This window comes from Firmicutes bacterium HGW-Firmicutes-1, assembly GCA_002841625.1.
Taxonomy (GTDB): domain Bacteria; phylum Bacillota; class Clostridia; order Lachnospirales; family Vallitaleaceae; genus HGW-1.
Window position 1 is genome coordinate 175477 of sequence record PHAG01000010.1, and the last position, 57671, is coordinate 233147.

General features: G+C 34.4%; 49 protein-coding genes and 1 other RNA gene. 43 read left to right on the top strand and 7 right to left on the bottom strand.

Annotated elements, in window-relative coordinates; all coding sequences use genetic code 11:
- Positions 1-772: 772 nt before the first annotated feature.
- The 8 genes from CVU84_13650 (at position 773) to CVU84_13685 (ending at position 12225) form a co-directional block, all read left to right on the top strand.
- Positions 773-3322 carry a hypothetical protein gene (locus tag CVU84_13650; protein ID PKM93949.1) on the top strand — a complete coding sequence of 850 codons (2550 nt, stop codon included), beginning with the start codon at positions 773-775 and terminating at the stop codon, positions 3320-3322.
- 107 nt (positions 3323-3429) lie between these two features.
- The gene (locus CVU84_13655; GenBank protein PKM93950.1) at positions 3430-4473 is read left to right on the top strand and encodes a chemotaxis response regulator protein-glutamate methylesterase; all 1044 of its coding nucleotides are present in this window, start codon (positions 3430-3432) and stop codon (positions 4471-4473) included.
- 261 nt (positions 4474-4734) lie between these two features.
- A complete protein-coding gene (locus CVU84_13660) occupies positions 4735-6087 on the top strand; it encodes a phosphate starvation-inducible protein PhoH (GenBank protein PKM93951.1) in 1353 nt (450 codons plus the stop codon).
- 166 nt (positions 6088-6253) lie between these two features.
- Positions 6254-8059 (top strand): hypothetical protein, encoded by a 1806-nt coding sequence (locus tag CVU84_13665; GenBank protein ID PKM93952.1) that lies wholly within the window; start codon positions 6254-6256, stop codon positions 8057-8059.
- A gap of 134 nt (positions 8060-8193) precedes the next feature.
- Positions 8194-8892 (top strand): 5'-methylthioadenosine/adenosylhomocysteine nucleosidase, encoded by a 699-nt coding sequence (locus CVU84_13670; protein PKM93953.1) that lies wholly within the window; start codon positions 8194-8196, stop codon positions 8890-8892.
- Positions 8893-8986: 94 nt separating this feature from the next.
- Complete coding sequence (locus tag CVU84_13675; protein PKM93954.1) at positions 8987-9715, top strand: hypothetical protein; 729 nt, start codon at positions 8987-8989, stop codon at positions 9713-9715.
- Between the two features lie 504 nt (positions 9716-10219).
- Positions 10220-11479, top strand: coding sequence for a putative DNA modification/repair radical SAM protein (locus CVU84_13680; protein ID PKM93997.1), 1260 nt, complete (start codon positions 10220-10222; stop codon positions 11477-11479).
- Positions 11480-11484: 5 nt separating this feature from the next.
- Positions 11485-12225: a hypothetical protein gene (locus tag CVU84_13685; GenBank protein PKM93955.1), complete on the top strand. Its 741-nt coding sequence runs from the start codon at positions 11485-11487 to the stop codon at positions 12223-12225.
- 267 nt (positions 12226-12492) lie between these two features.
- On the opposite strand, the gene CVU84_13690 is transcribed toward CVU84_13685, so the two are convergent.
- On the bottom strand, positions 12493-13182 hold the full coding sequence (locus tag CVU84_13690) for an anaerobic ribonucleoside-triphosphate reductase activating protein (protein PKM93956.1): 690 nt from the start codon (positions 13180-13182) through the stop codon (positions 12493-12495).
- Positions 13183-13331: 149 nt separating this feature from the next.
- Here CVU84_13690 and CVU84_13695 point away from each other — a divergent pair, with 149 nt between their 5' ends.
- From CVU84_13695 to CVU84_13815, 25 genes are all read left to right on the top strand, one after another.
- Positions 13332-13772 (top strand): tRNA-specific adenosine deaminase, encoded by a 441-nt coding sequence (locus tag CVU84_13695; protein ID PKM93998.1) that lies wholly within the window; start codon positions 13332-13334, stop codon positions 13770-13772.
- A 359-nt stretch (positions 13773-14131) separates the two neighbouring features.
- Positions 14132-14782, top strand: a complete 651-nt coding sequence (locus CVU84_13700) for a bifunctional 2-keto-4-hydroxyglutarate aldolase/2-keto-3-deoxy-6-phosphogluconate aldolase (GenBank protein ID PKM93957.1) — start codon at positions 14132-14134, stop codon at positions 14780-14782.
- 23 nt (positions 14783-14805) lie between these two features.
- Entirely contained in the window at positions 14806-15828 is a 1023-nt protein-coding gene (locus CVU84_13705) for a 2-dehydro-3-deoxygluconokinase (protein PKM93958.1), read from the top strand.
- Between the two features lie 62 nt (positions 15829-15890).
- The gene (locus tag CVU84_13710; protein ID PKM93999.1) at positions 15891-16811 is read left to right on the top strand and encodes a sugar kinase; all 921 of its coding nucleotides are present in this window, start codon (positions 15891-15893) and stop codon (positions 16809-16811) included.
- Positions 16812-16833: 22 nt separating this feature from the next.
- On the top strand, positions 16834-17676 hold the full coding sequence (locus CVU84_13715) for a 5-dehydro-4-deoxy-D-glucuronate isomerase (GenBank protein PKM93959.1): 843 nt from the start codon (positions 16834-16836) through the stop codon (positions 17674-17676).
- 10 nt (positions 17677-17686) lie between these two features.
- Complete coding sequence (gene kduD, locus CVU84_13720) at positions 17687-18448, top strand: 2-deoxy-D-gluconate 3-dehydrogenase (protein PKM93960.1); 762 nt, start codon at positions 17687-17689, stop codon at positions 18446-18448.
- A 125-nt stretch (positions 18449-18573) separates the two neighbouring features.
- Positions 18574-19296 (top strand): FadR family transcriptional regulator, encoded by a 723-nt coding sequence (locus CVU84_13725; protein ID PKM93961.1) that lies wholly within the window; start codon positions 18574-18576, stop codon positions 19294-19296.
- A 78-nt stretch (positions 19297-19374) separates the two neighbouring features.
- On the top strand, positions 19375-19782 hold the full coding sequence (locus CVU84_13730) for a hypothetical protein (protein ID PKM93962.1): 408 nt from the start codon (positions 19375-19377) through the stop codon (positions 19780-19782).
- A gap of 286 nt (positions 19783-20068) precedes the next feature.
- Positions 20069-21520, top strand: a complete 1452-nt coding sequence (locus tag CVU84_13735; protein ID PKM93963.1) for an altronate oxidoreductase — start codon at positions 20069-20071, stop codon at positions 21518-21520.
- Positions 21517-22992, top strand: coding sequence for an altronate hydrolase (locus CVU84_13740; GenBank protein ID PKM93964.1), 1476 nt, complete (start codon positions 21517-21519; stop codon positions 22990-22992). The genes CVU84_13735 and CVU84_13740 overlap by 4 nt, the downstream gene beginning before the upstream one ends.
- A gap of 18 nt (positions 22993-23010) precedes the next feature.
- On the top strand, positions 23011-24417 hold the full coding sequence (locus tag CVU84_13745; GenBank protein PKM93965.1) for a glucuronate isomerase: 1407 nt from the start codon (positions 23011-23013) through the stop codon (positions 24415-24417).
- Between the two features lie 69 nt (positions 24418-24486).
- Complete coding sequence (locus CVU84_13750; protein PKM93966.1) at positions 24487-24945, top strand: YhcH/YjgK/YiaL family protein; 459 nt, start codon at positions 24487-24489, stop codon at positions 24943-24945.
- A gap of 79 nt (positions 24946-25024) precedes the next feature.
- Positions 25025-26515, top strand: coding sequence for a hypothetical protein (locus tag CVU84_13755; GenBank protein ID PKM93967.1), 1491 nt, complete (start codon positions 25025-25027; stop codon positions 26513-26515).
- Positions 26499-28079, top strand: a complete 1581-nt coding sequence (locus CVU84_13760) for a hypothetical protein (protein PKM93968.1) — start codon at positions 26499-26501, stop codon at positions 28077-28079. Before CVU84_13755 ends, CVU84_13760 begins: the two co-directional genes overlap by 17 nt.
- 17 nt (positions 28080-28096) lie before the next feature.
- Positions 28097-29095, top strand: a complete 999-nt coding sequence (locus tag CVU84_13765) for a C4-dicarboxylate ABC transporter (GenBank protein PKM93969.1) — start codon at positions 28097-28099, stop codon at positions 29093-29095.
- A gap of 382 nt (positions 29096-29477) precedes the next feature.
- Positions 29478-30518 (top strand): C4-dicarboxylate ABC transporter, encoded by a 1041-nt coding sequence (locus CVU84_13770; protein PKM93970.1) that lies wholly within the window; start codon positions 29478-29480, stop codon positions 30516-30518.
- Between the two features lie 151 nt (positions 30519-30669).
- Positions 30670-31200 (top strand): TRAP transporter small permease, encoded by a 531-nt coding sequence (locus tag CVU84_13775; protein ID PKM93971.1) that lies wholly within the window; start codon positions 30670-30672, stop codon positions 31198-31200.
- Positions 31200-32498, top strand: a complete 1299-nt coding sequence (locus CVU84_13780; protein ID PKM93972.1) for a hypothetical protein — start codon at positions 31200-31202, stop codon at positions 32496-32498. The genes CVU84_13775 and CVU84_13780 overlap by 1 nt, the downstream gene beginning before the upstream one ends.
- Positions 32499-32537: 39 nt before the next feature.
- Positions 32538-33515 carry an EamA/RhaT family transporter gene (locus CVU84_13785; GenBank protein PKM93973.1) on the top strand — a complete coding sequence of 326 codons (978 nt, stop codon included), beginning with the start codon at positions 32538-32540 and terminating at the stop codon, positions 33513-33515.
- Positions 33499-34578, top strand: a complete 1080-nt coding sequence (gene uxuA / locus CVU84_13790) for a mannonate dehydratase (protein ID PKM93974.1) — start codon at positions 33499-33501, stop codon at positions 34576-34578. Before CVU84_13785 ends, uxuA begins: the two co-directional genes overlap by 17 nt.
- Positions 34575-35417 (top strand): D-mannonate oxidoreductase, encoded by an 843-nt coding sequence (locus CVU84_13795; protein PKM93975.1) that lies wholly within the window; start codon positions 34575-34577, stop codon positions 35415-35417. The genes uxuA and CVU84_13795 overlap by 4 nt, the downstream gene beginning before the upstream one ends.
- Positions 35418-35673: 256 nt before the next feature.
- Positions 35674-35936: signal recognition particle sRNA large type (ffs, locus tag CVU84_13800), an RNA gene on the top strand.
- A gap of 334 nt (positions 35937-36270) precedes the next feature.
- The gene (locus tag CVU84_13805; protein PKM93976.1) at positions 36271-37866 is read left to right on the top strand and encodes a DNA polymerase III subunit gamma/tau; all 1596 of its coding nucleotides are present in this window, start codon (positions 36271-36273) and stop codon (positions 37864-37866) included.
- 26 nt (positions 37867-37892) lie between these two features.
- On the top strand, positions 37893-38249 hold the full coding sequence (locus CVU84_13810) for a YbaB/EbfC family nucleoid-associated protein (GenBank protein PKM93977.1): 357 nt from the start codon (positions 37893-37895) through the stop codon (positions 38247-38249).
- Positions 38250-38257: 8 nt separating this feature from the next.
- The gene (locus tag CVU84_13815) at positions 38258-38860 is read left to right on the top strand and encodes a recombination protein RecR (GenBank protein ID PKM94000.1); all 603 of its coding nucleotides are present in this window, start codon (positions 38258-38260) and stop codon (positions 38858-38860) included.
- A 713-nt stretch (positions 38861-39573) separates the two neighbouring features.
- Here CVU84_13815 and CVU84_13820 read toward each other — a convergent pair.
- The 3 genes from CVU84_13820 to CVU84_13830 form a co-directional block, all read right to left on the bottom strand.
- A complete protein-coding gene (locus CVU84_13820; GenBank protein ID PKM93978.1) occupies positions 39574-40452 on the bottom strand; it encodes an AraC family transcriptional regulator in 879 nt (292 codons plus the stop codon).
- Between the two features lie 542 nt (positions 40453-40994).
- The gene (locus tag CVU84_13825; protein ID PKM93979.1) at positions 40995-42206 is read right to left on the bottom strand and encodes a hypothetical protein; all 1212 of its coding nucleotides are present in this window, start codon (positions 42204-42206) and stop codon (positions 40995-40997) included.
- A gap of 1263 nt (positions 42207-43469) precedes the next feature.
- Positions 43470-43880, bottom strand: coding sequence for a hypothetical protein (locus CVU84_13830; protein ID PKM94001.1), 411 nt, complete (start codon positions 43878-43880; stop codon positions 43470-43472).
- 2625 nt (positions 43881-46505) lie between these two features.
- On the opposite strand from CVU84_13830, the gene CVU84_13835 reads away from it, so the two are divergent.
- The 3 genes from CVU84_13835 to CVU84_13845 all read left to right on the top strand — a co-directional run bounded on the left by CVU84_13835 (position 46506) and on the right by CVU84_13845 (position 49209).
- Positions 46506-47900, top strand: a complete 1395-nt coding sequence (locus tag CVU84_13835) for a hypothetical protein (GenBank protein ID PKM93980.1) — start codon at positions 46506-46508, stop codon at positions 47898-47900.
- Between the two features lie 13 nt (positions 47901-47913).
- Positions 47914-48393, top strand: coding sequence for a hypothetical protein (locus CVU84_13840; protein ID PKM93981.1), 480 nt, complete (start codon positions 47914-47916; stop codon positions 48391-48393).
- A 285-nt stretch (positions 48394-48678) separates the two neighbouring features.
- Entirely contained in the window at positions 48679-49209 is a 531-nt protein-coding gene (locus tag CVU84_13845; GenBank protein PKM93982.1) for a hypothetical protein, read from the top strand.
- 97 nt (positions 49210-49306) lie between these two features.
- On the opposite strand, the gene CVU84_13850 is transcribed toward CVU84_13845, so the two are convergent.
- On the bottom strand, positions 49307-49474 hold the full coding sequence (locus tag CVU84_13850; GenBank protein ID PKM93983.1) for a ferredoxin: 168 nt from the start codon (positions 49472-49474) through the stop codon (positions 49307-49309).
- A 149-nt stretch (positions 49475-49623) separates the two neighbouring features.
- Positions 49624-50364 (bottom strand): pyruvate formate-lyase 1-activating enzyme, encoded by a 741-nt coding sequence (gene pflA, locus CVU84_13855; protein PKM93984.1) that lies wholly within the window; start codon positions 50362-50364, stop codon positions 49624-49626.
- A 99-nt stretch (positions 50365-50463) separates the two neighbouring features.
- On the opposite strand from pflA, the gene CVU84_13860 reads away from it, so the two are divergent.
- From CVU84_13860 to CVU84_13890, 7 genes are all read left to right on the top strand, one after another.
- On the top strand, positions 50464-51183 hold the full coding sequence (locus CVU84_13860; GenBank protein ID PKM93985.1) for a GntR family transcriptional regulator: 720 nt from the start codon (positions 50464-50466) through the stop codon (positions 51181-51183).
- A gap of 70 nt (positions 51184-51253) precedes the next feature.
- Complete coding sequence (locus tag CVU84_13865) at positions 51254-51457, top strand: disulfide oxidoreductase (protein PKM93986.1); 204 nt, start codon at positions 51254-51256, stop codon at positions 51455-51457.
- A 249-nt stretch (positions 51458-51706) separates the two neighbouring features.
- Complete coding sequence (locus CVU84_13870) at positions 51707-52855, top strand: amino acid-binding protein (protein PKM94002.1); 1149 nt, start codon at positions 51707-51709, stop codon at positions 52853-52855.
- Positions 52856-53103: 248 nt separating this feature from the next.
- The gene (locus CVU84_13875) at positions 53104-53985 is read left to right on the top strand and encodes a branched-chain amino acid ABC transporter permease (GenBank protein PKM93987.1); all 882 of its coding nucleotides are present in this window, start codon (positions 53104-53106) and stop codon (positions 53983-53985) included.
- A gap of 9 nt (positions 53986-53994) precedes the next feature.
- Positions 53995-54978: a branched-chain amino acid ABC transporter permease gene (locus CVU84_13880; protein PKM93988.1), complete on the top strand. Its 984-nt coding sequence runs from the start codon at positions 53995-53997 to the stop codon at positions 54976-54978.
- Positions 54979-54992: 14 nt separating this feature from the next.
- The gene (locus CVU84_13885; GenBank protein PKM93989.1) at positions 54993-55757 is read left to right on the top strand and encodes an ABC transporter ATP-binding protein; all 765 of its coding nucleotides are present in this window, start codon (positions 54993-54995) and stop codon (positions 55755-55757) included.
- A gap of 11 nt (positions 55758-55768) precedes the next feature.
- Complete coding sequence (locus tag CVU84_13890; protein PKM93990.1) at positions 55769-56470, top strand: ABC transporter ATP-binding protein; 702 nt, start codon at positions 55769-55771, stop codon at positions 56468-56470.
- 112 nt (positions 56471-56582) lie between these two features.
- Here the strand turns inward: CVU84_13890 and CVU84_13895 are convergent, their stop codons facing one another.
- Positions 56583-57239: a hypothetical protein gene (locus CVU84_13895; GenBank protein ID PKM93991.1), complete on the bottom strand. Its 657-nt coding sequence runs from the start codon at positions 57237-57239 to the stop codon at positions 56583-56585.
- Positions 57240-57671 lie beyond the last annotated feature (432 nt).

Here is a 57671-nt window from a genome sequence, read left to right on the forward strand (position 1 = left end):
ATTAGTTTGTTATGTCCCTAATTTAAACTATTGGATAAGTATTTTACATCATGCCTTTAATATCTTGTACTAAATTTTCTGCTTTGTTGAAGATATTTTTGCTTTTTCGTTGAACACGTCTTAAATCATTTTTATCAAGATTTAGTAGTGCAACAGAAGATATCCCAACTAAGCCTCCAATTAGCATGCCAGTTGACAATTTATTCATAATAGAACTCCTTTCATATGATATAGTACTAGTCTTCGATTAGGTACAACAAAATATGCTAGCAATAAATGGTTTATATCCACAGAAAATAATAAGATAAAAAAAATATACACAGAACAATATGGCGAAGTTTAGGGAAAAATGGAAGCTATCTTACAGTTACCCACATAATCCGGAGGTTATCAACACAAAAGTGTGGATAATTCCAGGGGAAAAGTCACTTGACATCATGTGACTTTTGTACTATTATTAGAGCATAAAATGTGAAAAAGATATCAATTCTAATGTGTTTTCTATTAACTTCTGTTATATTTGGCTATATAATATGAGAAATGAAAAAAGGTGTTTGGGTGAAATATATACTTTCACCTAATCAAGGACTGAATTTATAGTAAATATGCCTGCATAAGATTTGTCGAGCAATTTAATCTAGGATTAATAATTAAATAATCATTTGAGTGCTAACAAAAAAGTGGCTTTGAAATTTATAGTTGACGAGGTGTTGACGTAAGTTTTAAGTGCTTTGCTGTTCTAAAAAATATACCTAGAAAGTGGTGAATTTATTTGTATAACATGTTGGTTGGTTATATTGAAGATTTAAAGGACTATACGATCTCCTTTAATGATGCCCTAATAGAGCTTGAAAAAGAGACTGATAAAGTAGAGATTATCAATACTATTTTTCGAGTTGCTCATACAATAAAGGGTAATTCAGCTACAATGCAATTAAATAAAATAAAAGAAGTTATGCATACTATGGAAGACATCCTTTATGATATTAGAGAAGGTAGCCGTCTTATGACTAGCGAACTTGTTAGCGTCCTTTATTCTTGCCACGATTTCTTAGAAGATTGTATTTCAGTCATTGTAATAGAGCATACAGATGTGAATATAAATACGGAAAAGCTTCTTGAAAAACTTATTCGTATTAAAAATACTGGCCTAGTTAAATTATCGTCAGAAATTAACAATGATGTAGGCATTTCTGACTTTGATGAACAAGGCACGAAGGAATTTCCATTTACAATAATTGAAGATATGCAGGAACTTATTAGGGAAAATATGAACAGAGGGTTGTTCTTATATCATATAAGTATTGATTTAGATGAAGATACAGAAATGAAGAAGATTAAAAATGTTCTTATTTTCAATGATATAGAAATGCAAGGCCATATCATCGATGCAAGGCCTCAAAAACTACAGCAAGAAGACATGGCTAATGCGGTTATCGTATTTAATCATTTACATTCAGACTTTTTGGTGCTATCAGAAAAAGACAGAAGTGAAATCTGTTCACAATTAGATTTAGATGTAGATATTGTTGCATATGAATGTAAAGGTATCTCGGATAGACAATTTGCAGATTATTGTGATCTTAATAAGAATGGTCACTTCATACAAGATGCCATTGATCATATCAATAAAATAAAGATAGAAGCATTAGATATGAGAAGTGATTATGTAAAAAATGAAGCAATAGAAAAGATTCTTAATAATTTTAGGCATATCAGTGAAATTATAAAAAATTCAGAAAGTTATTATGCTAAGATGATTATTACTAAAATGAGTGATGTATTAAACAGTATGGATAAAAATAATATTAGTTTTGATGTAAATGATATGCAGGCCTTTGTATTCTTGTGTACGAAGCTTGCAGAGTTAGTTGAAGATCCATCTCTTGAGGTTAATGGAAACTTTATAAGTCAAATTGAAGATAGAATGATGATATTTGTCGAGAAATATAGGCATGAGAGAAGAAGAATTGGTGATCTATTAGTTGAAGAAGGAATCATAAGTCAAGAGGATGTAAAAGATATTTTAGAATTACAAAAAAAAGAATATAGTAATTTAAAGTTTGGACAAGTTGCAGTTCTTGGTAAGAAAGCTACAGCAGATGACATTATCAATACACTACTCAAGCAAAACGATGAAAGTGTGACAGGAAAAGCGATTGATTCAGACGATTTTATTCGCATTTCATCTCAAAAAGTAGATTTGTTAGTTGAAATGCTTGGGGAACTTTCTATTTATCACACTGAGCTTGAGCAGTTTACAAAAGAAGAGTTGAAAAAAACTGATAAAACGTATAACCTTATGCCTAAAATAACAAAATCGATCAAAGGGATTCAAGAGCTTTCTATGTCTCTTAGAATGGTTTCGGTTAAGTCGATGTTACATAAACTTACAAGAATATCTAGAGAAACAGCAGCAGAATTAGGAAAAAAAATTACTATCGTCCTAAATGGAGAATACACTGAAGTTGATAAAAATACGGCTGAAAAAGTAATGGATCCATTGATGCATCTTGTAAGAAATGCGATTGCTCACGGTATTGAGGATGAAGCAACACGTATTGCTCGTGGAAAGTCATTAGCGGGGCAAATAAAAATTAGTGCAGCTTCAAGAGGGGGACACGTTTTTTTTGAGGTCTCAGACGATGGTGGAGGAATAGATAAAGAATTAATATATAACAAAGCGAATGAAAAAGGTATGCTGGAGGAAGGCAAAATATACGCGGAAGATGAAATACTCAAGTTCATTTTTCATCCAGGGTTTTCAACACAAGAAGCTATTAATAGTGTTTCTGGTAGAGGTGTTGGTATGAATGTAGTTGAAGAGGAAGTTTTAAGAATAAAAGGCAGGGTAGAGATCAGAAACGAATTAGGTAAGGGTTGTTCCTTTATTATCAAAATTCCTATGAATTTAGCTGTTCTGAATGGGACTATAATTGAACTAGAAGAGGAACGCTATATTATCCCTACACTATATATTAAACAATTTTTAACACTTGAAGAAGGCAATTGGATTTCATTACAGGGAGAAAAGAAAGCTGTAAGAATTAGAGATAGCATAATTCCTATTATAACAGGAGAGGATATTACACGAAAAAAATCTATTTATAATGAAAATCATATTAAGGAAGTAGCAATCATAGAATTTGAGCAAAAACAGCTTGCCCTAATGATAAATAAAGTTCTTGGGAGGCAAGAAATTGTTGCAAAGCCTTTAAATGAAGATTCGTTTAGAGCAGAAATATTTTCAGGTGCATCAGTTTTAAGTGATGGAAACGTGACGAAGGTATTTGATATAGAAGCATTGTACAAGTTGATTTAACCAAATGGAAGAATTCCCCCACTTCTTAAGTATGGAAATTCATTCCAACATTAACATTAACTGTTCATAATTCATCGTAATGTTGTTGTCAGCAATGAGGAGAATAGATGGGAAAAATAAAAGTATTGATTGTTGATGATTCCGCATTTGTAAGAAGTGTATTTTTAGAAAAGCTTTCCCAAGACTCAGAAATTGAGGTTGTGGGAGCCGCTGAAGATGCATATATTGCAAAAGATATGATAAGAGACTTAGATCCAGAAATAATCTTATTAGATATAGAAATGCCACGAATGAACGGGTTAACCTTCTTAGAAAGAATTATGAGAACTACTCCTAAAAAGGTAATTATTGTGAGTTCTCTAGCAGAGCAAGGTGGAGAAATCGCATTAAAAGCTTTAGAGCTTGGTGCACTTGAAGTAATTGCTAAGCCGGGTGAAGCATATTCCGTTGAAGAAATGGTAGATCAACTTATAGACAAAATAAAAGCAGTTCATAGCATTAGTATTGATAAAAGCAAGGAACATATTCCGGCGTTATTTGATAAACATAAAACCAGTGGGAACAAATCCCTTGTACGAGCAACCAATAAAATTATAGCAATCGGTGCATCGACTGGCGGCACTGAAGCAATACAGTATATTTTAGAAAGAATGCCGGTGAATTGTCCACCAATTATAATCGTGCAACATATGCCTCATTATTTTACTAAATCCTTTGCAAATAGGTTAAACGATGTGTGCGAAATCAAGGTAAAGGAAGCTGAAAATAGAGAAATCATTGCACCTGGAAAGGCACTCATAGCGCCGGGTAATATGCATATGGAGTTATCAAAAAGTGGAGTGATTTATAATGTTAGGTTGATGGATGGGCCGTTGGTTTATCGTCAAAGGCCTGCAGTGGAAAGATTATTCCAATCTACTGCCCAATATGCGGGTAAAAATGCAATTGGAGTAATTCTAACGGGTATGGGAAAAGATGGTGCACAAGGTCTTTTAAAGATGAAGGAAGAAGGCTCTTATAATATTGCACAGGATGAAAAAAGTTGTGTTGTATTTGGGATGCCAAAGGAAGCGATAGAAATTGGAGCTGTTCATAAGATCTTACCATTAAATCAAATAGCCCAAGAAATTATTAAGGAATCAGAGAGATAATAACCATAAATGAGACATAATATCTGTTTGCAAAAATATAAAAGTATGATAAAATATATATATAATATGGGATGAAAGAAGGCGAATCGCTATGAAGAATAATTGCTTTTCCTTCAACAACTCAATACATGTACTTGCTTTCTAAGCAACAGGTCTCGCAATAATAGCGGGATTTTTTATTTACTTTTTTTGATGACATATTTAGACTGCTTAGTAGACTTAGTTTTTGCTTTAAGTAATAGAAAACAAGGAGGCGTTACTATGGTTAAAAATTATGTAATCGACACAAATGTAATGATTCATGATCCTGATTTTATGTACAAATTTAATGACAATAATATTATTTTGCCAATATTGTGCATTGAAGAGCTAGACAATTTAAAAAAGAGAGAAGGTATTGTTGGATTTAATGCGAGAAATGTTGCGAAAGAGTTACAAATGCTAATGGGAGTCGGCGATATTTCAACCGGGATACTATTAGAAAATGGAGGCACATTAAGGGTTGAGCTCAATCATATGCAAACTGACTGGCTCCCTAACGGTATAGATATAAATAAAAATGATTCAAGAATTATTGCAGTAGTTAAGAACCTGCAAGAAGTAAACAAGAATATACAAACCATACTGGTTACAAAAGATGTTTATATGTCAATTAAAGCACGCTCTTTAGGTATCGATGTTCAAGACTACCAAAATGATAAGATTACAACAGATGATGTATATAAAGGATACATTGAACTATTCCTGAATTCATCTCAAATAGATATGGTATATAATGGAGGATTGAAACCTCCTACAGATTTAGGAGAAGAAATTTATCCAAATGAATTCTTCCACATTAAGAGCATAGATAATGTAGGACATGAAGTATTAGCAAGATATGATGGTGATAAAATTGTACCATTAAAATATGCAAATGAAACTGCATGGGGATTGACACCTATAAACAGAGAACAAAAAATGGCTTTTGAACTTTTAATGAATCCGGACATTCACTTTGTTTCCATTACAGGTGGGGCTGGTTCGGGTAAGACGATATTAGCTACTGCTACGGCACTACAAAATGTAATTGAAACAAACAAATATCGAAAGATTGTATTTGTAAGACCAGTCGTTGCAGCTGGGAATGACATTGGTTATTTGCCAGGAACTGAAATTGAAAAGTTAAAACCTTGGATGGGAAGTTTTTATGATGCGATAGAAAATTTAACTGATCTGAAAGAAACCAATGGTAGCAAAACAACATACGGTAAACCAACCTTTACAGTAGATGACTTTATTGAACAATATAGACAAAGAGGTGTTATTGAAACAAAAACCTTTACCTATATGAGAGGGCGTACTTTTACAAATTCACTTATTATAGTTGATGAAGCACAAGAAATGACACCACATCTAGCGAAATTAATGTTAACTAGGGCTGGAGAAAAATCAAAGTTTGTATTCTTAGGTGATCCAAGCGATAACCAAATTGATAATCAGTATGTAGACTCAAAGTCAAATGGGTTAATTTATACGGTAGAAAAAATGAAACCGTTTAACATTACAGGGCATGTTAGTCTAAAACGTGTTGAAAGAAGTCCACTTGCTGAAATTGCTGAGAGTAATATGTAGAAACAAATAGGTAGTTTAATAATAAGTAAAAATCCCCTTATTTGGGGATTTTTACTTTGAATAAAATTAGCCATGAAGTTGTCATTTATAGAATATAATGATAAAATAGTTGTATATTATTGGCTAAACGCAAGACTAATTGTATTATGGGGAAGGAGATATTTCTTTGAAAAATTTAAGAAGTCAGTTCGGAGTGGTATTGATGGTTGTTCTAATACTAGCTGTCATTTTTTCTGGGTGTGCAGATAAAGATAAGAGGGATAGCAAGAAAGATCAATCAAAAGAGAAAGAAGTGGTTACAAGTGAGGACATTGATGCAACAAGAGAAGCCTTTGATCAATATTGTGAAGCGCTTGCAAAAAGGATTATTGAAGATTCGCCATTAAATGCTACTTTTATGTATGGAGATTTAGAAAGTCGTGGGCTTGAAAGCTTGCTATATGAATTAGATGATGCAAGTATTGAAGCAACAGAGGCACAAATTGAAGATGCAAATAAGGTTTTAGAATATTTAAAAACTCTTGATAAGAAACATTTAACAACAGAACAAAAGAAAACCTATGAGATGTTAATATTTCAAAATAAAAGTATAGTGGCAGGAGAGGATTATATTTACTATTATAATGCCTTCCAACCATCTTCAGGTGTGCAAATTGATATACCCATCGATCTAATGCAAATCGAATTAGAATCTGAAAAGGAAGTTGTCGCATATATAGAAAGGATTAAGCAACTACCGAGATTATTTAAACAATTTATAGAGTATGAATATGAACGAGCAAATAAGGGGTTAACGCTCCCTGAAAATTTATATGAAACTGTATTAGAACAAATGGATGAGCTATTAGTTGAACCAGAAAAATTTATATTGTATTTAAGCTTTTGTGATAGAGTGGATCTATTACAAAGTATTGACACCGCCCAAAAGGATAAGTATAAGGCGGAATTTTTAGAGATTGTTAAAAATGACATTTATCCAGTATATGACGAAATGAAGATAGCCTTAGAGGAAATAAAAACACTGACAACAAATACGATGGGACTACCAGAGTGGGAAAATGGTCAAGAGTATTATGATTATCTAGTTAAGTATGGAACGTCGTATAATATAGATGCTGAAGATTTAAGGCAGTGGGCAGAAGACCGATTAGGCGAAGCCAGTTATGAAATTCAGCTATATTTCTCGAACCATCCAGAATTCGCAGAAAAAGAATTGTCAGAGATACTTCCACAAATCGGAAATATGGAAGAACTCTATAAAATGGAGGAACAATTCTTAGAAAAATCGTTTATGGACTATGGTATTGTTAGAGCATCAGAAAACAGGATACCGCCCTATTTAGAAGAACATTTACCACCAGCATTTTATTTTCCTATTTCTATTGACGGAGAAGATTATGGGAATATGTATATGGCTGAGGAAGCCTTTAGCAATGTGAGCATGGAAACTTTTGAAATGGATATTCATGAAAATATTCCAGGTCATCATTTGTATTTTAGCGTTCTATATGGGAGTGATTTGCCATTAATTCGCAAGGTATATGATTTTTTAGCATATACAGAAGGATGGGCTCAATATGTTCAGGGTAAAACTTATAGGTTTTCAGCAGAGGACGAAGAAACTGCAAGGTTTTGGGATAACTTTTTAGCCTTTAATGCAGCATATAGTGTTATCCTAGATATTGAAGTAAATTATGATGGAATGCCTAAGGAAGAAGCAATCAACAAGATGATAACATTTGGTTATGACAAAGAAGGAGCAGAATCTTCCTATAATAGAATGCTAGCGAATCCATGCGAGATGATTGACTATAACTATGGATCTTATGTAATAGAAAAATACCTTAAAGAATGTATGAATAAACAAAAAGCGAACTTTAACATAAAAGAATTTCATGATTTAATATTACAAAATGCGGCATTACCATTTACTTCTATGGATGATGTTATAGAAGAGTATCTTGAAAACTAAAATTTTGCAGCTCAGAAACAGGTCTTCTTGTATATTGTTACAGGTTTGAGGCAGGCTATAATAGGATTGTTATTTTATAGATATCTGTTATAATATACATATAGAAATAGTATTGTAATAAGGAGGAGTAAGATATGGGAAAGATTGGAATTATAGGTGCGATGGAAGAAGAAGTTTTGGCGTTACGTGAGAAACTGAAGGTGACTGATGTTAGAAGTATTGCTTCTTTAGAATTCTATGTTGGTACTCTCCATGGTAAAGAAATTGTTTTAGTCAAGGCAGGAATAGGTAAGGTAAATGCTGCCATTTGTACACAATTATTGATAGATTGTTTTCATATAGATTCGGTTATTAATACAGGAGTTGCAGGAGCACTAAGTGATGAGTTGAATATTGGTGATATTGTCATTTCGGTGGATGCAATTCAACACGACATGGATGCAACGGGATTTGGGTATGAAAAAGGTGTTATTCCTAGAATGGAAGAAAGTGTATTCAAAGCAGACAAGAGGCTAGTTCATATTGCGGAAAAAGCCAGTGAGGTACTAAGTGTTAATACAAACATTTTCACAAAGAGAATTGTTAGCGGTGATCAATTTATATCAGATCCTGAAAAGAAAAAAGAGCTTATAAAAGAATTCAGTGGTTTTTGTACTGAAATGGAAGGTGCAGCCATTGCGCATGCTTGCTATGTCAACAAAATACCGTTTGTAATTATAAGGTCTATTTCAGATAAGGCTGATGACTCAGCAGAAGTAAACTTTTCCCAATTTACGCAACTAGCAGCTGCTAATTCGTGTAAAATGATAGAGAAAATGGTCGATATTATGTAAAAATAATTTATCATTTACTTCCCTATCTCAACAAAATAGAACAAGGCTTAAGGTGTATAATAGCCCTATATATTGTTGAAGGGGAGGAATTAGAATGACAGAAATAATTAATGGTGTTGTTGGTACCATTATACTATTTATATTTGTGATTGGAATTTTTTGTAACTATGTTGTTAAGAAGAAGTATGATAAAATGTTTGCGACCATGAAAAATAAAGGTCAAGACAAGAATCTGCTCATTATCGAAAGAGATTATCGTCATGGTTACTTGAAAGATCGAGTCGAACGTATTAAGGTATTTGTAGAAAAAGAATACTATGAAATTAAACTATGTAACATACCATTATATGCCTTTGAAGATTTTACGATTAGTGCGGTGTATTTCGCAGCATTACTAGGATTAACATTTACAGTTATTTTAGTTGCACTTCCGCAGGTTAATCTCTACGACCGCATGTTACATATATTCTTTTTAAGTATTGAAGGGCTTTTGCTTGGAACGATTTTAATGGTATTTAGGACTATCCTAGGGATCAACGCACAAAGAGATATTTTTAAGGTGAATCTATGCAATTATTTAGAAAATGAACTTGAACTATTTGATGAGGCTGAAAAAGATGATGAAGGCAATTTGTTTTTACAAAAAATTAATATTGAGGATACAAAGAGTCAAGAATGTGCTGAGAGTAGTGGTCAAAATACTGAATTTGGCAGCAGCGTTGTTTTCGATTTTTCTGACAGTAGACAATATGAGACAAAAAGCGTAGAAAATGATTTTGATGAAAGAGCCTTGTTACAGGTGTTGGAAGAAATATTGGGATAAAAGTTAATTTGTTAAAAGGGAGCATCGTTAAAGGTGTTCTTTTTTTGGTTGTCGACAAAAGCATTTTTTCTGATAGGTGTGTACTAATTCTTGGCAGTAAGTGTTCATTTTTCTGGCCTTACCCTTCGGCCGGTCTGACGAAAAATGAACACTTACTGCCTTTTGTATTCATCTAGAAGAAAAAATGCTTTTGTCTCTGTTTCGTAATTGATAAATAATTAAAATGTCAACAACCTGAAAGGAGCATCTTTACGATGTTCCTTTTTTGATATAGTTTAACCGATGTGCAAGCGAAGATCGCATTCGGTTACGAAACCATAGCGAATGCGGAGGTTTTGTAACATTGACTTTAATTTATCTTCTTGCATACGAAGAAGGTTTTGGATAAGGGGGTGGAATTTAGGAGACATTATATAGGAACAAATGTTTGCAATAGGAACAAATGTTTGGTATAATGGGGATATAGTATATAAGGAGGTGGTTGGGGTGTTAGATACTAGCATTATGGAGAAGCTTACTGTGTTAACTGAGTCGGCTAAGTATGACGTATCGTGTGCCTCTAGTGGTATTGAGAAAAGGAATAAGGGAGGCATTGGTAATTCTACGGCAGCGGGTATTTGTCATACTTGGGCAGCGGATGGCAGATGTGTTTCGTTGCTAAAGACACTATTAACAAATGATTGTATTTTTGATTGCGCTTACTGTGCAAACAGATCGAGTAATGATATTAAAAGAGTTAGTTTTACGGCGGAAGAGATTGCTACTTTGGTAATTGAGTTTTATAGAAGAAATTATATAGAGGGACTCTTTTTGAGTTCGGCTATTGAGGTGAGTCCAAATGCAACTATGGAGAAGATTATTCAGACTTTAAAAATACTGAGGAATAGAGAAAGATTTTATGGGTATATTCATGTAAAAGCTATTCCAGGAGCTGATCCGGAGCTTATTCGACAGGCCGGTGAGCTTGCAGACCGTATGAGTGTTAATATTGAGCTTCCGACGGAAGAAAGTCTTAAGCTGCTAGCGCCCCAGAAGAGTCCTAAGAAGCTTTTTTTACCTATGGCACAGATAAAAAAGGGAATAGATGAAGTGAAAGAGGAAAGTGGAAAATATAAATATGCGCCAAAATTCGTACCAGCTGGACAATCAACGCAAATGATTGTGGGAGCTACTGCGGATAGTGATAGAAGTATTTTATTTGCTGCAGAGAATTTATATAAAACTTTTAGTTTAAAAAGAGTATATTATTCAGCATATGTACCTGTCAATGCGGGAGCAAACTTACCAGCGATTCAAACCGCCCCCCCACTTCTGAGAGAACATAGGCTATATCAAGCAGATTGGTTATTGCGATTTTATAAATTTGAAGCAAATGAATTGTTAAGTGAACAAGAAATGAATTTTGATTTAGACTATGATCCAAAAATGAATTGGGCATTTCGGAATTTAGATAAATTCCCAATCGAGATTAATCTTGCTGACTATGCATTGTTACTTAGAATTCCTGGGGTAGGGGTACAATCTGCTCGAAGAATTGTGCATCAAAGAAAGATTTCACCGATAAAGTATGAGGATCTGAAGAAGTTGGGAATTGTAATGAAGAGAGCAAGATATTTTATTGTTTGCGGGGGAAAGTATTTTGGCGAGAAGAATTTAGAAGTTGAGGGTCTTAAGAGAATTATGAATCCAAAGCCAAATTATGAACAATTATCTTTGTTTAACCTAACAAAGGAAACTTCCTTCCTTTCTATGAGCATGAGGTGATATATATGATCTATTTACATGATGGTTTATTTGATGGATTTTTAACGTGTATATATCAACATTACTATGGACAGAAGGCTTCAGGAATATTTGATGTAAATATGTATACACCCTGTCTTTTTGATGAGGTCATTGCCATTGAGACGGATACTGAAAAAGCGAGAAAGGTTTATGATAGTATTTTCGCAAAGCTTTCAGAGGAAGTTTATTGGACTGTTTTTTATACGTTTTTATCTAACAATCCCAACAAAGATTGTTATTTACTACAGTATCTGATTACAGCCTTTAAGATGGGACAATCCATTTGTTTATTGCATTCACATGATGTCACCTATCCAGTTAAGCGCCTTAGTAAAAAGGTAATGGGAGAAAGTCATCGATTTTTGGGGATTCTTAGATTTTCAGATGTTGGTAACTGTCTCTATGCTCGAATTGAACCAGAAAATGATATTTTAATGTTATTATCCGACCATTTTGTAGATAGATTTAAAAACGAACGTTTTATAATTCATGACATTAAGAGGGGAAAAGCAATTATTTCAAATCAGGGACAGTGGGTAATAACAGACTTTGAGTTGAATGAAAAAATTATATATGGAGAAAAAGAGCTTTTATTTCAAGGACTTTGGAAAAAGTATTTTCAAAGTATTGGTATAGAATCACGTATAAACCCGAAATTGCAGCAGCAATTTGTACCACTAAAATACCGAAAACATGTAGTAGAATTTCACTCAGATAGTAAATGATGGGTTTTTAAATAAAAAAGGAGCACCGTAGCTTACGCTAGGTGCTATTGTAAAGGATGAGGGGGAGAGTATTTAATATGTAAGAGGTAACTAATTCTTACTGACATATCATAAAACAAAAGTGTGTACAAAGTGTGTAGAATATGTGAACAATATGTTAACAATGAATATTTCTTGGAGTTTTATGTTGAATGTAATACTTTTTTAACATTTTGTAAAGATTTGGTATTGTTTTAGTCAGTAATTCGGTACAAATTTTGCTGTTTTTTAAGCCCTTATATCAACCATGGAAAAAAATGGAGATATTATGTCCTTTATTTCCTCTAATTCTTCATTTGAATAGGCAGTAAATATTTCTGGAGTTAACTGGTAGTTACTTGGTTTATATTGTTGCAAGACATATTTTTTAGAACCACTTAACCATTTACCAATCAATTCTAAATCTTCAAGCGTATGAAACTCTTTTACTACAGTTGTCCTAAATTCATAGGATATGTTGCTTTCCTTTAACAAATTTATTGTTACTTCAATACGATTTACTTGTTCAGTCGTAATTCCTGATGTAAGCGGGTATTTTAGTTTGGAATTTTTAATATCCATGGCTACATAATCCAGTAGATTTCGTTGAAATGCACTTTCCACTATGTTAGGCATTAGTCCATTTGTATCTAGCTTTATTTTGTAGCCAATATTTTTAACTTCTTTTAGAAAGTCTAATAAATCCGCGTGGAGGGTGGGCTCTCCACCTGTAATACAAACGGCTTCATGGGTATTTTTCCTGGTTTTTAAAAAATCCAAAAGGGTATTTATCGACATTAAATCTGAAAGGTTATTTAATACTAGGTCACGGTTATGACAAAAGGGACAACGCATATTACAACCACCAACAAATATTGTCGATGCAATTTGTTCAGGATAATCCACTAAGGATGTTTTTATTAAGCCTTTGATTTGCATGACAGCCTCCAGAAGTCTTCTTGATTTTTATTCGAAAAAATGATAATCTCATTATAGCATGACTATGCGTTAAATAATAAGATAAACTTTTAAAAACAATCCTTCTGAATATATATGAAAGAGGTGCAAATTTGACTGATGAATATTTTATGCAGGAAGCCCTTTATGAAGCTCAAAAAGCATATGAACTGAAAGAAGTGCCTATAGGAGCAATCGTTGTAAATCAGGGAGTCATTATTGGAAGAGGTTATAATAGAAGAAATACGGATAAGGATCCATTCGCACATGGAGAGATGATGGCAATTAAAGAAGCTTCTTTAGCTATTGGGGATTGGAGGCTGGAAGAATGTACCCTTTATGTAACGCTAGAACCTTGTCCAATGTGTGCAGGGGCAATTGTTCAATCGAGAATACCCAAAGTAGTCATTGGAGCGCCTAATTTTAAATCTGGAAGTGCGGGTACAATTATCAACATACTTAATGTAGAACGCTTCAATCACCAAGTGGATACAATTTATGGTGTGTTAGAGGATGAATGCGGCGAATTAATTAAAGGGTTTTTTAAGAGCTTAAGGAAAATTGAAATATAATGTGTTTGATTTTTGAGATGGTATAAGGCATGGAGTTAGCTCTATGTTTTTTTTATTTACTAGGAATGTTCTACTTTCCACGAAGCATAGAACAAAGCGTTAGATAGCATAAATTATTACGTAACGCGCTGACAAGCGCTTTGTTCTTTGTAGTAAGGGTATTTGGATTGGAACATCCTATTTTCTTGAGGGTGCTTATGTATTATAGGCAAGTTGATTAGTAGTTATATACAAATCTATTTTGAATTCCTTGTGCATATCGTAGAAGTTTAAGAAACTGCTTGACGAAGAGTAATCAGAGGGAGTATATTTATATCATAAGACATCAGACAACAGACAATCCCTCAGGAGGTTTTAGGATGAAGAAATATGAAATAATAAGTGAAATCATTGACAGTGGTGTTGTAGCTGTAATTCGTGCAGAATCGAGAGAACAAGGTAAGAAAATCATAGAAGCAGTGAAAGCTGGGGGCATCAAAGCACTAGAAATCACATTAACAGTGCCAGGTGCTATAGACATTATAAAGGAATTGGTAGAAGAATATAAAAATGAAGCTGTAATTATTGGTGCAGGTACGGTTTTAGATCCTGAATCTGCGAGAGCTTGTATTTTAGCAGGGGCAAAATATATTGTGAGTCCATATTTTGATCTAGAAACGGTGAAAATGTGTAATAGATATGCGATTCCAGTGATGCCAGGTGTTATGAATCCCCGTGAGGTAGTTATGGCATTAGAAGCTGGTGTTGATATCTGTAAAGTATTTCCAGCGGAAGCTTTTGGACCATCTATCATAAGTGCTTTCAAAGGACCTTTGCCACAGGGAAATTACATGCCAACAGGCGGTGTTGACCTAGATAATGTTAAGGAATGGATATCTAGAGGAGCTATAGCAGTTGGGGTAGGTAGTGTACTTACCAAAGGTGCAAAGAATGGCGAATATGAAAACGTAACTGAAACAGCAAGAAAATTTGTTGAAGCGGTTAAAGAGGCGAGATTAGGATTGAAATAATTATATATTTTGGAGGAAACAATATGAAGAAGATTATTACAATGGGTGAAATCATGTTAAGGCTATCTACGCCAGAGCATCAAAGATTCGTTCAAGCAGATACCTTTGAAGCGGAATATGGTGGAGGAGAAGCCAATGTTGCAGTTTCCTTAGCCAACTATGGTTTAAATGCACAGTTTGTTACTAAACTTCCCAAGAACCCCATTGGTCAAAGTGCGATTAACCATTTAAGAAAGTATGGCGTAGGCACTGATTATATTGTAAGAGGCGGGGAACGTGTAGGAATCTATTTCTTAGAACATGGTGCCTCTATGAGGGCGTCTGCAGTGGTTTATGATCGTGCCCATTCCTCGATTTCAGAAGCAAAAGCATCTGAATTTAACTTTGATGCTATTTTTAAAGATGCGGAGTGGTTTCATTTTACAGGCATTACGCCTGCATTAAGTAAAGAAGCAATACAGCTTACGGAAGAAGCATTAAAAGCTGCAAAAAAACATGGTGTTACAGTCAGTGTTGACTTAAACTATAGGAAGAAGCTATGGACATCAGAAGAAGCAAAAGCGATCATGACCAATTTGATGCAATATGTAGATGTTTGTATAGGAAATGAAGAAGATGCGCAGAAGGTTTTAGGCTTTAAACCAGGAGAAACAGATGTTAACAAAGGCGAGTTAGAGATTGAAGGCTACAAAAGTATTTTCAAACAAATGATGGAGAAATTTAATTTTAAATATATTGTGACAACCCTTAGAGAAAGCTATTCAGCTTCGGATAATGGCTGGTCAGCACTTATTTATAATGGTGATGAATTTTATCAATCTAAAAAGTATGACATCAGAATTGTAGATAGAGTAGGTGGCGGTGACTCTTTTGCAGGGGGGTTAATTTATGGGTTGGTGAAAACAGGAGACTTCAGATATGCACTTGAATTTGCAGTAGGTGCTTCAGCACTTAAGCACACGATTCATGGTGATTTTAATCTAGTAACGGTTGAAGAAGTTGAAACCTTAATAAAGGGTGATGCTTCAGGTAGAGTACAGAGATAACTCAATCTAGGAGGATTCTTGTGGAACAAAAAGAATTAGAAGTAATTACTTTTGGTGAATCGATGGTACTCTTTAGCCCAGATTCTAAAGGACCATTGAGGCATATACATCAATTTATGAAATCTATAGCAGGTGCGGAGTCTAATGTAGCAATTGCTTTGGCACGATTAGGACATCAGGTTGGCTGGTTTTCTCGGTTAGGTGATGATGAGTTTGGTCGTTATATCGAATTTATGATACGAGGCGAAGGCATCGATGTCTCAAGAGTGATAAAAGATTCAGATCATCAAACAGGATTGTTGTTTAAGGAATTGTTTGAGCATGTGAACCCTAATGTTTACTATTACAGAAAGCATTCAGCAGCAAGCTACTTAAAAGCTTCAGATTTAGATGCAGAGTATATTCAAAAGGCAAAGATTTTGCATATAACAGGGATTACACCCGCAATCTCACAATCAGCACGGGAAACAGTATTTGAGGCTATTAGGATAGCGAAAGCAAGTGGGGTGATCATATCCTTTGATCCGAATATCAGACTTAAGTTATGGTCTATAAAGGAAGCAAAGGAAACACTTCTGAAATTATGCAGTCTGGCGGATATTTTATTTCCAGGTAAGGACGAAGGAGAATTACTCCTTGATGAGACTTATACAGATGCAATCATTGAAGGTTTTCATGAACTTGGACCAAAAATAATTGCATTGAAGCTTGGTAAAGAAGGCTGTATTGTATCAGATGGTACAATAAAAACCTGGATTAAGGGATATACAGTAGATCAGATTGAAGATACGGTAGGTGCAGGTGATGGTTTTGCTGCTGGGTTTTTAAGCAGTTATTTAAAAGGCAATGATATCGTAACCTGTGGTGATTATGCGAATGGTGTAGGCGCTATGGCTACACTCGTTAGAGGCGATAGTGAAGGCTTTCCTACCCTTGAGCAGCTCCTTTCTTTTACAAATAAGATTAAACACATAGAACGTTAAAATTAATTAGGAGGAAATTGATATGATTATTAGAGAACCATCCAATTCAAAAGATGCAAAACATTACACAACCCAGAGGTTAAGAGAAGAATTTCTTATTCAAGAATTATTTGTCCCTAATCTAATTAGCAGGACTTATAGTCACATTGATAGGATTATTACAATGGGGATTTGTCCAGGTGATCAGGCACTACGTTTAGAACAAGATTTAGATGTAAATAAATCCTTAGGAACAAGCTTTTTCTTGGAAAGAAGAGAATTAGGTATTATTAATGTAGGCGGTAATGGCAGCGTTACAATTGATGGAAAAATCTATCCATTAAAAGCAAGAGATGGACTTTATATTGGAATGGGCGTTAAAGAGGTGATCTTCGAAAGTGAGGACGCAGTGTTTCCTGCAAAATTCTATACTTTAAGTGCACCAGCTCATAGAACTTATCCAACGGTTCATATTGATATCACGAAAGCAAAACAAGTACCAATGGGAGATATGGAAAGTGCAAATAAAAGAATCATTTTTCAATATCTGCATCCAGAGGTTTTAGATACTTGCCAATTGAGTATGGGGCTTACTACCCTAGAAAAAGGCTGTGTTTGGAATACGATGCCTTGCCATACCCATGAGAGAAGGATGGAGGTATATTTCTATTTTGATCTTCCAGAGAATGGAGTAGTTTTTCATTTAATGGGAGAGCCTAATGAAACAAGACATATTGTTGTAAGAAATGAAGAAGCTATTATTTCTCCAAGTTGGTCTATACATTCAGGTTGTGGTTCCACATCTTATAGCTTTATTTGGGGAATGGTGGGAGAAAATAAAACATTTACTGATATGGATCACGTCAACATAAAAGAAATCATGTAGGAGGTTCATTATGATACTAGAACAATTTAACTTAACAGGTAAAGTTGCTATTGTAACTGGTTGTAGCAGGGGATTAGGCCAAGGAATGGCTATCGCATTAGCCGAAGCAGGAGCAGATATATTAGGAGTTGATTATACAGCAGCGCCAGAAACAAAAGAAAAAGTTGAAGCAATTGGTAAAAAATTTCATCATATAGAAGCGAACTTAATGTCAATAGATAAGCTTGCAGATATTGTAAAAGAAGCAGTAGATGTATATGGACATATTGATCTGCTAGTAAATAATGCAGGGATTATTAGAAGAGAAGATGCGCTAGAATTTTCTGAAAAAGATTGGGATGATGTAATGGATATTAATCTCAAAACAGTGTTTTTCTTTAGTCAAGCGGTTGCAAAGCAATACATTGCACAAGGCACAGGAGGTAAGATTATCAATATCGCTTCTATGCTTTCTTTCCAAGGTGGCGTTAGAGTACCATCCTATACAGCAAGTAAAAGCGGTGTAATGGGTATTACAAAACTGATGGCAAATGAATGGGCAAAACATAATATTAATGTGAACGCCATCGCGCCAGGCTATATGGCAACCGATAATACAGCAGCACTACGAGCTGATGAACAAAGAAGTGCTGATATTTTAGGACGCATACCAGCTGAAAGATGGGGATTACCTGAAGATCTTATGGGACCGATTGTATTTTTAGCTTCTAAAAGCTCAGACTACGTGAATGGCTATACCTTAGCAGTTGACGGTGGTTGGTTAGCAAGATAATCTAGCTTGTAGGTAAAGGTCATAAAAAGGGCTTTGTTAGTTCATAATCTTGCTGTTTAATAGATGCATGATGTCCTACAACCATTTGACATAGAATCTAGAATTCGGTATAGTAAGATTATTAAATGCAAGCCCGAAACAAGCAATTGGGTTATATGGGAGGAACTAAAGTGTACGATAAAACCATTTTATCAGAAAAAGTAGCAGAAAGTATTCGTAATACAATCATAGAAAAGAACATGCAACCAGGAGATCAGCTGCAAAATGAGTTAGACCTTACTAAGGAGCTGAATATTAGCAGGTCTACATTAAGAGAGGCTATAAAAATACTTGCATCTACCAATGTTGTTGAAGTTAGAAGAGGTAGAGGGACTTTTGTATCTGAAAACCTTGGAATATCCAAAGATCCCTTTGGGATTAATTTTATTGAAGAAAAGGATTTGCTAAGTCATTTCTTTGAAGTAAGGCTACTTGTAGAACCTCAAATGGCAGAGTTTGCGGCAGTAAGAGCAACAGAAGAAGAAATCAAAAATATCAGAATAGCTTATGAAAAGGTTAAAGAAGCCATTACCAAAGGTGAGAATCATACAGAAGCAGATATAGAGTTTCATAATCAGATTGCGAAAAGTACCCATAATCCGATTTTACAGCGTGTGGTACCTATTATTAATGATGGGATTATCGGAGGATATGCAAAAACAAAAGATGTACCAGAAACAGCCGAGATGGTGTTGATTCAACATAAGAAAATCATGAATGCAATAGAAAATAGGGAACAAGATTCTGCCAGAAGAAATATGCGAGAACACATTTTATATGGTCTAGAGCAATCTAGGAAAAAAATATAAACTCAAGATACATAATCTACTAAATGTAATAGAAATAGCATTTAACGTTAAAGAGATGGAACAGCAAAGGAGATTATTATGTCAGAAAACCAAAAACAATATGTTTTTAAAATATCAGAATTACCACTGACACCAGTTTCAGAGGATGAAAAATTAACAGCTCGATTTATATTAGGCAAAGATAGTATGCTTAGTTTCATTGAGAATCCTCCAAATACAGAGTTTGGCATTCATGATCATGAGTGTGAACAGTATTTATTGATTTTTGAAGGTTCCGTTGAGTTTGTTATTGATGGAAAAGAAGTAACCATTGGAGCTGGAGAGGTTGCCTATTTTCCAGGTGGAGTCTCACATGGTGGCAAGACGGTTACGGGTATGAAGGGACTAGATATTTTCTGTCCAGCAAGAGAGCCACATCTAGAGAGAATGAAAAGATATGGTACGATGCCGAGTGTAGATGGTACCTATCCTAAAGCAGTTAAATAAGATGAACACGTATTACAGGATATATAAGCTATGCTACAGTTAAATTACTTGAACTCTACGAAATGACTTTGTTCAAATGATCTTTTGACATATTCATCTTTTGAGCCAAAGCATCTAGGAAGATCTTCAACTAGATGCGCGTGCATCTAAGGTGATATTAGAAAGGTCATTTTTTATTCATTGAGTAACTTTCATGAAAATGCGTTTCTAAGAAATTGAAAACTACTGATTGTAGTAAAAGAAATTATCTAACACAAAATATATTTAAAATGGAGTGATAAAAGCTATGAAAAATCTGAATCAATCAATTATTAGCAAAGTAAAACGTCCAATAAAAATTCTTCAATTTGGTGAAGGTAATTTCTTAAGAGCCTTTGTTGATTGGATTATTCAAGCAGGAAATGACCAAGGAGTGATTAATACAAACGTTGCAGTTGTTCAGCCACTCGAATTAGGAAGGGTGAAGAATTTAGCGGAGCAGGATGGTTTATATACCTTGTATCTGGAAGGGCTTCAAGCTGGAGAAGCTGTAAGTAAGCAATCAGTTATATCTGTTTTAGATGATTTTATAAATCCATATGAAAGCTATGATGCGTATTTGGAATATGCAAAAAGTGAAGATTTGCGTTTTATTATATCAAATACAACGGAAGCAGGTATTGTACTGGATTTACAGGATACAGACCTTACTAAGTGCCCTGCTTCATTCCCAGGAAAATTATTGGCGTTACTCTATAATAGATATCTTCATTTTGAGGGAGATTATCAAAAAGGGCTCATCATACTGCCTTGTGAATTGATCGATCACAATGGCCATGAGCTAAACAAAGTATTGAATGAATTGGCATTATTAAACAACCTAGAAGCTGATTTTTTTGATTGGTTAAATGATGCTAATATTTTTTGTGATACGTTGGTAGATCGTATTGTACCAGGGTATCCTGTAAACGAAATTGATACACTTACGAAAGCGCTTGGATATTTTGACCATTCAATTATAAAAGGCGAATTGTTCCACTTATGGGTAATTGGAGGAGATGAAAAAGTAGAAAAAGAATTTCCAGTAAACCTTGCTGGTTTAAATGTTCTATTCGTTAAGGACATTACTCCCTACAAAGAAAGAAAGGTGCGTATATTAAATGGAGCACATACGGCATTGGTACCTGTAGCATATTTATATGGCATTGATACAGTAAAAGAAGCCCTTGAAGACGAAATCCTTGGAGAGTTTGTTGAAAAAATGATTTTTGATGAAATTATACCTACCTTGGATTTACCAGTAGAAGAATGTATTCAATTTGCGAAGGACGTACTTCAAAGATTTAAAAACCCGTTTATCAGACATGAGTTACTATCCATATCTTTGAATGCAACGACGAAATATAAGACCAGAGATCTTCCTTCAGTAATTGCTTCTATAGAAAGAAAAGGAACCTTACCTAGGAGATTGCTTTTTTCTCTTGCAAGTCAATTGGTGTTTTTTAAAGGAGAAAGAGAAGGAGCAACAATCCCACTGCAAGATAACAAAGAGTTTTTAGAGCTTTATACGAAGCTATGGGCACAATATGATGGTTCCTATGAAAGTGTAGAAAGCATTACTGCTACCTATCTTGGTCTAAAGGAACATTGGGGAATTGATCTTAATGCAATAGAAGGTTTAAATGATTTTATCACAAAAAGTGTCTACCTAATATTAAAAGAAGGGATGAAAAAAGCCTTAAGTGAGGTGGTTGGATGAAACCATATATAAAGATTCATGAAGCTGATAATGTATTGGTCGCTTTGACAGATTTTTCAAAAGGAGAAACTGTTGGCGAGCTGGTGCTCCTCGAAGACATTGGAAAAGGTCATAAAGTGGCTATTTTTGATATTGCAGCAGGAGAAGACATCATCAAATATGGGGCACCGATTGGAAAAGCAACTAAGAGCATTTCAAAAGGATCCTTTGTCCATACACATAACACGAAGACTAAATTAGATGATGTGAATGAGTATACGTATCAACCAAAATTTGAAACAGTTGAAACGGATATCGTAAACAAGACGGTACATATCTACCGTCGCAAAAATGGGCTGGTGGGTATTCGAAATGAATTATGGATTGTTCCAACAGTCGGTTGTATAAACAGTACAGCCCAAAGGATTATAGATACGTTTAAAAGTCAACATGCAACTATAGAAATAGATGGTATATACGTATTTGGGCATAACTATGGTTGTTCTCAAATGGGAGATGATTTAGAAAATACAAAGGTATCTTTGCAAAGCATAGCAAAGCATCCTAATGCGGGTGGTGTTCTCGTGATTGGTTTAGGTTGTGAGAACAATCAATTAGCTTCCTTTAAGGAATCTTTAGTCCAATACGATGAAGATCGGGTTATGTTCTTAGAAAGCCAGAATGTGGACGATGAAATTGAAGAAGGTGTCAGTGCCTTAGAAACACTCTACTCCATAATGAAAACAGATCAAAGAGTTGAAGGTAAGCTATCGGAGTTAAAAATCGGGTTAGAATGTGGCGGCTCAGATGGGCTTAGCGGCATTACTGCCAATCCGTTACTCGGTGTGTTTTCAGACTATGTAAATTACCATGGAGGTACAACAGTACTAACGGAAGTACCTGAAATGTTTGGAGCGGAAACTATTCTAATGAGTAGAGCTAAGAATGAAGTTGTTTATCATAAAATTGTGAAAATGGTAAATGATTTTAAGCTATATTACAAGCAACACGGTCAAGTGATCTACGACAACCCCTCTCCTGGAAATAAAAAGGGTGGAATTACAACCCTTGAAGACAAGTCTCTAGGTTGTACACAAAAAGCCGGACTTTCAAAGGTGGTCGATGTGATACGTGTTGGAGAGCAAATAACAGAAAGGGGCTTGAATTTACTAAGTGCCCCAGGGAATGACTTAGTTGCAACAACCTCATTAGGTATCGTGGGATGCCAATTGGTTCTCTTTACTACAGGAAGAGGAACACCCTTCGGAGGCTTTGTTCCAACCGTTAAGATATCAACCAACTCTGAGCTAGCGAAAAAGAAAAAGCATTGGATAGATTTTGATGCTGGTCAACTGACGGAGGCAGTACCAATGGACGTCTTACTAGTTCAGTTCATTGATTATATCGTGAGTGTTGTGAATGGTGACAAGACGAACAATGAAAAAAACAATGCAAGAGAAATTGCTATTTTTAAATCTGGAGTTACATTATAAACAAGAAGGAGCACTTATATGAAAAAATTTATGAATCAAGATTTTCTTTTAATAAATGAAACGAGCAAGGTGCTTTACCATAAGTACGCGAAAGCAATGCCAATTTGTGATTATCATTGTCACTTAAGTGCGAAAGAAATTGCAATCGATAAGAAGTATAGAAATATCACAGAGCTGTGGCTTGGTGGCGATCATTATAAATGGCGAGTATTACGATCAAATGGCATTGATGAAGATTATATTACAGGAGATCAATCTGATTATGATAAGTTTTTGAAATGGGCTGAAACTGTCCCTGAGGCCATAGGTAATCCAGTCTATCACTGGACACATTTAGAATTACAAAGATATTTTGGAATCAATGAAACCTTATCACCTAAAACGGCAGAGATGATATGGAATAAGTGTAATGCACAACTAACAAGTGGTGAAATAACGGCAAGATCTCTAATAAAAAGCTCTAACGTTAAAGTTATTTGTACAACAGATGATCCATTAGATTCCCTAGAGTATCATAGAGTAATTGCAGAAGATAAAAGCTTTGAGGTTAAAGTACTTCCAACCTTTAGACCGGATAAAGCCATCAACATTGAACTAAGCTGGTTTGTGGATTGGATAGCTAACTTTGAGAGCATAATAGGTAAGCCGATTGTACAGCTACAAGATTTAACCCATTACTTGGTGCAACGAATTGAATGGTTTCATGAAAATGGGTGTTTTATTTCCGACCATGCATTAGACACAGTTCATTATCAGGATACCTCTTATGAGGAAGCCAATAATATTTTCAAGAAAGGCTTGAAAAATGCACCCTTATCTCTAATGGATATTAAAAAGTACAAAGGATATATGTTGCGATTTTTTGGAAGAGAATACGCTAGGCTCGGTTGGACTATGCAATACCATATTGGTGCCCTTCGTAATAACTCAACAAGAATGCTTCAGAAGTTAGGACCGGATACTGGCTTTGATTCCATTAATGATGGACTTGTAGCAGAAGAATTATCTCATTTATTGAATGCGCTAGATATCACAAATGATTTGCCAAAAACTATTTTATATTGTTTGAATCCTAGGGACAATGAAGTACTTGCTACTATGCTAGGGAATTTCCAAGGAGGAGGTATACCTGGTAAGATGCAGTTTGGTTCCGGATGGTGGTTTAATGATCAAAAGGATGGTATGGTAAGACAAATGGAAGCGCTTAGCCAGCTGGGGCTACTCAGCCGCTTTGTTGGGATGGTAACAGATTCAAGAAGCTTTTTATCCTATACCAGACATGAGTATTTTAGACGTATTCTATGCAATAAAATTGGTGAGTGGGTAGAAAACGGGGAATATCCAGAAGATATTGAATATCTAGGACAAATCGTTGAAAATATCTGCTTTAATAATGCGATGAAATTCTTTAATCAAACGAAGTAAGTTGAAGGTAGGGGCGTTTAGACATAGTTAGTAATAAAGAAGCTATTATAACAATAGGAGGATATACAAATGATTATTGGAACTATTCAAGATATAGAAAAATTCAATACATTATCAAATAATTTTAAGACAGCTATTAACTATATTCAAGCTACCGATATGCTTGCCCTTAACCAAGGGAAGCATTTCATTGATGGGGATGAGGTTTTTATCATTCGAGATCGATATGTTGCAAAGACAATGGAAGAATGCTTTTTTGAAAGTCATCTGAATTATGCAGATATTCAAATTGTTTTATCTGGAGAGGAAGGTTTTGGTTATATCGATGCTACATCAGAAGGCGTAGTAATTACTGACCCTTATCAAGCAGAAAAGGATATGACAAAATATTTTGCAACACCTGAAATTATTTATACTTTGAAGAAGGATCGTTTTGCAATTGTTTTTCCTGAAGACCTTCATATGCCTAAAATAATGCATAATAGTGTAGAGGTTGAAAAGGTTGTTATTAAAGTCAAGCTACGTTAGAATAGACATAGATGTATATACGGATTAAAATATAAATAGATACCTACAGCCTTAATATGATCATGATTGGAGATGTATCGTGAAAAAATACAATAGCTATTGGTCTAAATTATCTTTAAAAAGAAAATTGCTCACCTACTTTTTTATCATCTCTTTTTTTGGTGCCATCATTAATTTATATTTACACAATAACAACTATAAGGTAATGGATCAGTTTAATGAGAATTTAACCAATTACTATAAAATTAATGAGCTGTTGGTGTTGACCAGAAATAATCAAACTTACGCAGAAGCATACTTGAAGAATCTCGATATTGAGTATAAGCATAAATATCAGCTTACGAAAGGTGAAATAAATTTATTAATTCAAGAACTTGACAGTCGGTTTTCATCTTTAGAAGCGCATTTTTCCATTAACGCCATTAAGTATTCAGTTGCGTATTACATGAATAAGTGGGATAACGCAATCTTATTAAGAGACAACAATGAAACCAAGTATTATGTAGATTATTACGAAGGTATAGAGGCCCATGTCTTTACTGAGCAATACATACAAGACCTTCTTTACAATAGTTTGAATGAAGGTGCGACGCTATATAATGACTTAGTAGAAGATTCTATTTTCATAAGAAGCATTTCATTAGGAATTATCCTGGTTACTTTTTTACTATCTCTTTTATTTGGTGGGGTCTTTTCAAATTATGTTGTTGCACCAATTAAAAAATTAGTAAATGCATCTATTAAAATTTCAGAAGGTCAATTAGATGTTGATAGCGTAGAAGTGAATTCAACCGATGAAGTAGGTATTTTAGCAGATTCCTTCAATACAATGAATAAGAGTATTAACAGCTTGGTAAATGATCTAAAACAAAAAGCTCTTATAGAAAGAAAATTACATGAAGAAGAGATGGAACTGATTCAAACCCAGCAACTATTGCAAGAGGCTGAGTTTTTAGCACTTCAATCACAAATTAATCCCCACTTTTTGTTTAATACCTTGAATACGATTTCAAGAACAGCTATGTTTGAAAAAGCAGACGATACAACGAAGCTGATCGGTGCGTTATCGAATATATTTAGATTTAGTTTACAAAGTACAGGCAAATCAATCTCTCTAAAAGAAGAGTTAATTATGATTGATGAATATATTTATTTACAGAGATTTAGATTCAAAGATCGTTTGCGATATGATGTAAAATGTAGAGTTGATACCTCTAAAATATATTTGCCCGTTTTTTCCTTACAACCTTTGGTTGAAAATGCCATTATCCATGGTATAGAACCTAAAATTGAAGGGGGAATCGTTCGTCTAAAAATTTATGAAAAAAACAATACTACAATTATTAAGTTAATTGACAATGGATTTGGTATGTCGAAAGAGAAAATTCAAGCTGTATTAGAGAAAGATACAAAAAAAGCATCTAAGAGCATAGGTTTGATTAATGTTTATAGTAGATTTCAAACATTTTTTAATCATCAAAGTAGTTTTGTGATTAAGAGTAGACTGGGATTTGGAACAATCATTGAAATGAGTATACCCAATGAATTGAGGGGTGAGAAACGTGTATAAACTTTTAATCGTAGATGATGAGAGTATAGAAAGAGATGCACTTAAGTATATCGTAAAGGAAAGTAACTTAAAGATAGGAGAAATTGAAGAAGCCTCAAATGGACAGGAAGCGATATCTGTAGCTACGATCTTTAATCCAGATATCGTAATATTAGATATTAAAATGCCTGGGTTAAATGGCATAGAAGCAGCTAAAATCTTAAAGAAAATTTATAGTGATAGTAAAATTATATTCTTAACAGCGTTTAATCAGTTTGAATATGCACATGAAGCCATTAAAATCGGAGTTGAAGATTTTATTGTAAAACCTGCTTCGAAAGAAAGAGTCATTGAAGTGCTCAGTAAAACAATTGAAGAAATTGAAAAACATGAAAAGGCAAATCTAAACAAAAAAGATATGGAAGAAAAACTTTCACAAGTCTCTAAATATTTAGAAAGCGAATTTTTAACCTCTGTTATTTCGGGTGAAATTGATGAGCAACAAGCTAGTGATTATTTGAGTTTTATGCTGACTGAATTTAATCAAGGCTTCGGAATTGCTATTAAATTAGATTTTTTTAATGAGCATATGACACACATTAATAAAAATATGATTAAAAAACGTTTTTCTGAAAAGTTATTAAATTCATTACGGATTAAAAATATTAAGTTTTTGATGAATACAATACGGAACACAATTTATATCATGATTTTCGGATATCCTGAAGGCAATAAGGAAGTTTATGTACAACTCATTGAAGCCGAAATTAAAAAGATAAGAGAGGTTATGTCAGATCAAATCAATGCGTGTGTCAGCATTGGATGCGGCAACGAATATGATAGTATTTCTGAACTGTGGAAGTCCTTTTCACAAGCTAAAATTGCATGCAAAAATAGGGTGCTGATGATTGAAGAAGACGTTCATGTTCCCAAAGTGAATTCTTTAGATATTAAGGAAAAAGAGCTTTGTGAAAGTATTATAGAGGGTAATATAAGAGAAATGATTCTTATTGTGGAAGATATTTTAGATAATATCATTTATTCTTCTAACGATATTAGTGATATAAGGATTAAGTTATATGAATTTTTAATTTTACTGAATAAATCCCTTAATAGTGATCGCAATTTTCAAAACAGGGTACCCGAGAAACTATTTGATGATTTGAAAACGGTATATTCTAAAGGGGAAGCCAAGGTGTTTATACATGAATACCTTCTAAATGTGATTGAAGAAATAAATCAAATGAAAACGGATAAAACTGGTTTGATTTTAAACAAAGTTGTGAAATATATTGATGATCATTATGCCGATAACTTGACCTTGGAAGACGTAGCTCAGCAATGTGGATTCAGTACCTACTATTTTTGCAAGATGTTTAAAAAATATCAAAACTGTAGCTTTACAGATTATTTATCAAGTGTTAGGATTAAAAAAGCTAAAAAATTATTAAAAAATCCGCTACTGAATATTAAAGAAATTACACAAATGATAGGTTATGTTGACCCAAATTATTTTACTAGGGTTTTTAAAAAATATGAAGGCATTACACCAACCGAGTATCGCAACAAAATGATGATGAATTAAAAAGGGGGGTAAACACGATGTATAGAAAAGTGAAAAGATATGCCCTACCATTCTTAATTGTTTTGCTCATAATAGTAGGTTGCCAAAGAGATAAAAATGCAGATTATGAAAATGCGGTCGTTTTTCGAATGGCAGAAATACATCCGTCAGATTATCCAACAACATTAGCTGATAAAGAGTTTGCAAGACTTGTCGAAGAAAAAACAGATGGTAGGATTATTATTAAGGTATATGATAGTCAACAATTGGGAGAAGAAAAGTCTGTGCTAGAGCAAGTGCAATTTGGAGCAATTGATTTTGCTAGAACTAGCTTAGCTCCATTATCTGAATTTGCTACAGAGCTCAATGTTCTGCAATTACCTTATATCTATAGAGACGGTGATCATATGTGGAAAGTACTAAACAGCTCTATTGGAGACTTCTTTTTAAAGAGTATTGAGGACGAAGGCTTTATAGGTCTAGGTTGGTATGATGGTGGGGCTAGAAACTTTTATAATTCAGTTAGAGAGATTCGTACGATTGAGGACTTGAAAGGTCTTAAGTTTCGAGTAATGGAAAGTGAGTTGATGGTAGACATGGCTAAGGCTCTTGGCGCGTCTGTCACACCTATGCCCTATGGAGAAGTATATAGTTCTATTCAAACAGGTATTATTGATGGTGCAGAAAATAACTTTCCAAGTTACGACACCTCGTCTCATTACGAAGTAGCCAAGTATTTTACTGTAGATGAACATGTAAGAGTGCCAGAGATACTGATAGCTAGTACAATGGTTTTGGATCGGATTTCCGAAGAAGATCTTGAAATCATTAAGGAATGTGCACAGGAAACGCAAATGTTTCAAAGAGAGAAATGGCAAGAGAAAGAAAAGGAATCAGAAAAGAAAATGAGAGCTGAAGGTTGTGTGATTACTGAAATTGAAGACAAAGAGGCTTTTGTAAAAGCGGTATCTCCTATTTATACGAAGTATGCAAAGGATTATATGGATATTGTCAAACAAATTCAAGTAATGAAGTAGCCTAAAAAAGAATAATATGATTGTACTCCGATAAAATGTCGTCGACGTTTTATCGGAGTTTTTTGTTGATAAGGAAACCCACGCATAAATAATTGGAAAAGCGGCAGGAAGGTAACGAGGATTATAACTCAGCGTAAAAATAACAATGTTATTTAACGCTGCATAGCCGATTTTCTTGTTTTGCATAGATTCCCTGACAACAATATAATGCTGGAATCACAAGATAATCCAGTATCTAACCCCTTGTAGATTAAACTATTTGAAATTGAGCAATATACTCTTGGGAACAACAATATTTTGTAGGGTAATTGAAAGCAGATTGCTGTATCATGTTCCTTGACAGGTAAGTCAATCAAATTAAATTTCAAGGGGGTAACACCAAATGATTAAGAAAATATTAAGTGTTCTTTTAGCAGTTACTTTATTTGCTACAGTTGCAGTAGGTTGTGCAAAAACAACTCCAGAAACTACACCAGACGCTCCAAAAGCGGAAGAAAATGCTGCGCCAGTTGAAGCGGTAGTTTTAAGATTAGCTGAAACTCATCCAGCAGATTATCCTACAACGTTAGGTGATTATGAATTTGCTAGATTGGTTGAAGAAAAAACAGAAGGTCGTGTTAAGATTGAAGTATTTCCAGCGGCTCAATTAGGGGAAGAAAAAGACGTTATTGAACAAGTTCAAATTGGTGCTATTGATATTACAAGAACAAGTATCGCGCCATTAACAGAATTCTCACCTTCATTAAATGTACTTCAATTACCTTACATATATCGTGATGGCGATCATATGTGGTCAGTACTTAATAGCACAATTGGTGATGATTTCTTAGCTAGTGTTGAAGCAGCGAACTTTATTGGACTTGGATGGTTTGATCCAGGCGCAAGAAACTTCTACAATTCACAAAAAGAAATCAAGTCTTTAGCAGATTTAAAAGGCTTAAAAATTAGAGTTATGCAAAGTGAGTTAATGATGGATATGGTATCCGCACTTGGTGCTTCTCCAACTCCACTGCCTTACGGTGAAGTATATAGCTCAATTCAAACAGGCGTTATTGATGGAGCTGAAAACAACTGGCCAAGTTATGACACTTCTTCTCATTTTGAAGTAGCAAAATATTACACTTTAGATGGTCACGTAAGAGTACCTGAAATTATTGTTGCAAGTAAAGTAGCTATGGAAAAAGTTTCTACAGAAGATTTAGTAATTATTAAAGAAGCTGCAAAAGAAGCACAAGCCTTCCAAATAGAGCAATGGACTGCTAAAGAAGAAGTATCAAGAGCAAAAGTTGTTGCAGCAGGCTCAATCATTACTGAACTAGATGATGCAACTAAAGCAGAATTTGCGGCAGCAATGAAACCAGTATATGATAAATATGCAGCTGATTATGCAGATGTAATCAAACAAATTCAAGATATGAAATAAGCTTTGAACCAGCAATAATGCTTAATTTAAGAAGACATTCTTCTAACAATTAGCAATAAAATATATAAGTTAATATTGAAAGCTGGAGCAATCCAGCTTTCAATATTAAAAAGAAAGAAACCTATTAAAAATATAAAAGGAGGCCAAAGTTATGAATGTAGTTAGAAAAGTTGTGGATCGATTTCATGAACTCATGGTTGGGTTTGCAAAGCTATTACTTGTTCTTATAACGGCTTTAACGTGCATCCAGGTCTTTTGTAGATATATTCTGGATTTTAGTATTAGATGGTCTGAAGAAGTACCATTGATTATGATGGTTTGGTTTGGATTTATCAGTTTGGCTATTGGGGTTAAGAAAAAGCTTCATATTAGTATTGAAGTGTTTTCAAGGTTATTTCCAGAGAATATCCAAAAATGGATTGGAAAATTTGTAGACTTAAGTATTATGATTTTTGGTATTATTATGATTATTTATGGTTGGAAGCTAGCAGCTATTACAATGAATTCCACAATGCCAGCTACGAAAATGCCAACAGGTTACTTGTATGGGATTGTACCGCTTTCAGGAATTTTAGTAACTTATGATAGCTTTATTAATTTATTAGGCTTAAATCAGTCCGATGTTCAAGAAGATGAGGTCAGTGAAGCCTTAAAGAGTTTATCATTAGGAGGTAATGAATAATGCCAAGTACAGGTGTTGCAATTGCAATTTTACTAATATCATTTATTATTTTGTTAATGCTTAAGGTACCCGTAACGTTTTCACTTGCACTTTCAACAGTCGTTACAGCGATATATTATCAGGTACCATTGATGACAGTTATGCTCAAGATGGTAAAAGGTATTGAATCTTCATCATTAATGGCGATTCCATTTTTTATCATTGCTGGTGAAATTATGGGAGCAGGAGGCATATCTAGACGATTGATTGAATTTGCTAATGTTATGGTAGGTCGAGTTAGAGGTGGTCTTGCTCAAGTGAATATATTAGCTAGTATGTTCTTCGGAGGAATATCAGGATCAGCTGTTGCTGACGTTTCTTCAATCGGCGCAATATTAATTCCTATGATGAAGGACAATGGTTATGATGATGATTATGCAGTAGCAGTAACAGTTACTAGCTCTTGTCAAGGTGTTATTATTCCACCAAGTCATAATATGATTATTTATTCCTTAGCAGCTGGCGGAGGAGTATCCGTGGGTAAGCTATTCCTAGGAGGCATGGTTCCTGGTATTTTACTAGGAGTTGCATTAATGATTTTGAGTTATTTTATAGCAGTAAAAAGAGGCTATCCAAAAGGTGAAAAAATTGCTTTCAGGGAAAAAATAAAAATCTCCTTTAATGCATTTTTTGGATTATTTACAGCAGTAATTATTATGGGTGGTGTTTTGACTGGTGTCTTCACAGCTACAGAATCAGCGGCAGTTGCTTGCTTGTATGCATTTATTATAACATTTTTTGTATATCGAGAAATACCATTAAAAAGAATGAGTCAGATTTTATACAATGCTTTAAAGACCTTAGCTTTAGTACTTAGTTTAATAGCAGCCGCTAAAGCATTTGGACATATGCTTGCATTATTACAAGTGCCTGCTTTAGCAACAAATGCACTTTTAACAATATCAGACAACAAATACGTATTATTATTACTCATTACGTTACTTGTACTTTTATTAGGATGTATTATGGATATGGCACCATTAATCCTTATTTTGACGCCTATATTACTTCCAGTTGTTACATCGCTAGGAATGGATCCGGTACATTTTGGAGTAGTTCTTATTCTTAATCTAGCAATTGGTTTATGTACACCTCCAGTAGGTGGAGCACTCTTTGTAGGTTGTGCTGTTGGGAAGGTCTCAATAGAAAAAATGACAAAATCCTTACTGCCTTTCTACGCAGTAATGGTATCTGTATTAATATTAATAACCCTTGTTCCTCAAGTTGTTATGTTCGTACCGAATCTGTTATTAAAATAAAATCGATCAGATTGCGAAGATCAAGGATAGGAGATAAACATGGCTAATCAACAAAGGACGAAAATTTCCTTGAAATATGACCAAAAGCAATCTGTTGTAATACTAGCAGTTATATGTTGTTTGTTATGGGGCACAGCCTTCCCTATATTGAAAATAAGTTACCAAGAATTAGGACTACAACCCAATGATATATTTTCGAAAATGGTATTTGCAGGGTTAAGATTTTTATTGGCGGGAATGATTGTCTTTATTTATTATTTTATTAAAAACAAAAAAATTCCTGAAATGAATAAGCGTAGTATCATGCCTTTTATCATTTTTGGACTGTTAAACACAACAATACAGTATTTCTTCTTTTATACAGGGGTAGCCAACACTACCGCAATTAAGGGTGTTTTGTTAGATACATCAAAGCCGTTAATTGTAGTTATCATTGCCCACTTTATTTATAAGAATGACCGGATTAATCTTAATAAAGCATTAGGGATTATATTAGGATTTACAGGTATTATTCTTGTTAATATGAGTAAAATAGGCGGAGGTGGATTGGCCCTAAATTTTAGTGTGTATGGAGAAGGGTTTTTGATTATTTCATCAATTGCGTCCGCTTTTGCTGTTATTTATGGGAAAAAGATATCTAAAATATATGATCCAACCGTAATGAATTGTTATCAGTTTTTATTTGGCTCCGTAGTATTGCTTGGGGTTGGATTAATTGCGAAGGGTGGATTTCACTTGAAATTTAACGCCTTAGCGCTCGTGTTATTGATTTTTTCAGCCCTTGTTTCGGCAATCGCCTTTGTCATATGGTATAACCTATTAAAGCATAATAAGGCAACGACAGTGACGATTTATATATTCTTAATACCAATATTTGGGACGATGATTAGCTCAATTGTATTACCAAATGAAATCTTAAATATCAATATAATCATAAGCTTGGTACTGTCGGCAACTGGCATTTATTTAGTGAATAAAAATAGCAAGGAGGTGTTAAATTTTGAAAATGACATTTAGGTGGTATGGTTCTAAGGATGACAAAATTACCTTAGAACAAATTAGACAAATACCTACAACTACAGGCATCGTTGGGGCGATATTCGATGTACCTGTTGGTGAAGTGTGGCCTCTTGAGAAAATTGTTGCTCTAAAAAATGAAGTAGAAAGTTCAGGTCTAACCTTAGAAGTTATCGAAAGTGTTAATGTACATGAAGACATTAAGCTAGGACTTGAAACAAGAGATCAATATATTGAAAATTATAAAGAGACATTGATGAATTTGGCTAAAATAGGCATTAAGGTGGTCTGTTATAATTTTATGCCAGTTTTTGACTGGACACGAACAGATTTAGCCAAGTTACGTGAAGATGGTTCTAATGTGCTTTCATATGAAGAAGATGAAATTGAAGATACAGATCCACAAAAGATGATAGATGCAATTGAAAACAATTCAAATGGTTTTATATTGCCTGGTTGGGAACCTGAAAGGCTGAAAGAAATCAAGAAGTTGTTTGAACAATATAAAGAAGTTGATGAAGAAAAGCTTGTTGCTAACTTAAAATATTTTTTAGAAGCAATTATACCAGTAGCAGAGACGTGTGGTATTAAAATGGCAATACATCCAGATGATCCACCATGGCCAATATTTGGGCTTCCACGTATAGTAAATTCAAAAGAAAGTATTGAAAGAGTACTCAGCCTGGTAGATAGTCCATATAACGGATTAACTCTTTGCAGTGGTTCTTTGGGGGCGAATAGAGAAAATAATATTCCTGAGCTGATACGCTATTTTGGACATATGGGTAGAGTGCATTTTGGTCATGTCAGAAATATTCGTTTTAAAGAAGGTAGAGATTTTGAAGAGGCTGCCCACAAGACTGAAGATGGTTCATTAGATATGTTTGATATTATGAAGGCTTATTATGAGATTGGATTTGAGGGCTACCTACGACCGGATCACGGACGAATGATTTGGGGAGAAAAGGGTAGACCAGGCTACGGATTATATGATCGTGCCCTTGGTATTTCCTATTTAAGTGGCTTATGGGAAGCAATCGAAAGAATGGAGGCGCTCAAATGAGGAATCAATTAAAAGATAAGGTAGCTGTTATTACTGGTGGAGGCGGCATTTTGTGTGGCGCTTTTGCCAAAGAATTGGCAGCTCAAGGTGTTAAGGTAGCTATACTGGATTTATCTATAGAAGCTGCACAGAGAACTGCAGACAGCATTAAGCAAGAAGGCGGTATTGCAATAGCAGTTGGTTGTAACGTTTTAGAAGTTGAGAGTGTTGAAGCGGCTAAGGATAAGGTTTTAGAGGTCTTTGGTGGATGCGACATATTAATCAATGGAGCCGGTGGAAATCATCCGAAGGCATCAACAACGAAGGAAACACTATCGATAAATGATCTGACTCCAGTAGAGGGCATCACAACCTTCTTTGATTTAGACCTAAAAGGGTTTGAATTTGTTTTTAATTTGAATTTTATGGGAACACTTATAGCCACACAGGTTTTTTCTAAACCAATGGTTGGCAAAGAAGGAGCAACAATCCTGAACATTTCCTCCATGAGTGCACCTTGTCCAATGACAAAGGTACCTGCGTATAGTGCTGCTAAAGCAGCGATTAGTAATTTTACACAATGGCTAGCTGTTCATATGGCAGAGGTTGGTATAAGAGTGAATGCGATTGCTCCTGGCTTCTTTATCACAGCCCAAAATGAAAAATTATTGGTTAATGAAGATGGTACACTAACAGAACGTTCCCAAAAGATTATTGATCATACCCCAATGAGACGTTTTGGTCAGCCAGAAGATTTGCTAGGCACTTTGTTATGGTTATGTGATAACAGTATGTCAGCATTTGTAACGGGCATTGTGGTGCCAGTTGATGGCGGATTTATGGCGTACTCAGGCGTTTGATATAACGTCATATATGAATAAACAGTAGTTAGATTTATTAGAAATCATGTACATTCATAATGCCATATCCAAACCCCTTCCTATAAATAGATTTTTTTCTGCAAGATGAGTTCACTGCTTAAATGGTGAGCTTATTTTGTTTCTTAGCAAGGTAATGCAATTGTAATATTTAACATTATTTAACAGGTCAATTCATCTTGACAGATCAATCAAAAAGTAATATACTAATCGTTACGACCACACTGTCATAAAGTTTCCGCGCAAACCGGGGAGATAGCGGTGCCCTGTACCTGCAATCCGCTATAGCAGGGGCGATATCAATCTGAGGCCTTCAATTTGTAGGGCTGCCCTTTACAAGTGGCGATGATAATTGGGTCTTACGCAATTAGAATCTACGAATCGTGTCAGGTCCGGAAGGAAGCAGCACTAAGTAGAACCTCTGGTGTGCCGTAAGGTAGCCTAGCTTGAGTTAACTATAAAGGTAACGCTTATGGATGATTGTCAAAGTGCGATGCGCGGAATTTAATATATAATATAGCAAAAAATGAAACCACTTATAGTGGTTTTTAATTTATGAATAAACATTTCATTTCGTACTGTTAGGCTTTATTTGGCAGAGACAATTTGAACAAGTAAATAGAAAAGCTATCTTAGATCAAAGTGATTGGTGCTTGACTTTATATTGTGACAAAGTTTGCAATATGATATAATTATTGTAAGCGAATACGGAGGTTTTGTAACATTGACCGATAAGAAACAAGTTCCCACCTCTGGGATATGATGAAATGCAGAGGCGTGTATTTTTTGAATAAATTATTGATAATATAAATTGCTTAATATAGGGAAGTGCAAAATGGCATATACAGCGTTATACAGAAAATGGCGTCCTGATTGCTTTGAAAATGTAGTTGGACAAGAACATATCGTTAAGACATTAACCAATCAAATCAAGGCGGGCAGAATTGGCCATGCCTATTTGTTTTGTGGTACTAGAGGTACAGGCAAAACATCAACAGCAAAAATATTTGCAAAGGCGGTTAATTGTGAAGCACCAGTTGAGGGGAGTCCATGCAATCATTGCCCAGTATGCGAAAATCTAAGCTTTAACCAGAGCATGAACATCATTGAAATCGATGCTGCTTCAAATAATGGCGTTGACAATATAAGAGAAATACGAGAAGAAGTAAGATATACGCCTACAGAAGGCAAGTATAAGGTGTACATTGTTGATGAGGTTCATATGTTATCTCAAGGAGCATTTAACGCATTACTGAAAACCTTAGAGGAACCACCAAGTCACGTTATTTTTATTCTTGCAACAACTGAGCCACATAAGATTCCAGCGACAATACTTTCAAGGTGCCAAAGATATGATTTTAAAAGAATCTCTGTTATAACAGTTGCAAAAACGATTATGAGATATTTAGAAGAAGAAGGAATTGTGGCTGAAGAAGCCGCAATAAGATACATTGCAAAAGTAGCTGACGGCTCTATGAGGGATGCTTTAAGTATATTAGATCAATGCATTGCTTTTTATTTAGGAGAAGAGATTACCTTCAGTAAAGTGCTAGATGTATTAGGTGCTGTTGATACCTCGGTCTTTACGAAGCTGGTTTCAGCCCTTGAAGAAAAAGATGTTAAGAAGTGCATGGATATTATGGAGTTGGTTTTTGTGCAAGGTAGAGACCTTCCTCAATTTGTAATAGATCTTATTCACTATTTTAGAAACCTAATCGTCTTTAAAAGCATAGGGGATAGTGAAGGCATCGTAGAAATGTCAGATGAAAATTTTGCAGTACTGAAGCAACAGAGTCATTCATTAAAAGATGATATAATCATATATTATATAAAGGTTTTTTCGGAGTTAGAAAGTAAAATGAAACAAGCTTCTCAGAAGAGAGTTTTAATTGAAGTTGAACTGATGAAATTATGTCAACCTTCAACGGAGAGTTCGTTAACTGGAATCATGGATCGATTATCACATCTTGAAAAGCTGGTTAAGGAAGGCAACATAGTTACCAAAGTAGTTGAGAAGCAAGCCGAAATACCCGAACCTAAAGTTGCGAAAAAAACAATCCATAAGGATGCAATCCCTACTGATGTGAAAGAAGCGATGATTAGATTTGATGAGCTTGTCGCGAGAACTACGGGACTCGAAAGGGCTATTTTAACTAGAGCTATTCCAGCATATTTAGAAGATGAATATTTATATATTATTTGTGAAGATGAGATTCAAAAAAATCGCTTGATTTTACCAGAAATTACAAGTACAATAAATGAAATATTAGGAAGTCTTCATCAAAAAAGGTTTAAGTTAAAAATTATGACGGTGCAGGAATATGATACACTTGCTCATGCAACGAAGGACATTACAACTGCGGCTAAGGATGCTAAAAATCTTTTTGAGGAGTTAAAATCACAAATCAAGTTTGAGATACAAGAAATATAGAAAAACAAAATTTAGGAGGAAATAAAATGGCTAAAAAAGGTGGATTTTCAGGTGGCGGTGGTGCAATGCCTAACAATATGAACAATCTTATGAAACAAGCACAAAAAATGCAAAAACAAATGCAAGAGATGCAAGAAGAATTAGATACAAAGGTTTTTGAAGCGGTAGTAGGTGGTGGAGTTGTTAAGGCAGAAGTAAATGGTAAAAAAGAGCTAAAGAAAATTACAATTCAAAAAGAAGCGGTTGATCCAGATGATGTTGAAATGTTAGAAGATCTCATTGTTGCTGCAGTAAATGAAGCAATAAGAAAGGCAGATCAACAAGTAAATCAACAAATGTCGCAATTAACAGGCGGCATGAATTTACCTGGTGGTTTATTCTAACTATGGCGATAGATTATTTTGGTATGCATATTGGCAAGTTAATAGAAGAGTTATCAACACTTCCTGGAATAGGTCCTAAAACTGCACAGAGACTGGCTTTTTACATTATTAATTTACCAGAGAGTGCTACAAACAGCCTAGCAACCTCAATTATTGAAGCAAAAAGAAACACAAAATATTGCGAAAAATGCTGCGCCATTACAGATGCAACGTATTGCCCAATTTGTAGAAATGAAAAAAGAGATCAAAGTTCAATCATGGTTGTAGAGGAATCAAGAGATATGGCAGCCTATGAACGAACAAAACAGTACAGGGGACTATACCATGTGCTACAAGGCGCAATATCGCCTATGCTTGGTATTGGACCTAAAGATTTGAAAATGCGTGAATTACTACTGAGGCTTGAAGCAGAAGATGTGAAAGAGGTTATATTAGCGACCAATTCTTCCGTTGAAGGAGAAGCCACTGCGGTATACTTGAGTAAGCTTATCAAACCTTTAGGCATAAAAGTTTCAAGGATTGCAAATGGAGTACCTGTTGGTGGGGACTTGGAATATGTAGATGAAATAACTCTTTCAAGAGCGCTTGAAGGACGTGTTATATTATCGTAGACTTATAACTGATGTCCCGAGTAAAAAAAGTTATATCATCTCGCTGAAAGTTCTATCACTGATAATAAAGTCTTATCAAAAACATGCCTTTAATTAAGGAAAACCTCTTTGAAAGCATGTTTTTTTAATGCCCCAAACCTTTCCCCCTTAATACTTATCACTGCCCGTACCAACCCTTACTGTAGCCCTTAAAAGACCCTAATTGGAAAGATCTAATGGACTACGTTCTTACTGATCAGTTCAAACTATCTTTTTTTGGGAGAACTTTCTAATAAATCTTTTACTGATTTTAGAGAAGGGGGGAGAGAAGACTTGTTTTTAGAAGGTTTGCAAGGACTTTATTTGCATATTTGAAGGGTTAAGAATTAAGTGATAAGGTGAAAATGAAATGGATTATCAACCGTGAAGATGGATAAGATAGAACTTAAGCAATAATAGAGTGATAAGAGTAATATAAGTAGATGCTTATTGTCATATTTTAAAATTATAATATACCAGAATTTATAGAAAGGTTGTGAAGTATGAACGGTATAGTAATTATACTCAGTGGTGTTTTATTTCTTGTTCTTGCAGTATTGCCAGTTATTGTTGTTACAGTTCATATAATTTTGCTGAAAAATGCGAAGTAACTAGAAAAATAAAGTAAGGTTCAAATACATGCAGTAGGGAAGCCCAAAATGGCTTCCCTTGATTTTAAGTATAATGTGTTGCAACTACGATAAGTTCTTCATAATGGGTATCCATATTTCACTTTTAAAAGTTGGTGAAGTTACTTCTTTATTCTCATTCCATAAGATTTCTGGTCCTTCTGTTTGTTCGTAGTTTGAAGACGGGAACCATTCGGAATAAATACGTCCCCAAGCATTTTGAAGTGCATCTGGAAAAGGTCCCACTGCTGTAAATACAGCCCATGTTGAGGCAGGAACCTCAAGTTGTGTCAGGTTATCTGGACACTCCTTAGTTGTTGCCACACCGATATAATGGTCTAGTTCACCTTTTTCCTTCATTCGCCCTTCAGAAAAGTTTGTTGATGCACTAATTAGTCCTAATGGCTCCACATTAGAAAGTTCTTTAAGTTTATTAATTACTTCATTGTTTAGACTTTTCCACATAGATGCAATCTCTGAATTTACACCATGAAAAACTATTGGAACTCTTTTTTGAATACCAACGATACGAAATGCTTCTTTTTCTTCAATCCGATAATTCATTTCATTTCCTCCTTTAATTGTTAATTGAAAGGTCATTGGTGGATAGGCTTTTAGTGATTTTCCATTACTTCTGGCCTCTGATGGTGTCATTCCATGCAAACTTTGGAAGGCTCTTGCGAAAGAGTCTGGTGAGTTATACCCATATTTTATTGCGACATCAATTACCTTAGTATTGCTCTTATTTAGTTCAAATGCTGCAAGAGTAAGGCGTCTGCGGCGTATATACTCTGCCAGAGTAACACCTGCAAGAAAAGAAAACATTCGTTGAAAATGATATTCTGAGCAAAAAGCAATCTTTGCTACTGTTTTAAAATCGATATCATTAGTAAGATTTTCTTCGATATAGCCTAATGCTTCATTCATATTTTTAAGTGAATCCATTAATGTCACCTCCTCTCTCACCCATAGAATATCAGAAATTATGTGTGTCGATCCGACTATTCTTGCACAGTTATGTGGGTTAATCTTTGCAATTAAATGCCTTTCTTCTACCTTAATCATATTATAAACTAAAAAGATATCGAATTGAGATAACTATGAACTTTTTTGTACCATTATTATTAAGCATTACGGTCCGGCTACAATTGTGATAAAACTTTATTCGTGGACAACAAGTTGCGCTGGTGCAGTAACATAAAAAAGGACTGTTACACAATATTTGAGAACAGTCCTTTTCGTTTACTTATTCTTCTTTGCTGCAGGTGTTCCGGTTGGAATAGCAGTTGTTAGAGAAGCTGACTCTATTGATTTCTTCTTCTTTTTGATGCTTCGTGGACTTTTATCTCCCATATAGCGCTCCTTATAAATATGATTGAATATTTAAATCTCTATGGTATTATGTCCATTTTCTTCTCGGTTTAACATTTAATTAAAAAAACGAGCAGAAGGTAAACACTTCTGGCCCGTGATTTCTTATTGTTAGTTTATTCGGATATCGTTTCCTCCATATCAGGAACCGAGCCGTTGGAGGCTTCAAGCATTCTTTTTGTATATTTCGAATCGATATATCTTTCGAAAAGGGTTTTAATAATACTAAATAAGGGTGCTCCCAACAGCATGCCAAGGAATCCAAACATACTACCAAAGAGTATAATTGAGAAGATAATCCAAAAGGGTGATAAGCCAATAGAGTCTCCAAGAATCTTAGGCCCAAGGATATTACCATCAAATTGTTGCAAAGCAATAATAATGACAAGAAACCAGAGGGCTTTGATTGGATCTACAAATAATAGAAACACAAAGCCGACACCACCACCAATAAAGGGACCAAAATAAGGGATGAAATTAGTTATGCCTACGAGTACACTTATAAGCAATGGAAAAGGAGTTTTTGCAATCAATACAATGAGAAAGCATAAGATTCCTATAATAATTGAATCCACTAATTTACCAACAAAAAATTTTGAAAATACCTTATGAGAAAAAGTAAAGGTTTCAAGAATCTCTTTAGCAGCCTTGTTCGGGAAAAGTGCTAAAATAACTTTTTTTGAGTTTTCAGCACCGGACTCTTTGTTTGCTATTAAATAAATAGAAACAACAATAGCCACTAAAATATTTAATATGCCAAAAGCAAGGTCCTTGGTAATGCTTATTAAGTTTGGAATGAGGTTTGATAGCATTACAGTGAGTTGATTAAAGGTCTTAGGCAAGTTCTCTGTTAAGGTCTTATTAACATACTCGGGATCAATGTAATAGGTGCTTTCATTGAAAGTAAAGTTAAAATGGTTAAGCTGATCCATAAATATTTCAAGACGTGGTTGAAATTGATTGCCAAATTCAAGCATACTGCTTACGAGTTGAGGAATGATAATGGCTAGTAGCAGGATTACTATAGTAAACAAAATTAAATAAGAAAAAAAGATAGATAAGAAACGAACATATTTAGGTTTTAAAGGCTTTGTACCAAATTTAATTTTTGAGAAAATAGATTTTTCAAATGCAACAACTAAGGAATTCATAAAGTATGCTACTAACATTCCTAATAATATTGGTGATAAAATTTTAATTACATTTGATAAGAAGTTCTTCGTGTCTGGCCAGCTAGCAGTTGCTTTATAAAAGAATAAACAGGTCAGAAAAACTATAATTGCATAAACACTAATTGTAGTATATTTTTTGTTCCATATAACTCGCATGAAATCAATCCTCCTAAGTTAAAAGCTATAAGACATTTTATCATATTTTCGTTGATTTAGGTGATTTCTGTCAACTTATTTTTTGGGTGTAGATATTTCCACAATAATTTAGTCCTATTATTTTTTTTCTTAAAAGTGCCGATTAAGTTAGTAGGAATTCTTCAGGAGATGATAATATGACAACTGTACAAAGTGCTACGAGTACCAACTACAAATACGATAATATTGAAGCCATCGAAAAACCGATAGAAGCTCAAACTGAAATACTGGAAGAAAGCTTGGACACACAAGCTTCTAATAATAAAGCTCAAATTAACGCGATAAAACCAGAGGACGCACTTGAAAAACACTTCATTGAGACTGCAGAGTATACCCAAAAGATGAAAGAAAAGATTACAGTTTCAAACCTATCCCAAGAAAATAAGTATGTTGAAATGGCACTAGAACTTAAAAAGACGATAGAAAATCTTATTGGTGTAATTACTGAGGAAGATGTAAAAAAAGTAATCAAGGAAAACTACAATCCCGAAAAATTAAGTATAGATATGTTAGCTAAAGTGATTCATCAAAACAAAGTAGCCGTTAAGATCAATGATTTTGAAAAGCTTAAACAAGAGGTTGAAGAGGAAGTTAAGATCTTTCAAGCGCGTTTTTCAGATGTTGAAACCTTGAAGCAAACGATAAATTGCTTAAAAGAAAATAATTTACCTGTAGATCGAAGAAATATCGAAAAAGTCCAACAGGTTTTGGCCAAAGCAGAGGACATTAAGAAGATATCAAACCACACCATTGTAAATTTATTAAAGCAAAACAAGGAATTCACCATAGAAAATGTATATAAAGCAAAGTACACGGGAAATAGAACGATTGAAGTTGGTGAAACCGACGAACTAAAGGAATTAGAACCACAAATAAAGGCGTTACTAAAGAGTGAATCTATGAAGGTTTCAAAGGAAAATATTGAGCTTTCTAAAATGCTTATTAAGAATAATATACCGTTAGATCATAATACTTTTGAAAAAATCAAAGTATTAAAATTGGATATCACTAAGCTTGAATCAGAGAATATGATTGCTAAGGTAGTTGAAAATCTAGCAAATAATAAGCCTCTTGGTAATGTATTGATTAATCAGCAAATAGATACACCGATTATGATTGATGACAAAGCTCTTGAAAAGATTGTAAAGCAAATAGTTGAAATAGATAACAATCATGTTGAACAAGTGGTGAGAAATCATCAAGAGATAAATTTGGAACAACTTTTCAAAGCAATGGAAGTTGATGAAGGTAGTGCAAAGATAGTATTAGAAGCAGAAGCAGAAGCAGATGTAGAAGCAAAATTAGAAGCAAAAACAGAAATAAAGTCAGAAGCGAAATCAGAAGCAAAATCAGAAGCGAAATCAGAAGCGAAATCAGAAGCAAAATCAGAAGCAAAATCAGAAGCGAAATCAGAAGCAAAATCAGAAGCGAAATCAGAAGCGAAATCAGAAGCAAAATCAGAAGCAAAATCAGAAGCGAAATCAGAAGCGAAATCAGAAGCAAAATCAGAAGCAAAACCTGAAGTAGAACCAGAAGCAAAAACAGAAGCAAAACCAGAAGTAAGACCAGAAGTAAAACCAGAAGTAAAACCAGAAACAAAACCTGAAGTAGAACCAGAAGCAAAAACAGAAGCAAAAGCTGAAGTAGAACCTGAAGTAGAACCAGAAACAAAATCAGAAGTAAAACCTGAAGATAATCAAACTATAAAGCTTGATATAAAAACAGAAGAAAGCCAAGAAACAATAGAAATAAAAGATGAAACCAACAATATTAAGGTAAACAGTAAGGTAGTTAACAACAATCCTACAAGTATGAACTTTAAGGCAATAGATATGATGTCTATGAATCAAACTACAAATACCAAAGCACAATCGATGGAAAAACCTAACATACCAGAAGAATCAAATACATCAGAAGAGCTTAAAATAATTAAAGCAACTCTTAATCTGGAAGAAATTCGATTAAAGATGACATTAGAAGTTGCTAGTAAATTAACAGAAAAAGGAATCAATATCGAGATAGAGCCTCTAGAGGAAATCGTCAATGAACTAAGGCAGTTAGAAAGAGAAGTCTATGCGAAGCATTTAACCTTGAATTCCGTTGAAGCTACACCAGAACACATCAATCAAGTTGAGGCAGTATACGAAAAAGTTAATTTAATGAAAGAAATGTCACCAATGGTTATGATAAAAGTCATGACCAAGGAAATTGATTTTACGATTAAGGAAATGGCAAATGAAGCTAGGAACGAACTAGTGCTAGAAAAGGCGCAGAAAAGCTACGAATTGCTTGGGACTAAGCCAAGACGTGATCTAGGCGATGCGTTAGAAAAAACCTTTTCTCAAATTGAAGGTATTTTAGAAGAGCTAGAGCTTGAGCCAACAAAAAACAATATGAAAGCAGCAAAAATACTAGCTAAAAACGAAATGCCTATTACTGCTGAAAGTATTGAGGCAGTTAAGCTTATTGACATGAAGGTTGTTGAAGTTACTGAAAAGCTACATCCAAGCATAGTAGTTCATATGATAAAAGATCAGTTATCCCCGTTAGAAATGCATGTTGACGAGGTATTGCAATATATGACTGATTTCGAAGTAAAATTTTGTATAACGCCAGATGAGCATATAGCAAAGGCAATACATGAGCTAGACAATAACAAGGAGCTTACCAAAGAAGAAAGAGAAAGTTTAATAGGCATCTATCGGATGCTATTAACTGTCTCAAAGTCAAAAGGAGCAGCTGTTGGGTTCTTAATGAAAAATGATTTGCCTTTGAGCCTAAATCATTTGTTTGAAGCGGCAAAGTACATAAAAACAACTAGAGGAGATCAAAATCTAATTAAAGCAGATATTGATGACGACTTTGGGATCTTAACAGAAATAAAATATGAAGGTAAGAATATAAAAGAGCAAATTGGAACAGCGATTCAAAAGGATAACCTTGCTCCAACGAAGAGTCTTATGAACTTAATCGAAGGCTTAGAGAAGGCTGGTCTAAATGTAGACGCGAGTAATCTGCAAAAAGCAGCTGTGAATGATAAGCTTCTAGAAACCTTCTTAGATACAGCGAGTTTTGAAAAAATAATATCACTTTATAAAGATGGACTTATGGAAGATGAAACTGTTAGTATTGAGAAATTAATTGATAAAATAAACGATATTGATATTACCATCAAAGAGCCCTTAGAACTTGACGAAATTTTGAAACAAGTAAAAGATTTATCACAAATAAATGTTGAAACCTTAAAGAATTTTGAAAAATACGGGTTGGAGAAAACGCTTCCAAATCTTTTTTCCGCCAACGAGCTTGAAAAAAATGCATTTGAATTTATGAATAAGCTTGAAGGATTGTTAAAGACATTAGATGCTATGCCGATAGATACTAAAGAACTAAGAGATATCTTGCTTGATAGAAAAGGAAACGATACAATAAGAGATTATGAAGAAACGCTATCAAGAGTTAAAGAACAACTTAGCAAGATGCAAGTTGAGCTTTTAGAAACCCAAGTTGCGGATAAAGGACCTATCAATAAATCAATTCATCAAACAATACAATTAGTTGATTATCAAAAAGCGTTACATAATGGAGATGAATATTATCAAATCCCTATGATGATAGGTGGGAAAATGACGCAAATGAATATGTACTATTTTAAAGATAACAAAGAACAAAAAAGTGAATCAAGCAAGTCATCAATGAATATTTATCTGTTTTTCCATACAGACAATATTGGGAAGGTACAGGCAAATATTCGGTTAGATCATAATAAAATGGATTTTAGTATTTATGCTAGTGATCCAGAAGATATGGAATTGGTTAAAACCTTTGGCAATAAAATAAAAACCTTGTTAACGAGTACAGAATTTTCAGTTGAAAATATAAACTATGGTTTTTTTGAGGCCAAAAGCCCAATAAATGAAGGTATTAAAGAAACAAAGACAGAAAAGATTAAAAAGCATATAGATTCCAAATTTGAAACAATGATATAACATCTGCGGAGGAGGCCAACATATTATGAAAAAAACAGACTTAGAACTTCGAAAAAACATCTTTGATTTGGCTAAAGAATTAGCGATAATTGTAGATGAAATAGACCAGAAAAAATTAACAAAAAAACAAATTCGATAAAAAGCTAAAAGTAATTTGAAAATGTGTCGATACATTTGGTAACGGTAACTTATCATTTTGATGTGAATATGTTTTCGAAACATTTACATCAAGGTGAATTAATAAAAAATCTTTCATAAAGAGGTGTGTACTATGAGAATTAATCACAATATTCCAGCTCTTAGAGCGTTGCATCAATTAGACAAGTCTAATGGCAGGTTGGATAAAACATTGGAAAGACTGTCTTCTGGACTTAGAATTAATCATGCTGCGGATGATGCTGCTGGACTAGCAATTACTCAAAAAATGGACACGCAAGTGAGAGGATTAGGACAAGCGAGTCGAAATGCCATGGATGGCATATCATTAATACAGACAGCAGAAGGTGCTTTAAATGAAGTGCATGCTATGCTGCAAAGAATAAGGGAATTGGCGGTTCAAGTTTCTAACGGCACTTACGATTCAAAGGACAGAAAGGCAGTACAAGATGAAGTAGGTCAACTTTTAAGTGAGATTGAAAGAATTTCCACGGATATTGAATTTAATGAAATGAAATTGCTCGATGGTTCATTAGACCGCAGAGCCTTTTCAACAGATGAAGCTAGAGCAGATATTATCTCAATGAGCGATACCGTTGATGCAGGAGCTTATGCCCTAACTGTTACCACAGTTGCAACGCAATCAACCTACGTAGGAGTAGCAGTTCCAGCGGGATCCTTTGTAGCTAATAAAATTACTATGGGTGGAACCATTAATATAAATGGTGAACAAGTAGAAATTTTAGTAGGAGATACTGGAGATGAAGTATTTGCCAAGCTTAGGGATCTATGTGGTACTGTAGATACGAGTTTAACTATTTCATCTATGCCATTAATTGATGGAAAGATCCTGACATTAACCAATAATCAATTCGGAAACAAATCGATTGTTATAACAGGAACTACATCATTGATCACGGGGCTAGGCCTAGGAGCAGGAAGTACAAATACAACAGGTTTAGATGCTGCAGCAGCAGTTGTGTCTGGTTTTCCAGCAGGAACTACTGTATCTGGAGCAGGTAAAGACCTCATTTTCCGCTCTAATAATGATTTTGAATTAAAGCTAGCAAGTGGCACGGTTGCAGGTGCAGTAACGATGAATATTTTAGCCACAGGCCCACTTGATTTACAAATAGGTGCTAATGAAGGCCAATTTATGGAAATAAGAATACAAAACTTATCACCGAGTGCACTAGGTATTACAAAGATGAATCTTTCGACATCAGATGGTGCACAAGAAGCGATTACTATCGTGGACTTAGCCATACAAAAAATATCAGCGGTACGTTCTAAACTTGGTGCATATCAAAATCGTCTTGAACATACAATTAACAACTTAGAATCAGCTTCAGAAAATATGACAGCTTCCTTCTCAAGAATTCAAGATGCGGACATGGCATATGAAATGGCTAACTTTACTCAACAAAATATAATTGCTCAAGCTGGAACATCCATGCTTGCGCAAGCGAATCAAAGACCTCAATCACTCTTACAATTACTACAACAATAGGTGGTGAACATAGATGAACGATACAATGGTAAAGGATTTTCAAAATAAGATCGTTAATGCAGGAAAAGCAGACTTATTACTTATCAACTACGAAATGCTATTTGTAACGATTGACGAAGCACTTCAAGCCATTGAAGAGGAACGAGAAGAAGCCTTTAACAAATTATTGTCCCAAGCAAATAGACTTCTCAGAGAATTAAGCGATAATCTAGATTTTAATTATGATATTTCTAAGGATTTAATGGCAATATACATTTATGTAAGTAAACAATTAATAGATGCTTCAATCACTTTTAGTAAAGATCCAATCCTTGGAGCAAAAACGGTATTGAATACTCTTTATACAGGATGGTTACAAGCTAGTACAAAAGAAGAAAAGCAAAAGCCAATGGTTATGAACGGACAGAAGATATACGCAGGATTAACCTACGGCAAAGATAAATTGAATGAGATGGTATACGATGGTGTAGTTTCTCGAGGTTTTAGAGCATAGTTATTGGAGTCATTTTTCTAAATATAGGCAGTCAAGATAGGAATAAATCTTGACTGCTTTTTTATATTATGGCAAAGGGTTATATTGGCTCTTAGAAAACCTACAGAAAGACAAATATTTTTTGTTGACATTTGTCACAAACAATAAATAATTGTCAAACAATACTACATATAAGTAATATATATTTAAATTAACAAAATAGTATTGAAAATTATAATGAATGTGTTATAATAATCAATAGCATGTAGTATTCAGTAAGATATTTAGGGAGAAGGAGGAAGAAAGTTGGATAACAAATACATAATCTCAGACGTATCTAAAATATTAGACGTTGAACCACACGTTTTAAGATATTGGGAGGAGGAACTTGGACTTAACATTGAGAGAAATCAATTGGGACATAGATATTATAGCAACTCAGATTTAGAGGCACTAAAAAAGATAAAGGTATTAAAGGAACAAGGCCTACAACTTAGAGCTATTAAATTAATGTTATCAACACCGACAGAAGTTCCAATCACTCAAACCACAGAGATCACCCAAGCAAGTACTAGTGTAGAGGGTAATAAACTAAGGCAGTTCGAAATGTTTTTCAAAGACATACTACAAGAAAACAATCGAATATTGAAGGAAGAAATCAGCGAGGAGTTTGCAGCAAGAATTCAGCTAGTCTTAATACACCAAGAAGAAATAGAAGAAAGAAGATTTAGAAAACTAGATGAAACAATAAGAGAAATACAAAAGGTACGTCAAGAGGTAGCGGTATCACAAAATAAAAATTGGTTTTTTTCAAAAAGAAAGGATAAGTCCTTATAATAGGGCTTATCCTTTTATAGACCAGAAAAGCAAAGGAAAATATGTACCTTCCTGTCTACTAAAAGTAGCTACGCTACTTTCCAAGTACAATTTACAATTATTGAGCTTGAGGTGCGTCTACAGGACAAACACCAGCACAAGCGCCACAATCGATACATACAGCTTCATCAATTACATAAACGTCGCCTTCAGAAATGCATCCTACTGGACATTCTGGTTCACAAGCGCCACATGCAATACACTCATCAGTAATTTTATATGCCATCTCTAACACCTCCTGAATGATAATATAATACAGTACTATTTTAAACTATAAATGAGCTTATGACAAGTTATTTTTTTTTGAAATTTAAGTAAAATGAAGTTAAAATTACTAGGATTTATTTGGAAATTAAAATCAAAAAATACAATATTTTATACTATAACAACATTTCGATTATATTTATAAAAAGCCTCTAAAACTTTCAAAAGATCACTTTCAGTAGGTACGCTGGTATCTAGTAAAGTATAAGGAAGATTTAATGCTTCCCATTTATATTCACCCAGTTTATGAAATGGTAGAACTTCAATCTTTTCAATATATTTATGAGAACCTAAAAATTTAGAAAGGTCAGATATGATTGATAAATCGTCGGTTAAATTTGGTACAAGTACGTAACGAATCCAAATGCTTTTTTGTATTGTATTTGTATAGTCAATAAATTCTATTGTAGGCTGCAATTTTGCGCCTGTAAGATTGAGATATTGAACCTTATCAAAGCTCTTAATATCTAGGATTACAAGATCAGTCCATTCGAGTAGGATTTTTACTTTATCATTGAAGATTGAACCTGCGGTGTCGAGTACGGTGTGAATTCCATGCTCCTTACAAAGCATAAAGAGCTGTATTAAAAAATCAATCTGTAACAACGGTTCTCCACCAGTTACTGTTATGCCGCCATTGGAAAAGCGCATGTAAGATTCGTAGTTTAGAATCTCTTTAAACAAATCCGTTGGGGTATAAATTGTACCACTAGTAGTATCCCAAGTATCAGGATTGTGGCAATATTGACATCGTAAATTACAGCCCTGCATAAAAACAACAAACCGTATGCCCGGTCCATCTAGAGTTCCACAGGTTTCAATGGAGTGTATTTTGCCGAGAATGTCTTCCATAATAAAACCTCCAATTTAATATTCGTTAGTAGATATACTTATTATAGAAGTATTATTGAAGAAATTCAATATAAATGCTACAATCACTATAGTGATTTTATGGGAGGGGTGCAAATGGGAGTTATTTATATTGAAGTTAAGAATAGTCTCTTTCAAAAGATTAGCGAAGGTGTCTATAAAGCTGGAGACAAAATTCCATCAGAAAGAGATCTATCAGATGAATATCACGTAAGTAGAATGACTGCGCGTCAAGCAGTTAGTTTACTTGTTACAGAGGGTGTAGTTTATAGAGAAAAAGGAAAAGGAACCTTCGTATCTTCCAAACAATTTTCTCAAAACAATGTTAAGAGTTTTACACAAACGTTGAAAGAACAAGGATATGATCCTACAACGATCATGTTAGAATTCTCAAATGTTCACAGCCTTAGAGAGATCAGTGCTATCATGGAACTTCCATATGATGCCCAGTATATTAAAATGAAAAGATTGCGTTTGGGCAATGGAGTTCCGATTGCATTAGAGACTGTTTACCTGCCAAGAGATAAATATAGCGGCTTAAAGGAAGAAGACATAGGCCAATCCCTATACAATACCTTGGAGAAAGGATATGGCTATGTTGTAGGGCGGGTTTCTAATGAGATTGATGCATGTATATCGAATCGTATGATGATGAAATTATTTGAAGTTCAAAAACCAGTTGCTCTACTAAAATTAGTCGGAATAAGCTATACTATTGATGGGGATAAATTATTTTATGAAGAGTCCTATTATAGATCAGATTTGTACAAGTACCAAGTTGATATTTATAAAAGAAAGTAGACTATGCGGTTGTCAAAAGTGTGAAATTATATTATAATAACCCTATCTATTTTATAAGGAGGAAATGAAAATGGCTCAAGTAACAAAGGAAATGATTATCGGTGATATCATTAGAATAGACCAAGGCGTTATACCAATTCTTATGGGAGCAGGTATGCATTGCGTGGGTTGTCCATCTGCTCAAGGCGAATCTCTTGAAGAGGCTTGTATGGTTCATGGAATGGATGTTGAGATTTTAGTTGGGAATATTAATGCATATTTAGAAAATAAGTAGTTTAGCCGAATGTAATGCGGAGGTTTGTGACATCGATAAAGAGTCAAAAATATAGAAACATATATGCTGTAATTGAAGGATGCCTTTCTCAAAGATTCATAAATATAAAAAATAAATTGAGTATATGTTATTTTTTGCTTGATTATGAATCCAAAAAGTATTATAATTTCAATTATAACTGAAAACGCGAATCCACGGGAGGATATAAGAATGAAAAAAGCATTAGCTATTATTTTAAGTCTTGTAATGATGTTTTCTATTTTAGCATTTGCAGGATGTACTAAGAAAGAAGCGACAGATGATGGTACTAAGGTTGAAGATACTGAAGAAGGTACAGAAGAAGGAATTACGGAACCAATCAAACTTGGTTTAATCGTTCCTAAGACTGGACAAGTGGCTCAATATGGTATCGCTGTTGAAAATGCAGCTAAATTAGCAGTAGATGAAGTAAATGCTGCTGGTGGTATCAATGGTCAAGAAGTTATTTTGGTTTCTTATGACAACAAAGCAGATGCACAAGAAAGTATTAGTGTATTTAATAGACTAGTAGACAATGATAAAATTGTTGCATTAGTTGGACCAGTTATTAGCTCAACATCATTAGCAGTTGGAGAATTGGCTAATGATTTAGAAATTCCTATGATTTCTCCAACAGCTACAAACTTAAACGTTACAGTAGGTTTAGATTATGTATTTAGAGCTTGTTACATTGATCCATATCAAGGTGGAACAGTAGCTAAATTTGCAAATGAAAACTTAAAAGCAACAAAAGCAGCAATCCTTTACAATTCAGGAGATGACTATTCAACTGGACTTGCAGAAGCATTCAAAGCTACATTTGAAGAAGCTGGTGGTACAGTAACTGATTACGAAGGTTACACTGCTGATGATAAAGACTTTAAAGCAGTTTTAACAAAGATCAAAGGAAATAGCCCAGAAGTAATTTTTATTCCTGATTATTACAACACAGTTGGATTAATCGCTGGTCAAGTAAAAGAAGTTGGTCTTGAAGCAGTTATGCTTGGTGGAGACGGATGGGATGATGTTCAAAAAGAATATGCAGACGTAATGGAAGGTTCATACTTTGCGAACCACTATGCCGCTGATGACCCAGACCCAATCGTTCAAGATTTCATTACAGCTTACAAATCAGCTTACAATGGCGAAACTCCAAACGCTTTAGCAGCACTTGGATATGATGCTACAAAAATCATGCTTGCAGCTATCAAAACAGCAAACACTACAAATGGTCCTGCAATTAGAGAAGCACTTGCAGCTACTGATGCTGATGCTGTTGCTGGTCATGTTACATTTGATGAAAATGGTGACCCATTAAAAGCAATTTCAATGATTAAAATAGTTGCTGGAGAGCTTAAGCTTGAAGCAAAAGTTCAATAATTTATAAATTAGTCAAGTTATTATTAATAATAAGTGGATATTAGAACAAAGGGGGATGTTGTCTCCCTTTGTTTTGCCATGAATAAACATAGTTTAACATAATACTTGCTTAACGTGTTTCCGCTTTAACTCTTGAAAGTGCTATAGTTAATTCTTAGTATCAATGGACATGTAATTTCGTATATCGATATTAAGAATTGTACATATAGAAAATAAAACTCTAAAAATAATTTTAAAGGAGTGAAACAATGAAAGATTTCCTTCAACAAATCATATACGGCATCAATGCAGGAAGTATTTATGCGTTAATAGCATTAGGCTATACGATGGTTTACGGTATTGTTAAATTAATAAACTTTGCTCATGGTGATATTTTGATGATGGGTGCTTATTTTGGATTACTTGCAATGACAGTCTTTGGTATTCCATTTCCAATTGCCATCATTTTAGCAATGATATTATGCGCAACCTTTGGTATGCTAGTGGAGAGAGTAGCGTATAGACCACTCAGAAATGCACCAAGAATTTCAGCATTGATTACGGCTCTTGGTATTAGTATGTTTCTAGAAAGTTATTTCGCGGTACAATTTGGACTTGAAGTTAGAAAAATGCCAGAAATACCTTGGCTTGTAGGTACAACAATGATAGGAGGCATTAGTATTCCTAAAGTAACCTTTTTAATTGTTGGATTATCTATTTTGTGTATGGTTGGGTTGCAATTTATAGTTAAAAAAACGAAGGTCGGAAAAGCAATGCGTGCTGTGTCTGAAGACATGCAGGCAGCTAAGTTAATGGGTATTAATGTAAATAAAACAATTTCATTTACATTTGCACTTGGTTCAGGTCTAGGTGCATTAGGTGGAGTATTATATAGCGTTGCATATTATCAAGTTGAACCATATATGGGTATATTACCAGGTCTTAAAGCCTTTGTTGCAGCAGTTCTTGGAGGAATTGGAATTATCCCAGGAGCTATGTTTGGAGGTTTTGTAATGGGTATTATTGAAAACTTGACTAAAGGGTTTATTTCATCAAGTTGGTCCAACGCCATTCTTTTTGGCATACTAATTCTTGTTCTATTATTTAAGCCATCAGGAATATTTGGCAAAAATACTAGAGAGAAAGTGTAGGTGGAAAAAATGAAAAAATGGCAAGAACTATTAATTACACTCTCCGCAATAGGAGTTCTCTATACTGTATTAGCTTTATTATTGGAATTTGATGTCCTAAGCAATTACAATAGAGGGATTATGATTTTAATTGGGATCAATATTATTGCAGCAGCAAGCTTGAATTTTGCTACTGGTATTTTAGGACAATTGGCGCTAGGACACGCTGGCTTTATGGCGATAGGTGCTTATACCTCAGCTATTTTTGCTAAAGCAGTCATGGATTCGGGCATGCCAAGTGTACTCATTATGATCCTTGCTTTATGTCTTGGTGGTACGGTTGCAGCAGCCTTTGGAGTTGCAATTGGGATACCTGCACTACGCCTTAGAGGCGATTACTTAGGGATAGTAACACTAGGCTTTGGTGAAATCATTAGAATATCTATCTACAATATTAAAGCAATTGGTGGCGCAAGACCTGTTCTTGGTATTCCTAAAGGTCTTATGGGATTCACACAAATCTTTTTCCTAGTAGTGATTGTGCTAATGGCACTATACTTATTGATTAGATCAAGACATGGTAGAGCAATTTTATCTATTAGAGAAAATGAAATAGCAGCAGAAGCGGTTGGTATTCCAACAACCTTCTATAAAATATTTGGATTTGCTACATCTGCATTTTTTGCTGGTGTTGCTGGTGGTGCATTGGCATTTAACCAACGTATCATTGACCCTAGAAAATTTACCTTTATGTTTTCCGTGGAAATTTTCATTATTGTTGTACTAGGTGGAATGGGCAGTTTAACTGGAACGGTTATAGCAGCTATTGTACTTGGTATATTAAATGAGTGGCTACACTTTATTGACCAATATAGACTTGTAATTTATGCTCTTTTATTGGTTGTTATGATGATCGTAAGACCATCAGGTTTATTTGGAACAAGAGAGTTTTCACTAGTAGGGTTAATTAAGAAATTAATTGCACGTAGCAAAAAGACCAATAGCATAGAATAATAGGAGGTGAAAAGATGGCATTATTAGAAACAACTAATTTAGGAATTACATTTGGTGGCCTTAGAGCAGTAGGCAACTTTGATATATCTATAGAAGAACATGAATTGGTAGGACTTATCGGACCAAACGGTGCAGGTAAAACGACTATATTTAACCTTCTTACGGGAGTTTATTTACCTACTGAAGGGGATGTTCTTGTTGATGGGAAAAGCGTTGTAGGACTGAAACCTTATCAAATCGTTACGAGAGGGCTTTCAAGAACCTTCCAGAACATACGTCTATTTAAAGATTTAACAGTTATTGATAATGTAAAGATAGCTTTTCACCAACAAATGAAGTATGGAATTGTAAATACATTATTGAGATTTCCAGGAACACGTTTTTGGAGAGAAGAAGCTGAGGTTGATAAAAAAGCAAGAGAATTGCTTAAGATTTTTAATATGGAAGGATCGGCAGACAAATTAGCTAAAAATCTTCCTTATGGACAACAAAGAAAGCTAGAAATCGCAAGGGCACTTGCTACAAATCCTAAGCTGGTATTATTAGATGAACCAGCTGCAGGAATGAATCCTCAAGAAACAAAGGAATTGATGGATACAATACGATTCATACGTGAAAAGTTTGATGTTTCAATTCTGTTAATAGAACATGACATGAGTTTGGTTATGGGTATCTGCGAGCGTATTATAGTAATTGACTATGGTATGATTATAGCTAAAGGTACACCAGAAGAAATAAAAAATAATCCTAAGGTAATTGGCGCATATTTAGGTGCCTAGGAGGTGAAGCTTTGTTAAAAGTAAATGATATTCACGTTTATTATGGAGCGATACATGCTATTAAAGGCGTTAGCTTTGAAGTTAATCAAGGAGAAATTGTAACTCTAATTGGTGCGAATGGGGCAGGTAAAACAACCATTTTGCATACGGTTTCGGGTCTCATTAAACCTAAAACAGGAACAATTGAACTCTTAGATACAGAAATTTCTAATATAGAAGCACATAAAATTGTAGAAATGGGAATGGCTCAGGTACCAGAAGGCAGAAGGGTTTTTGCTAAAATGTCTGTGCAAGAAAACCTAGAAATGGGTGCCTTCTCTCGAAAAGACAAAGCTAATTTTAACGATGACTATGATATGGTTTTTGAAAAGTTTCCTAGACTTAAAGAGAGAAGAAAGCAGTTGGCAGGTACAATGAGCGGTGGCGAGCAGCAAATGCTTGCAATGGCAAGAGCACTTATGTCAAGGCCTAAAATTCTTTTGTTAGACGAACCATCAATGGGACTTGCACCAATCCTAGTAGATGAAATATTTAATATTGTTCAAGAAATTAATAAAGCAGGAACAACTGTGTTGCTAGTTGAACAAAATGCGCACAAAGCATTATCAATTGCTTCCAGAGCTTATGTGCTTGAAACAGGTAATGTTGTGTTATCTGGGCAAGCATCCGATTTATTAGATAATGAAGAGGTTAAAAAAGCATACTTAGGATAAAAAAACGAATAACAGAGGACGTTTCTTGTGGATCATATGATTCACTTGAAACGTCCTTTTAGATTTTGGTTTATTTATTAGGAACCTATTTTTATACTTTTAACTGATCTTATTATAAGTTCTTTTTGATGGATATAATTCGATATCCTTTTGATTGTAAATGAGCAACTAGATCATCAACCTCTAAGGTATTTAAACGAATGACGATTTCACCATTTGATGGATCGGATTTATAATAATAATTTGTTACATGAGTAATGTTCACGTGAAAATCTTTGATGGTAGTAGAGATATCGGCAAGTGTTCCAAGCTCATCCTTTGCTTCAATAGCAATTCTTGTACCAGAATCATTGGTACCAATAATTTCAATAAAAGCGCCAATGATATCAGATTTCGTTAGGATCCCTTCTAAAATACCTTCCTCACTTATAACGAGTAGGGAATCAATGTTTTTTTCATTAAATAAAACAGCAGCTTCTTCAATAAGCATATCAGGAAGGCATGTAACCATATCTTTTGCTTTTATCATGATATCTTCACAGGTTGTTTTAGAAAGAACATAATTAAGTTCATATACACTTAATGTTGTTGCTTTTGAAGGGCTAAATTGTGTTAAAACTTGTTCTGTAATCATTCCGATGAGTTTTTTATCCTTCACAACAGGAAGTTGAGAAAAACCTTTTTCTACCATCATTTGGAAAGCTAACGATAGAGATGCATCTGGAAAAACAGTTATTACGTCAGTCACCATGCGATTTTTTACATACATACGAACACCTCCAAAGAGTATTTATTATACAAATGTAAGGTAAGCTTACATTTGATTTGAGATTTTATTCGACTCGTAAGTCAAGCATTCTCCATATAAAAATTATATCATTGTTACGCTGTGATAGCAACTATTTGAAGAGGTTCGTTGCCATAATCTTACATAAAAATATTTGTGTGCTTTTAGGATTAGAACGTTCTTCAGTAACGCAGCCAGAAGAAAGATTAAACGGACATTTCAAAAGGATAAAAGCGGGAATCTCAATACAAATGTGGAAATTTGGTTACAAAACTTGAAGGTCATTTCAGGTACGATTGTGTAATTTACTGCAAAAAATGTCGTTTATGCGGCTATAGGTGTCGTTTGTACAATTGCGGTTGACAATATAATTAAAATATAACAATATACATATAATTATTAAAATAAAATTAA

Coding starts and splice junctions, on each gene's coding strand:
- CVU84_13655 (PKM93950.1), top strand. CDS start 3,430: ATGGGAAAAATAAAAGTATTGATTGTTGATGATTCCGCATTTGTAAGA.
- CVU84_13660 (PKM93951.1), top strand. CDS start 4,735: ATGGTTAAAAATTATGTAATCGACACAAATGTAATGATTCATGATCCT.
- CVU84_13670 (PKM93953.1), top strand. CDS start 8,194: ATGGGAAAGATTGGAATTATAGGTGCGATGGAAGAAGAAGTTTTGGCG.
- CVU84_13675 (PKM93954.1), top strand. CDS start 8,987: ATGACAGAAATAATTAATGGTGTTGTTGGTACCATTATACTATTTATA.
- CVU84_13680 (PKM93997.1), top strand. CDS start 10,220: ATGGAGAAGCTTACTGTGTTAACTGAGTCGGCTAAGTATGACGTATCG.
- CVU84_13685 (PKM93955.1), top strand. CDS start 11,485: ATGATCTATTTACATGATGGTTTATTTGATGGATTTTTAACGTGTATA.
- CVU84_13690 (PKM93956.1), bottom strand. CDS start 13,182: ATGCAAATCAAAGGCTTAATAAAAACATCCTTAGTGGATTATCCTGAA.
- CVU84_13695 (PKM93998.1), top strand. CDS start 13,332: ATGCAGGAAGCCCTTTATGAAGCTCAAAAAGCATATGAACTGAAAGAA.
- CVU84_13700 (PKM93957.1), top strand. CDS start 14,132: ATGAAGAAATATGAAATAATAAGTGAAATCATTGACAGTGGTGTTGTA.
- CVU84_13705 (PKM93958.1), top strand. CDS start 14,806: ATGAAGAAGATTATTACAATGGGTGAAATCATGTTAAGGCTATCTACG.
- CVU84_13710 (PKM93999.1), top strand. CDS start 15,891: ATGGTACTCTTTAGCCCAGATTCTAAAGGACCATTGAGGCATATACAT.
- CVU84_13715 (PKM93959.1), top strand. CDS start 16,834: ATGATTATTAGAGAACCATCCAATTCAAAAGATGCAAAACATTACACA.
- kduD (PKM93960.1), top strand. CDS start 17,687: ATGATACTAGAACAATTTAACTTAACAGGTAAAGTTGCTATTGTAACT.
- CVU84_13725 (PKM93961.1), top strand. CDS start 18,574: ATGCAAGCCCGAAACAAGCAATTGGGTTATATGGGAGGAACTAAAGTG.
- CVU84_13730 (PKM93962.1), top strand. CDS start 19,375: ATGTCAGAAAACCAAAAACAATATGTTTTTAAAATATCAGAATTACCA.
- CVU84_13735 (PKM93963.1), top strand. CDS start 20,069: ATGAAAAATCTGAATCAATCAATTATTAGCAAAGTAAAACGTCCAATA.
- CVU84_13740 (PKM93964.1), top strand. CDS start 21,517: ATGAAACCATATATAAAGATTCATGAAGCTGATAATGTATTGGTCGCT.
- CVU84_13745 (PKM93965.1), top strand. CDS start 23,011: ATGAAAAAATTTATGAATCAAGATTTTCTTTTAATAAATGAAACGAGC.
- CVU84_13750 (PKM93966.1), top strand. CDS start 24,487: ATGATTATTGGAACTATTCAAGATATAGAAAAATTCAATACATTATCA.
- CVU84_13765 (PKM93969.1), top strand. CDS start 28,097: ATGTATAGAAAAGTGAAAAGATATGCCCTACCATTCTTAATTGTTTTG.
- CVU84_13770 (PKM93970.1), top strand. CDS start 29,478: ATGATTAAGAAAATATTAAGTGTTCTTTTAGCAGTTACTTTATTTGCT.
- CVU84_13775 (PKM93971.1), top strand. CDS start 30,670: ATGAATGTAGTTAGAAAAGTTGTGGATCGATTTCATGAACTCATGGTT.
- CVU84_13780 (PKM93972.1), top strand. CDS start 31,200: ATGCCAAGTACAGGTGTTGCAATTGCAATTTTACTAATATCATTTATT.
- CVU84_13785 (PKM93973.1), top strand. CDS start 32,538: ATGGCTAATCAACAAAGGACGAAAATTTCCTTGAAATATGACCAAAAG.
- CVU84_13795 (PKM93975.1), top strand. CDS start 34,575: ATGAGGAATCAATTAAAAGATAAGGTAGCTGTTATTACTGGTGGAGGC.
- CVU84_13805 (PKM93976.1), top strand. CDS start 36,271: ATGGCATATACAGCGTTATACAGAAAATGGCGTCCTGATTGCTTTGAA.
- CVU84_13810 (PKM93977.1), top strand. CDS start 37,893: ATGGCTAAAAAAGGTGGATTTTCAGGTGGCGGTGGTGCAATGCCTAAC.
- CVU84_13820 (PKM93978.1), bottom strand. CDS start 40,452: ATGGATTCACTTAAAAATATGAATGAAGCATTAGGCTATATCGAAGAA.
- CVU84_13825 (PKM93979.1), bottom strand. CDS start 42,206: ATGCGAGTTATATGGAACAAAAAATATACTACAATTAGTGTTTATGCA.
- CVU84_13835 (PKM93980.1), top strand. CDS start 46,506: ATGAGAATTAATCACAATATTCCAGCTCTTAGAGCGTTGCATCAATTA.
- CVU84_13840 (PKM93981.1), top strand. CDS start 47,914: ATGAACGATACAATGGTAAAGGATTTTCAAAATAAGATCGTTAATGCA.
- CVU84_13850 (PKM93983.1), bottom strand. CDS start 49,474: ATGGCATATAAAATTACTGATGAGTGTATTGCATGTGGCGCTTGTGAA.
- pflA (PKM93984.1), bottom strand. CDS start 50,364: ATGGAAGACATTCTCGGCAAAATACACTCCATTGAAACCTGTGGAACT.
- CVU84_13860 (PKM93985.1), top strand. CDS start 50,464: ATGGGAGGGGTGCAAATGGGAGTTATTTATATTGAAGTTAAGAATAGT.
- CVU84_13865 (PKM93986.1), top strand. CDS start 51,254: ATGGCTCAAGTAACAAAGGAAATGATTATCGGTGATATCATTAGAATA.
- CVU84_13870 (PKM94002.1), top strand. CDS start 51,707: ATGTTTTCTATTTTAGCATTTGCAGGATGTACTAAGAAAGAAGCGACA.
- CVU84_13875 (PKM93987.1), top strand. CDS start 53,104: ATGAAAGATTTCCTTCAACAAATCATATACGGCATCAATGCAGGAAGT.
- CVU84_13880 (PKM93988.1), top strand. CDS start 53,995: ATGAAAAAATGGCAAGAACTATTAATTACACTCTCCGCAATAGGAGTT.
- CVU84_13885 (PKM93989.1), top strand. CDS start 54,993: ATGGCATTATTAGAAACAACTAATTTAGGAATTACATTTGGTGGCCTT.
- CVU84_13895 (PKM93991.1), bottom strand. CDS start 57,239: ATGTATGTAAAAAATCGCATGGTGACTGACGTAATAACTGTTTTTCCA.